The sequence below is a fragment of the Streptomyces sp. NPDC054842 genome (assembly GCF_053611025.1).
The window spans coordinates 1-57,333 of record NZ_JBSGZN010000019.1 but is presented as its reverse complement, the minus strand read 5'-3'; the positions used below and the strand labels follow the sequence as shown (position 1 = coordinate 57,333).

Here is a 57,333-nt window from a genome sequence, read left to right as displayed (position 1 = left end):
GGCTGATCGACGAGATCCTCGCCGAGATCACCCGGTTCCACGCCGGTGAGGGCGCCGACCGCATCACCGCCACGACGGACACGGTGAACACCCCGATGGCCGCCGCGTTCGAGCGCGCCGGCTACCGGACGACGGAGATCCGACTCGTCCTGGAACCGCCGACGCGGTGAGCCCATGAGGCCGCCTCCTGGAAGCGGAAGCCTGCGCGGCCGATGGCCGGAAGGGTGGGGTATTCGTCGTTGCGGCCACCGCGATCGCCGCGAAGGATTGACCCCATGAGCAGCGGCTCGCGCCGCCGACGACTTCGGCCCACGCCGTCGCGGCGGGTGCGAGCGCTGGAGTCGGCCATGAAAGGGCAGGCAATGCAGATCGCGATCGTCCTCTTCGAACGCTTCACCGCGCTGGACGCGGTGGGACCCTACGAGATGCTGTGCCGCATCCCGGGCGCCGAGACCGTCTTCGTGGCCGAGCAGGCAGGTCCCGTACGCAACGACCGGGGCGACCTGGTGCTCGTCGCGGAGAGGGGATTCGGGGAAGTGGCGACGCCCGACATCGTCGTCGTGGTCGGCGGGCCCGGTCAGTCCGCCCAGATGGAGAACGAGGTGCTGCTCGACTGGCTGCGCACGGTCGACCGCACCAGCACCTGGACGACGTCGGTGTGCACGGGCTCCCTCCTGCTCGCGGCGGCCGGGCTCCTGCGCGGACGCCGGGCCACCTCGCACTGGCTGGCGCTCGACACCCTGGCCGCGTTCGGCGCCGAGCCGACCGGCGAACGCGTCGTCACGGACGGCAAGTTCATCACCGCGGCCGGCGTCTCCGCCGGGATCGACATGGGCCTCACCCTGGTCGGCAGGGTCGCCGGCGACGACCACGCGCGGACGGTCCAACTGGCAACCGAGTACGACCCCCGCCCACCGTACGACGCCGGCTCACCCGAGAAGGCCCCGGCGGCGGTGGTGGAGAAACTGCGTGCCGGAAGCCGGTTCATCCTGCGGTAGGGCTCAGCACCGGCCTTGCTCGGCATCCGCGAAGGCGTCCAACTGGATAACCGGCAGGCCAATGCGGGCTCGGCGTGCCGTCATCGCTCATGTGCGCCCGTTGCCAGATCTTGTTCCAGTTGAACGGGGTCTCCGGCACGAACCGGTGCCGCTGCCCGCACGGACATGGCGTCAGCGCCCGCGCGCACCCAGGGCACCGCTCGACCCAACCGTGCCCGGTCGAGCGCAGCACTCGTGGTCCCTCATCCCCGCAAGCCGGGCAGCCGGGCGGCTCGGCACCGTCCAAGATCGCGTTCTGCCGCTGGACGTACTCGGTCAGGCGCAGCGACGGGTGGCGAAACGGGTCTTCGAACCAGGCACGGTCGGGGCTTTCCCACCAGTTCCGAAGCCACCACGGCCGAGGGTCCGGTACAGCCCGCCGCCCAGCCTGCCTCTCCGCCCGGCGCTGCGCGGCGTACTCGTCTGCGCGCACGAGCCACAGCACCCGCGCCTCGTGCAGTTCCTCCACCGCCCGCGCCAGCGCGTCCGGGTCCGTCTCCAACCGACGGGGGATCGCGGCGCTGAGCGTGAGGTGGTGGTATGTCGCCCGCAAGCCATAAGGAGCAAAAACGGTGAGGCAAGTGCGCAACGCGCTGTGCCGCCGGTGGAGGGGGAGCCGGGCGTCGTGCACGTGCGCTCGGTGGGTCAGGAAGCTGGTCATGGCGTAGGTGCCAGGTCCAGTGCCCGTGCCAGAGCGGCAGTGACGGCGCCAGCGTGTGCCGGCAGGTGTTGTTCAGCCCAGGTTTCGGCAAGGCTGAGGAAGTCCTGCAGATCCTGCTGGGCGCCGGTGACGAGCATCCGTATCTGGTCTACTGACAGCTCGATCACCGGGCTGCTGTCCGTCCCGTGAGCGTCGAGCGTCAGCCGGACGATGTCGCCAAGACGTTCGGCCATCGAGGACGGATCGTGCCCGAAGTAGGAGCAGCCGGTGCCGTTAAGCACCTCCAGCCAGTCGCGCCAGGTCTCCAGGCCGTTGCAGCAGCCCGGCTCGACGAAGACGGTGTCGGTGGCGTTGTCGGTCACTCGGAAACCGCCGGAGGCGAGCAGATCAGGCATGGTGAGCAGCCCGTGCAGAAAGGCGCCGAGCGGGTCGGTCGGGCACGGTCCGTGCTCCCCCTCCGACTCGAAGTCGTTGCAGTGGGCGATCTGCATGACCGCCGTGCCGACCTCCGCCGGAGTCAGCTCCCCGTTCAGCACGAGGTAGCCAAATGGCTCGTGCTCTCCCACCGGCCAGAGCGCGAAGTCGTCGGCAGGGGAGATCTCCAGAACGGGTTGCATCACCATCACAGGGGGATGATGCCGGACCCACTGCTACACCGCCACGGGCTTTCAGCTGCCATCGGGCTCGGGAACGGGCCCGCTGCACGGGCAGTTTTCAGCGGGAGATTCGACCACCGCACCAAAGCGCCGGAGCACACCTGCCGGACGATACGACAGCCCCCTGACAACTCCCCGCCGACGGAGAGACTCCCTCGGAGTCGGCGTAGGCCACGACCCGACGTCCGCAAGTGACATCCACCATGCGCTCAACCGGTTTCGTGCAGCTTCTCGGGCCGCCGCCGCATTATTGACTAAACCCATACTCAACCGCCCGTCTCCTGCTAGACAACGTTGTCAGCTCGCGTCAGAGTGTCAGTGCCGGGATGTCGATCCCGTTCTCACTCCTCGAAGGGCTGACGTGATGGTCGTGTACGGAGCACTCGACATCGGTGGTACGAAGATCGCCGGGGCACTCGTCGACCCGCGGGGACGGCTCGTCACCCGCGCCCAACGCCCCACGCCCGCAAGGGAGTCGGCCGAAATCCTGATGGGAGCGGTCACGGCCGTGCTGGACGAGCTGTCCGCGCACCCGGCCTGGCCGACCCTCACCCGCATGGGTATCGCGAGCGCGGGACCGGTCGACACCGTCGCCGGAAGCGTGAGCCCCGTCAACATCCCCGGCTGGCGCGGCTTTTCCCTGGTCGACCGGGTCCGGTCGCACCCGCGCGTGCCCGCTCACGTGACTCCCGTCCTGGTCGGGGACGCCGTCGCCATGACCGCGGCGGAACACTGGCGGGGAGCCGCTCGCGGAGTGGACAACGCCCTGTGCATGGTGGTCTCCACCGGTGTGGGCGGCGGCCTGGTCCTCGATGGACGGCTCCATGCCGGGCGGTCGGGCAACGCGGGCCACATCGGGCACATCTCCGTCGATCTGAACGGGCCGGAATGCCCCTGTGGCGCGCGGGGATGCGTGGAAGGCCATGCCAGTGGGACGGCGATCGCCGCACGTGCGCTGGCGGCGGGCTGGACGCCACCCCAAGGAGTCGCGGCCACCGCGGCCGCCGTCGCGGCGGCAGCCCGGGACGGTGACGACACCGCTCGGGCCGTCTACGAGCTGGCGGCGCAGGCCCTGGCCGCGGGGATCGCCGCCACGGCCGCGTTGGTGGAACTCGACCTCGTGGTCATCGGCGGGGGAGTGGCGCAGGCGGGAGACACGTTGTTCGAGCCGCTGCGCCGATGGATGAAGCGCTACGCCGTCCTCGACTTCGTCCGTGACCTCCAGGTCGTCCCCGCTGAACTCGCCTTGGACGCGGGGCTCATCGGCGCCGCGGCAGCCGCTTCCCACGCCTCGCCGGCGGACCCGAAGGACCCGAACGACCCGGCGGACTCGGCGGAGGCGACCGGGAGGGGCGAAACGCGAACCGCGGAAGCACGCCGACTGCTGCCCGGTGCCGCGGAAGCGCAGCCGCGTACCGGGGTTGCGTGTTCGCTGTGGAATCCCGCTCCCAACTCGTCCATGTAGGACAGGAACTGGCCTAGACGGATCGTAGTGTCCTCATGTCGCGAAAGACTACGAAGGGGACGAAACGATGAGCGCCGAACCGATGGGTCACGCCGCACCCCAGGGTTACACCAGCGTCGCGCCGTGGGTGGTCACCGACGACACCGGGGAGCTGCTCGACTTTGTCAGCGCCGCGTTCGGCGGCGAGGAGATCGCTCGGGTGTCTGTCGAGGACGGCAGCATCGGCCACGGTGAGATCCGAGTCGGCGACACGGTCGTGCTGGCCTTCGACCGGCGCCCCGACTGGCCGGCGATGCCGTCGCTGCTGCGGGTCTACGTCCCGGACGCGGACGCCGCCATGGCCGCCGCCCTCGCCCATGGGGCGGAACTCGTCACCGAGGTCGCGGACAGTGCGTGGGGAGATCGCGGCGGGAGGGTGCGGGACCCGTTCGGCAACATCTGGTGGGTGATGAGCCGGGTCGAGGACGTCGCACCCGACGTCGCCTGGCAACGCATGACCGAGCCGAAGTACGCCGAGGCGATGCGCAGGGGCCAGGAGACCCTGGACGCCGCGCTGAGCGGCCGTGAGAAGGGCGTGGCCAGCGCACCGCGACGACCGACGTCCTGAGTCCGACCAGCCCTCGGTTCCGGAGCCGAAGACCGCTGAGAACCGGTGGTACTTCGACCTGAAGGTCGGTGGGGGCCGTGACGTCCCCGCAGCACGGTGGCGCCGGATCCGTTCCACCGTGGCCTTGACCCGCTGTGCACGGACGTCCAGGGCGCCGTGACGTTCGGCGCCCGGTGACAAAGGCCCCTCCGCGTCACCTCTGTATTCCGCCCTGGAACTGAACTCCTACTAAACTTAACCGGTTTTGCTCGGACGGTTGCCCTGGCGGAGGTCTCCTCCTAGCCTCTCTCCCAGCCGCTGATCGAAGATGTCCGCCATCACTCCCGCATTACCGGTGAGGGGAACGTGTGGCGGTCTTCATCGGTGATGCGCCGTCCCGCTGTCCGGTGTGAGCCGCACGCCGAATGCCCGGGCAGCGGGACCTCATGCGGTACGCGTACTCCCTTTCACCAGCCCTGGCCGGGGTGGCGAGAGGAGCGGACATGTCCGTGCCCCGCCGGGGACGACCGGGCGAACCGTACGAACAGCCCCGCGGTGAACGGCGGTGCCGTACGGCCGAACGCGTATCGGGCGCGACCGACACGAGCGATCACCTTGGGAGCAGCAATGAGAAGAAGACTGGCCACCGCGGCGGGAGCGCTGCTGGCCATGGCGGCCTCGCTACTGGCCGCGCCGACCGTCGCTCAGGCGCAGACACGGGCGGAACAGGGGTTCCACGTCGGCGACGGCCGCCTGCTGGACGCGAACGGCAAGGATTTCGTCCTGCGCGGGGTGAACCACGCCCACGCCTGGTACCCCACCAGGACGCCTCAGGCGCTGAAGGACATCAAGGCGCTGGGTGCCAACTCGGTGCGCGTGGTCCTCGCCACGGGGGACCGCTGGACCAAGAACGACGCCACCGACGTGGCCGCGGTGATCAGCCGGTGCAAGGAGAACCGGCTGGTCTGCGTCCTGGAGGCGCACGACACCACCGGTTACGGGGAGCAGGCCGGCGCGGTCTCGCTGTCCCGGGCGGTCGACTACTGGCTGAGCATCCAGGACGTACTGAAAGGCCAGGAGAAGTACGTCATCCTGAACCTGGGCAATGAACCGCACGGCAACTCCGGCTATGAAGCGTGGACTTCGGACACGCAGAACGCCATCACGCGGATACGGGCGGCCGGAATCCGTCACACGCTCATGGCCGACGCCCCCAACTGGGGCCAGGACTGGGCGTTCACCATGCGGGACAACGCCGCGAAGGTGTTCGCCGCCGACCCGGACCGCAACACCGTGTTCTCGATCCACATGTACGGGGTCTTCGACACGGCAGCCGAGGTGAACGATTACCTGAACCGGTTTATTACCCAACACCTTCCCCTTGTGGTCGGCGAGTTCGGTGACGCCCACTCGGACGGCAATCCGGACGAGGACGCCATCATGGCCGCCTCCCAGCGCCTGGGACTCGGCTACCTGGGCTGGTCGTGGAGCGGGAACGGCGGCGGTGTCGAGTACCTCGATCTGTCGACCGACTTCGACGCCTCCAAGCTCACCGCCTGGGGCCGGCGTCTCTTCGAGGGTGCCGACGGCATCAGGCAGACCGCGCGGGAGGCGAGTGTGTTCACAGCGGTCCCCGACGACGGTTCCACCGGCGGGAGTTGTGCGGTCGGCTACCGGCTCAGCGACTGGGGCAACTGGTTCAACGCGGACGTGACCGTGCGCAACACCGGCACCACCGCGGTGAAGGGCTGGCGGCTCGACTTCGCCTTCCCCGGGCAGCAGAAGGTCAACTCCGTCTGGAACGCCAGGGCCACACAGGACGGCAGCCAGGTGCGGGCCGTCAACGAGTCCTGGACTGAGACCATTCCCGCAGGAGGCACGGTGAGCTTCGGCTTCAACGGCTCGTCCACCGGAGCCAACGGTGTTCCTGCGAGCTTCACGCTCAACGGCGTGGTTTGCGCCGGGAGTTGACGCTCGACACGGATACAGGGCCGCATTCCCCGGGAGTGCGGCCCTGCGGGTGTTCCCCCGGCTAGGAACCGGTGCCGGGCGCCCTGGCGGTGGATCCCCTGGGCGTCAACGTGGGTGTCGGTGCCTGGTGCGGGCCGGTGTGCGTACCGTTGATGACGTCGAAGAGGACGCGTGCCACCTCGGCGCCGAAGTGGTGTACGTCGTGGCTCATCGCCGAGAGCGTCGGATGGGTGATCCGGCACAGCTGGGAGTCGTCCCAGGCGATGAGGGACAGGTCGTCGGGGACCGTGAATCCCATCTCGGCCGCGACGCCCGCGCCGGCGACCGCCATGATGTCGTTGTCGTAGACGATGGCGGTCGGCCGGTCCGTGGCGAGCAGCAGCGAGCGGGTGGCGCGGGCGCCCTCCTTCTCGTCGAAGCCCGTCGCGATCTGCTTGGCCTCCTCAAGGCCGAGCTCACGCGTCGTGGACGCGAAGGCACGCGCTCGGATGGCGCTGTGTCCGAGATTCGCGGGACCGCCGACGCGGGCGATCCTGCGGTGGCCGAGGGCCGCCAGGTAGCGGACGGCCTCGCCCACGGCGGAGGCGTCGTCGGTCCACACCGCCGGGAAGGGCCCGGTCAGCGAGGGGTGACCCACGGCGACGGCGGGCAGGCCCGTGCCCTGCAGCGACGGCAGCCGGGGATCGTCCTCACGGAAGTCCACCAGGATCGCCCCGGCGATCATCCGGCCGCCCCACCACGCCTTGTAGAGGGCGATCTCCTCGTCGAGGTCGCGCACCAGCCGCAGCAGCAGCGAGCACGACCGCTCCGCCAGGACACTCTCGATGCCGGAGATGAAGTCCATGTAGAACGGTTCGAGGCCGAGCAGCCGGGCGGGCCGGCACAGGGCGAGGCCCACGATGTCCACCCGCTGGTTGGACAGGTTGCGCGCCGTGGCGCTGGGCGCCCACCCCAGCTCCCGGGCCGCCTCGAAGATCCGCTCGCGGGTGGCGGCGGAGACCCCTGGCTTGTGGTTGAAGGCGAGTGACACCGCACCCTTGGACACCCCGGCCCGTGCCGCGACGTCCTTGATGGTGACCCGTTCCGGCGCGCTGCTCATGAAGCGTCCACACAGAACAGGGCGGCCCTCACGTCGTGCACGTCGACCGGTCCGCAGCCGGTGACCCGCAGGCGCGTCTGCTCGCCGGGCAGCAGGGTCTGGAGGCCGCGGTCGCAGTGGGCGGCCGGGGCGAGCCGGTCGGGCTGGAGCAGCAGATCTCGGACGAGGGTACGGGCGGTGACCACGATGTCGACTCTATCCTCCCGCCCGTCCACCGGCTTCACCTCGACGTCGTACTCCGGCCCGGGGTACGCGAAGTCCTTGTCCGGGACGGCGAAGTGGAGCGCGCGCAGCCCGTCGGCGTCGGCGACCAGGAACTCCTTCGCGGACTGCTCGCCCGGGGCGAGACCGTCGGCCACGGGGAGCCGGACGACCGCGCGGGGGGCGGCCGTAACGTCCAGGACGCTCTCCCGGACCGTGGTGCCGTCCGACGCGCAGCGACGCAGCGTCACCGCGGTGCGCCACGGACTGGCGGACTGGTTGACGACGGCGAGCACGAGGGCGTCGCCGTCGGGCTGCAGGGTCAGCAGCCGGTCGGCGTACACCCGGCGCAGCTCGTGGTGGAGCGGCTTCACCCGCCCGTCGCCGTCGATGGCGGCCCAGGAAGTGACCGGCCAGCAGTCGTTGAGCTGCCAGACGATCGTGCCGGCGCAGCGGGGCCAGTGCGAGCGCCAGTGCTCGACGCCCGCCGCGACCGCGCGTGCCTGGACGAGCTGGGTCAGGTAGTGCCAGCGGTCGAAGTCGCCCTCCGGCAGCGGGAAGTGGCGGGCGACGCCGCGGTCGAGCTTGCCGTTGCCGTCCTCGGCCTTCTGGTGGTGGAGCATGCCGGGGGAGCCGGGGGCGAGTCGCTCGCCGGGCAGGGCGCGCCGCAGGGTGGCCACGGCCGGGGGCGCCTGCCAGCCGAACTCCGCGACGAACCGGGGCACGTTCGCCCGGTACTCGGCGTAGTCCTGGCGGTTCCAGACCTCCCACGAGTGATGGGTGCCGTGCGCCGGGTCGTTGGGATGGTGGTCCCAGGAGCCGGACCAGGGGCTACCGGCGGCGTAGGGGCGGGTCGGGTCGAGTTCGGCGACGACGCGGGGGAGCAGGCCGAGGTAGTAGCCCTCGCCCCAGGAGTCGCCCGCGAGGACGTCCTCCCAGTCCCAGTCGCGGAAGCCCCAGAGGTTCTCGTTGTTGCCGTTCCACAGAACCAGTGAGGGGTGCGGCATCAGCCGGACAACGTTGTCGCGGGCCTCGGCCTCGATCTCGCCGCGCAGGGGCTGTTCCTCGGGGTAGGCGGAGCAGGCGAAGAGGAAGTCCTGCCAGACCATGAGGCCCAGTTCGTCGCACGCCTCGTAGAAGGCGTCGTCCTCGTAGATGCCGCCGCCCCAGACGCGCACCAGGTCGACGTTGGCCTCGGCGGCCTGGGTGAGCCGCGTCCGGTAACGCTCGGCGGTGATCCGGGACGGGAAGGCGTCGTCCGGGATCCAGTTGACCCCGCGGGCGAAGACGCGCACTCCGTTGACGACGAGGGTGAAACCGGTGCCGTGCTCGTCGGCCGAGCGGTCGAGTTCGACGGTGCGGAAGCCGATGCGGCGGCTCCAGGTGTCGAGAGGGCGCCCGGCGTCGTCGCTGAGGGCTATGTCGAGTTCGTACAAGGGCTGTTCGCCGTAACCGCGGGGCCACCACAGGCGCGGCTCGGGCACCTCCAGGCGCAGTACCGCTTCGTCGCCGGTGAGGACGGCCTCGGTGCGGGCGCCCGCGATCCGGGCCTCGACGCGCAGCGGACGCCCCTGTCCCTGGGCGGTGCGTTCGAGTTCCAGGCGCACCTCGACGTGCCCGGTGCCGCGGTCCAGGGTCACCAGGGGGCGTACCCGGTCGATGCGGGCGGTGGACCAGTGCTCCAGTCCGACGGGCCGCCAGATACCGGCGGTGACGAGGGTGGGTCCCCAGTCCCAGCCGAAGTTGCAGGCCATCTTGCGTATGTACTGCGACGGTTCGGGATAGACGTTGGGCCGTTCACCGGTGACGGCGCGCACGGCTGCGGCCTCGTCGTAGGCGGAGGCGAAGCGGACCTCCAGATCGCCGGTGCGGCCCGTGACGTCGAAGCGGTAGCGGCGGTGCATGTTGCGGGTCGTGCCGACGGGCCGGCCGTCCAGGGTGATGGACGCGGCCGTGTCCAGGCCGTCGAACACCAGGTCCGTGCGCTCGTGCGCGCTGTCGTGCGCGAGGGGGCGTACGTAGGTCCAGGCGCGGCGGCCCACCCAGGCGAGGTCGGTCTCGTTGAGGCCGATGAAGGGGTCGGGGATGGCGCCTGCGGCCAGCAGGTCGGTGTGGACGCAGCCGGGCACCGCGGCCTTCAGCAGTTCCTCGCCATGGCGCAGGCTCCAGCCCTCGGTGAGCTGGGTGACGTCCTTCATGGTGCGGCTCCAATCGCCTGACTCAGGCCGGTGGATGGACAACGGCCGTCAACCTAGCCCGCTGATCAAGCTCTGTCCATAAACCGGTCTAGTCCCTCTCTGGCCGGTCGTGTCCGCGATCAGTGCACGTGATGGGCTATGCGGTGACCGCTCCGGTAACGATTGGGCATCGTGCTGGAAATCTGAGCTTTACCGGTTAACCGCCTACTGGCATAGTGCCGACATCCCACCCGCAGAGCTGAGCCGCACACCTGAAGGAGCTGGGCGCATGAGGAACAAGAAGACGCTGACGGGAGCGCTTCTGGCCGTCGCGATCCTGACCGTCGCCGGATGCAGTGGCCAGGGCGCCGCGTCCGGCGAGGAGGCGAAGGCACCCGCCGACCCCGCCGACGCCTCGGGCACCATCAAGGTCCTGACGCACCGCACCGACCTCGTCCAGAACGGGACGATGGACAAGTACGCGGCCGAGTTCAACAAGATCTACCCCGAGGTGAAGGTGAAGTTCGAGGCCCTCACCGACTACGAGGGCGAGGTCAAGATCCGGATGAACACCGAGGACTACGGCGACGTCCTGATGATCCCGGCCGTCATCGCCAAGAACGACTACCCGAAGTTCTTCGCCCCGCTCGGCTCGGCCGGGGAACTGGGCTCCAAGTACCGCTTCAGTGACAAGACCGAGGTGGGGGGCAAGGTCTACGGCGTCACGACCTTCGGCACCGCCAACGGCTTCCTGTACAACAAGGCCGTCTGGAAGAAGGCCGGCATCACCAAGTGGCCCACCACGCCAGGGCAGTTCGTCGCCGACCTGAAGGCGATCGAGTCCAGGACGGACGCCGTGCCCTACTACACCAACTTCAAGGACGGATGGCCGCTGACCGCGTGGAGCAACAACATCGGCTCCGTCACCTGCGACGCCGAGGCCAACGACAAGCTCGCCGGACCGGTCTCCCCGTGGAAGCGCGGCGGCGAGCTGCACACGATCGACTCGCTCCTCCACGACATCGTCAAGGGTGACCTGTCCGAGAAGGACCCCAACACCACCAACTGGGAGTCGTCCAAGGGCCTGATCGCCCAGGGCAAGGTCGCCACCATGCACTTGGGGTCCTGGGCCATCACGCAGATGCGCGACGCGGCGAAGAAGGCCGGCACCGACCCCGACGACATCGGCTTCATGCCCTTCCCGACCCAGAAGGACGGCACGTACTGCGCGATGCTCGCCTCCGACTACCAGCAGGCGGTCAACGTCCATTCCGACGAGAAGGCCGCCGCCCGGGCCTGGATCGACTGGTTCACCGAGAAGTCCGGCTTCTCTGCCAAGGAGGGCGCCGTCCCCGCCCTGAAGTCCGCCGCCATGCCGAGCACGCTCAAGGACTTCGTTGACAACGATGTCACCTTCCTGGAGCGCTCCGAGGCGAAGACCGGCGACGTCAACTCCATAGACAACGCCGCCGAGATCGGCCTCACGAAGCCGGACTACCGGCAGAAGCTCGTCGACACCGCGCGCGGTGCGCAGAAGGGCAGCCTCGACGACTTCTTCGCGGACCTCGACAAGAGGTGGAACGAGGCGGCCGAGACCGCCGGTTCCTGACCGTCGGCCGACCCTGCCCTCCAGCAGTACGGCCCCGCCCGGACCGGCGGACGGGGCCGACCGCCCGTAGCGGACCAGCGGACGACGAAAGGCCCGACATGACCGAGACGACAGAAACGGCACCGGCCAAGGTGCCACGCACCGCCGCCCCACCCGGCCGGACGGCGCGCCGCCCCCCGCTTCCCCGCGGCGGACCGCGGAACGGGCGCCTGCTGCGCCGCCTCACCCCGTGGCTCTTCCTCGCGGTCCCCCTGGTCCTGCTGGTCACGTTCACCTACGTGCCCGTGGGCAACATGGTCTTCTACAGCTTCACCGACTGGGACGGAGTGAGCCCCGACCGGAACGTCACGGGCTTCGACAACTACCGGCAGATCTTCACCAGGCCGGAGCTGTTCCGGGTGTTCTTCGTCAGCTCCTACTACCTCGCGGCGTCCGCCGTGCAGATCGTGGTCGCCCTGTACTTCGCGACCGTCCTCAGCTTCGACCTGCGCTTCCGGAACCTCTTCAAGGGGATCCTGTTCTTCCCCTACCTCGTCAACGGCGTCGCCATCGGGTTCGTCTTCCTGTACTTCTTCCAGGACGGCGGCACGCTGGACTCGGTGCTGTCCTGGTTCGGAGCCGGCTCCGGCCACGCGTGGCTGGGCGACCCCGCGTCGGCCAACACCTCGCTCGCCGGCGTGTCGGTGTGGCGCTACTCCGGGCTCAACTTCGTCCTGTTCCTGGGTGCGATCCAGTCGATCCCCGCGGAACTGTACGAGGCGGCCCAACTGGACGGAGCCACCCGGTGGCAGCAGTTCCGCCATCTCATCGCGCCGAGCATCCGGCCGGTGCTCAGTCTCAGCGTCATCCTCGCGATCTCGGGTTCCCTGTCGGTCTTCGAGATCCCCTACATCATGACCGGCGGCGCCACCGGCACGTCGACCTTCGTGATCCAGACGGTCAAGCTCGCCTTCCAGTTCAACAAGACGGGCCTGGCGTCGGCCGCCGCCGTCGTCCTGCTCCTGATCATCCTGCTGATCACCTGGATCCAGCGCCGCCTCGTGCCCGACGAGAAGGTGGACCTCGTATGACCGCGTCCCCGCACACCCGGTCCCGCCGCCGCGTGGCACCGGCACTGACCTACCTGTCCCTGATCGTCGCGTCGCTGATCATCATGGTGCCGCTCGTCGTCGTCTTCCTGACCTCCCTCAAGACGTCGAAGGAGGTCACCGACGGAGGCGCACTGTCCCTGCCGGGGAACTGGCTCAACTTCGGCAACTACGCGACGGCGTTCACCGACGGCAAGATGCTGACGGCCTTCGGGAACACCGCGTTCATCCTGCTGTTCTCGATCACGGGGACGGTCCTCATCGGCTCGATGACGGCGTACGCCATCGACCGTTTCGTGTTCCGGGCGAAGAAGCCGGTCATGGCGCTGTTCCTGATCGCCACCCTGGTCCCCGGAGTCACCACGCAGGTCGCCACCTTCCAAGTGGTCAACAGCTTCGGCCTGTTCAACAGTCTCTGGGCGCCGATCCTGCTGTACATGGGCACGGACATCGTCTCGATCTACATCTTCCTGCAGTTCATCCGCGGCATACCGGTCTCGCTCGACGAGGCGGCCCGACTGGACGGGGCCAACGCGTTCACCATCTACTGGAAGATCATCCTGCCGCTGCTGAAGCCGGCCGTCGCCACGGTGGTGATCATCAAGGGCATCACCGTCTACAACGACTTCTACATCCCGTTCCTCTACATGCCCTCCGAAGAGCTGGGCACCATCTCGACCGCCCTCTTCCGCTTCAAGGGCCCCTTCGGAGCGCACTGGGAGAACATCTCGGCCGGCACCATCCTGGTGATCGTCCCGACCCTGCTCGTGTTCCTCTTCCTCCAGCGCTACATCTACAACGGGTTCGCGCGGGGCGCGACGAAGTGACACGACGCGGCTCCGCGACATCGCCGGCGGAGCCGCGGTCACACCCTCACGGCGGATCCCGAGGCAGGGTGTCCACCGGTCGCCGCGTCACACGGGTGGCGTGAGCGGACGCCGCGGGCGACTCCTCGCCCTCTGGTATGCGCTCGGTGCGGCTGGCACGATGAGCGTCCATGCATGATCGGGAAACTTCTGCCGCTCAGGCTCTACGCCTTGTCACGTCCCGCTTTCCGGATGCGCTGGGGGCCTTGCTCGGGGGGTCGGCAGCCCAGGGGCGGGCCACCGAGACCAGCGATCTGGACGTGGCCGTCCTCCTGCCGGACACGGAGGTCACCCGTCGAGAGGTGATACGCCACGAGGGCCGTTTGGTGGAGCTCTTTCTGAACACCCTCGCCGACCTACGGGAGTTCTTCGAGTGGGACAGAGCCCGCCGCCGCGGTACGGTCCTCTTCCTCTACGACCAGGGCCTGACTCTGCTCGACCCGCACGACCACGTCTTCCGTACGCGCGAACAAGCCCGCGCCGTGCTGGCCATGGGACCGCCTCCGCTCACGTCGGCGGAATGGGACCGGGGCCGGTACGGGCTCACCTGTCTGATGGACGACCTGATCGACAGCCCGGCGGGCAACCGGCATGAGCAGCTTGTCCTCGCCGACTTCGCCCTGCGAGAGGCGGCTCACCTGCTGACCGCACACCACGGGGCCTGGACGGGCATCGGCAAGTGGTTGCCTCGCAGGCTGCTGAGCGCGGACTCGGTACGAGGGAAGGCGCTGCTGGACGGCCACCGAGCCGTGGCGGAGAACGCCGACCCGCTCCCGTTGGCGACCGCTGTCGAGGACGTACTGCGCTGTGTGGGCGGGCCGTTGAGAGAGGGCTACGCGCAGCCCTGGCGCGCGTGACCCTGCCACCTGTGGCCTCCCGGTCCGGCTCATCCTGGAGGTCTGCCTCGTGGTCCTGGTCTCTTCGGTGGTGCCGTTGCCGCTCTTCGGCCAGCCGCTCGCTCGAACGAACCGACGACTCGAACAGCCCTGCGGGGCGTGTCCCGGCCGGGGCCGTCGTGGGCCGTCGATGTAGGACAGCTCCAGGCCGCCTTGCCGTCTACCGTGCGCAGGCGTCACCGAGGAGAGGGAGAGACGATGCGGATCGCTGTCACCACACCCACCGGCAACGTCGGCCGCCATGTCGTCGCCATGCTGGTCCGAGCCGGGGTCCGGCCTCGCGTCCTGTTGCGCGACCCGGCGCGTCTGGAGCCTGACCTGCGGGCCGAGGTGGATCCCGTTCAGGTCGACCAACACGACGCCGACGCGGTGGCGGCCGCCACGAACGACGTCGACGCACTGTTCTGGGTGAACCCGACGCCCGGCGGCGAGGATCCCCTCGCGGACCACGCGCGCGCAACTGCCGCCGTGGTCCGCGCCGTTACCGAGAACGGGATCGGGCGGGTCGTCTTCCAGAGCAGTGTGGGTGCCGAGAAGCGGCAGGGCGCCGGTGAGATCGACGGCCTCGCCCGGACCGAGGTCGCGCTGGACGGTATCGGCGTCGATGTCACGCACCTGCGCTGCGGGTACTTCTTCACCAACCTCGAACTGCAACTCGACGCGCTGCGGGCCGGGTGCCTCCAGGTGATCCTGCCCCTCGACCATCCCATGCCCTGGGTGGCACCTCGTGACATCGCCGAGGTCGCCGTGACGCGTCTCCTCTCCTCCGGCTGGTCCGGCCGCCATGTGCAAGCCGTGCACGGCCCCGGCGACCTGACCTGGCGCGAGGTCGCCGACATCCTCACCGAATCCACCGGTCGGCGGATCGGCGTCGAGCGGATCACGGACGACGCGATGCGCGGCCTGCTCGGTCGGGCCGGACTGGGCGGGAAGGCGATCGACGCCATCCTCGGCATGTCGACCGGCCTGCGTGAGGACTTCGTACCCGAACAGCCCCGCAGCGTCAGGACCACGACACCGACCACGCTGGCCGCCTGGGCCCACGAACGGCTTCGGCCCCGGCTCGTCGACGTTTCCTGAGGTCACCGGGCGGAAAGCTCTGGGCTTGCTCAAAGGACGCTTGGGGGAGTGGTCGCGCGGGGCACGCTGGCAGCAGTCGATGCGCTTGCCGACGTTCAGGGGGAGATCATGCTGATTCTGTTGCTCGTGGTGGGTGTGGCCGGAGGGGTGGCCGTCCTGTGCACGTGGATGGTGCGACGGGCCTGGCGACGCGCTTGGGACGACCTCCGCAGGCAGGCGACGCTCCGAGAGCCGGGCCGACCCCACACCGGTGCGCGCGTCGGTGGTTCCAGCGCGAGCGGGTCATGGACGAACGCGAGCGCGACCCATGACGCGTCCTGGTACGTCATGGGTACCGCGCACGCCGGCTCGTCATGCGGGAGCGGATCGTCGTCCTGCGACAACAACTCGTCGTCCTGCGGTAGCAGTTCATCGTCGTGCAGCAGCTCGTCCTCGTGCGGCAGCAGTTCGTCGTCGTGCTCGAGCAGTTCGTCGTCCTGCGGGAGTTCCTGCTGAGAGGATCCTCCTGCCGGCCGGGTCACCGGCCGGCAGGAGACGAGTCACCGAGTCGGCTCGGCCGTCCGCGACGTGGCAGGCCGCGCGGTGTCCTCACGCCCGAGGAGGCCCGCCACGGACAGGGCGCCCGGGCCGAAGAACACCAGGAGCAGGAAGCCCCAGCAGAACAACGCCGGGGCCAGTCCACCGTTCTGCAGGGGGAAGGCGCCGTCCGGCTGGTGCTCGGTGAAGTAGGCGAAGGCCATGGCGCCCGAACTGAGGAAGGCCGCACCGCGCGTGGCGAGGCCGAGGAGGACGAGCACGCCGCAGGTGAGCTCGATGACCCCCGCGTACCAGAACGGCCAGTCGCCCACGGGGCTGGCCTTCCGGTCGAGCACTCCGAAGAGCGTGGCCGCGCCCTCGCTGGCGAACAAGAGGCCCAGGACCATGCGGAAGAGGCCCAGCACGAGTGGCTGACGCGTCGTCAGCCACTGGGTGAGGCGCGTTGTGGTCATCGGTACTCCTGAGGTGTGGCCGGGGCCCGGTGTCACGCCGGTCCTGCCGGTCGTCGGCCGAGGGGAGAGAGTCTCCCGGCCTCTCTACGGATGCACAACGCTTCGCGTTCAGCGGCAACGCCGGAGATTCGCCTGGCCGCGCGTCGCTGATCGTCCCGCCGGTGGAAATTCCGTGTCGCGGCGGACGCGAAGGGCGGAGACTCGTGCCATGGCTGACATGGGGGCGTTTCGGGACGCGGTCACAAGATGGGCCGCCGGTGGTCCCGGCGACACCGCGCGCGAGCTGGCCGCGCTGCTGCCCGTCCGGACGGCCGTCCTGCTCGAAGGTCCGAGCGACGTGGCCGCGGTCGACGCACTGGCCGAGAGCCGTGGCAGGAACCTGACGGCAGAGGGCGTCTGTGTCCTGTCGATGGGCGGCGCGATGAGCGTCGGGCGCTTCGCCCGCCTCCTCGGACCGTCCGGCCTGGGCCTGCGCCTCACGGGGCTGTGCGACGAGCGGGAGCAGCCCTACTACGCACGCGCTCTTGGGCCGGCCGGGGCGGAACGGGCGGAGTTCTTCGTCTGCGTCGCCGACCTGGAGGACGAGCTGATCCGCGCCCTGGGTGTCGCGAGGGTGGAGGAACTCATCCGTGCGGAGGGCGACGTACGCGCACTCCAGACCTTCCTGCGGCAGCCCGCGCAGCAGGGCCGCCCCGCACCTCAGCAACTGCGGCGCTTCCTCGGCACGAAGAAGGGGCGCAAGATCCAGTACGGCCGTGTGCTCGTCGAGGCCCTCGCGCCCCACCGTGTACCCGCCCCGCTCGACAGCCTTCTCGCCGTCCTCTGACCCTGGCGGCGAGCGCGGATGGCGGCCCTCGGTGGCGTGCGGCTCCCCAAACGCCGTGAGTCGTGCACCCCTGCGCTGGGAGGGCAGGCCCTGCGGTCTCCATCTCCCCGGGGCCGCCGTGGGCCGTACATCCGGGCGCTGGACGCGCCCTGTGCCGCGCCGTGCGTCGCGCAGACGCAGGTCCCTGGCAGCCCGCTGAACGACCGTGCTGCGTACGTGACCTCGGCCCTGCGTCGATTCGGGGCTGCGAGTCAGCCGGCCGACCGTCGGGTGCCGGTGAGCGGCAGGCCGTCGACGCGGCACGGCTCACGAATCGCTGCCTCCCACCCCGCCCGTCACTGCTCTCGGATCTCGTCCAGCGAGAGCTGCATGGCGGCACGCGCCCGGACGAACCAGTCCGCGAGGACCGCCGTCTCGTCGGGGGTGTAGTCGGCGAAGAGGGCGCCGAGCCGCTCGTAGTGCGGGCCGTACACGGCGAAGACCCGGGCGGCGGCCGATGCGTCCAGGACCACACGGACACGGCGGCGGTCGCCGGGGTCCGGCTGCCGGTGGACGTATCCGGCGCGTTCCAGACGGTTGAGTACGCCCGTGACCGCGCCGGTGGTGAGGTTCGCGCGCTCGGCGAGGTCCCCGGCGCTCAGGTGCTGCTCGCCGGCGCCCTTGACGTGGCCCAGACAGGTGAGGTCGGTGACGTTCAGGCCCAGCCGCTGAGCGATGTCGTGCTGGGAGACGAGGGCGAGCGCGATCAGCTGGTCCATGGCGTCCAGCGCCTGCTGCGGCGTCGCCTCGGGGCGGGGCTTGCCCTTCACCGGAAATCTCCTTAGCATCTAAGTTACTTAGCTCGTGAGATAAATGGTTTCACTCACGCCGCGACGATACCGACAGCCGACCCGAGGAGATCCATGAGCGGCATGCACGGAGACCACGACCTCGGCCACACGGCCGCCGGATGGACGGGTACCTGTCTGGCTCTCGTCGGCTTCACGCTCTCCGGCGTCGCGATGATCGCGGCGTGGGCGCCGGGCTTCTTCCTCGGCCTGGGGGTCGTCGCCCTCGCCGGCCTCGTCACCTGGGGGCTTCATCTGGCCGGCTGGGGCAAGCCGAGCGGTCCGCGCCCACTCGCCGGGCAGGAGTGGCGTACGAAGGACCTGGAAGCCGCGCGCGGGCACGCGGGCTGCCTGGGCTGTCGAGTGGCGAGACGTGACCGGCGCCGTTCCGAGCCCGTTGTCCGGGAGGCGTCCCCGTCTGCCCGAGGCGACGAGGAACGCTTCGCGCTCGACTCCGTCACGTGAGCGGACGTACCGGCGATCAAGTCGCGGTAGGCGCGGCCGGGGCAACGCCCACCCCGGCCATGACGACGCGAAGCGAAGTCGAGACAACGCGACCGCAGCCCGAATCGATGTGATCCGGGCTGCGGTGCTTGGAGAGGTGGGGCTTCCCGGCCGGCGTCAGTGCGCGGAGTGCGGGCTGCGGTCGCCGAGGTGGCACCCCGCTCCGCCGATGTAGTAGGCGTTGAGGTAGTTCGGCCCCGCGCCCGGCAGCTGCGTGCGGTTGGGGCCCACGCAGAGGTGGTAGTCGTTCGTGCTGCCCCCGCCCCTCACGTCGACGTGCAACAGCACCGTCGTCTCGCCGCAGTGGTTGTACGCGGCGAACTGGGAGTCCCGGACGCTGTACCGGAAGAAGCCGCAGGGTACGGCGGAGGGGGCCGCCGCTCGGGCCTGTGGTGCGTGCGCGGACGCGGCGTGGACCGGTCCCGAGGAGGTCACGACCGCCGTTGCGGTGAGCACGCTCGACGCCACCGCCATGGCGACTCGAACGGAGTTGAGGAAGGGCTTCACGAACACTCCTTGTGACGAGCCTGATCGGTGGCCACCGGTCCTGCCCGCCGCGACAGCAGTCACGATCGGCATTCACCGGCTTGGAGATCGTAACGCCACGTGGCTCTGTCATGACTGTGTGTCACTGATATGAGTGGCGAAGACATGTGAAACGTGGAAGCAGCATCGGTTCGGGCGGGGCGCCGCCTCCGCGAGCTTCGTGCGCCTCTGGCAGCTCACCGTTCTGCTCAGGCGCGAAGCCCTCACCGGCCGAGGCGCTGCTCGCCGCTCGCCCCGGCGCGGCCCGGCTGTGCGTGCTGAACGGGTCGGTCGGCCGATGCCGCACCGTGGGCCCGTCGGCGTCGTCGGTCGGGCTACTCACCCGTGGCGCCGTCGATGGCTTCGCGCAGCAGGTCGGCGTGGCCGACGTGACGGGCGTACTCCTCGATCACGTGCTCCAGGACGAACCGGACGTCGGTGGTGCCGAACTCCGGGCTGGACACCGGGCGTCCGGGGTCGGCGGTGACGTGCGCGAAGACCTTCCGCGACTCCTCGCAGGCGCTGAGATAGTCCTCGTACACCACATCGGCCGGCGTGGGGTCCGCCTCGTCGAACCAGTCGTCGCCGGCGGCGGTGACGTAGGTCCGGTAGGGGAAGTACGGCGGAGCCGCCACGTCGGCGAGCGTCCGCTGGAACCAGGCACGTTCGACTCCCTGCAGATGGCGCATGAGCCCCAGCAGGGTCAACGCGGAGGAGGGCACCGCGCGTTGGCGCAGCAGCGCGTCCGGGAGGCCCTCGCACTTCCACAGGAACGTCGCCCGGTGGTGATCGAGATTCGAGGCGATCACCGTCGGCCAGGGGCCGGACAGTACGCGCTCGGGACGGACGACGTTCTGGTCCACGATGTCGCTCACGCTGGTGTCTCCTGGGTCCGGGCCGGTGTACGGAGGAGGCGTCCGGGGTGGAGGAGCCGCCTGCTCCGGGTCGCGCACGACCGACTGTCAGACCCTTCCCCGTGGCGGAATTCATCGCCCGGACGTTGCCCGGTCCTGGCGACGACGGCCGACTCCTCGGCCTCCACCGTCAGTTGTGGACGCCGAGGAGTCTGCGGGCCAGGTCATCCATGTCGCCCGTCCGAAGGGCGGAGGGAACGCTCCGGGGCTGTGGTCACTCGGGCCAGGCGGACTTCTGGATGACCTCGACGAAGTCCGTGCGGCGGAAACCCGGGACGAAGTGTTCGAGGACGTCGGCGTTCACCGTGCCGAAGGTGGTGTCGGGCCGGTGCCGGAAGCCGTCGGTGAACGCCTGGAGGATCTGACGCTTGAAGTCCGGCCGGGGGTGGGCGGCGGTGACGGCGTCGATCTGTGCCCGGGTGATGTCGCCCAGGTGCAGGCCGAGCACGTCCGTCTCGACGCCCGCGGTGGTCGCCGCGACCTCGGGGGCCATCTTGTACGGCACCTCCGGTGTCGTGTGCAGGGCGATGGCCGTCCACACGGTGTCCGCCTCACCCTCCGACAGCCCGTGGGACAGCAGGAACGCGCGAGCCTGGTCGGCACCGTCCATCTCGAAGCGCTGGTCGTCACTGCGGTAGGGGGGAACGAGACCCGTGTCGTGGAACAGCGCCGCCACGTACAGCAGCTCCGGGTCCGGGCTGAGCCCGCGAGCGGTCGCCTGCAGGCTGCCGAACAGGTAGACGCGCCGGGAGTGGTGGAAGAGCAGGGCCGGGGTGGTGTCGCGGATGAGTTCGGTGGCGTCCTGGGCGAGCTTGCTGTCGGGGATGTCGACGCCCGCGATGTTCTCGGTCATGACTGCCTTCCCTTGGCGGTGACGGAGGGGGATCTGTGGCCAGCTTCCGCCGGACGAGGGCGCCGCGTCCGCTGCGGGACGGCCGACAAGCCCTCACGAACGGTCACGGTGCCGAGCGCCAGCCTGGCCTCGGGGACCGGTCACGCCTGCGCGGCCGTTCGGCCCGGTCGGCCGGAATCCGGTGACGTGGTGGCGAAGCGGCGCTGGTAGCGGGCCGGGGAGAGACCCAGATGGCGCGCGAAGGCACGGCGCAGGCTCTCGTAGCTGGGGAAACCCGACAGCGAGGCGGCCTCCGTCGCGTTGTGCCCGGCGTCGAGGAGTGCCTTCGCCATGTCGAACCGGATCAGCTCCACGTACTTCATGGGCGTCGTGTCGAGCTCGGCGCGGAACAAGCGGGTCAGATGCCGTGGGCTGACGCGGACCAGCGCGGCCAGCGAGTCGAGGCTGTGGTCGGCGGTCGGGTCTGCCTGGACGGCGTCCTGGATCAGCCGCAGCACCGGGGTGCGCGGGGCCGGACCCTGCAGCGAGGCGGAGAACTGGGACTGGCCGCCCGCCCGCCGCATGTACACCACCAGTGAGCGGGCGACCTCCCGCGGCAGGTCCGGCCCGTGGTCCTCCTCCACCAGGGCGAGCGCGAGATCGATGCCCGCGGTGACGCCCGCGGAGGTGTAGGTGCGGCCGTCCCTGACGAAGATCGCGTCGGGCTCCACCCGCGTCGAAGGACAGCTGCGCGCCAGCACGGAGGTGTGCTGCCAGTGCGTGGTCGCGCGCCTGCCCTCCAGCAGTCCCGCCGCGCCCAGGACGAAGGCACCCGTGCAGACGGAGGCGACCCGTCCCGCCCTGTCCGCCAGTGCCTTCGCCGCCGCGCTGAGGGCGGGCGCGACGGGGGAGGCGGGCAGCAGGTCACCGCCCACCACGAGCAGCGTGTCGTAGGACTCGGCGGCGGCGGCGTCCGCGTCGGCGGGCACCCGCACGCCGATGGAGGAGAGCACCGGTTCGCCGCCCACCGACACGAGGCTCAGCCGGTAGCGCGCGCCGAAGCGGTTCGCCTCGCTGAAGACCTCCGCCGGGCCGGACAGATCGAGCATCTTCATGCCGTCGAACACGAGAACGCCCACGCTGTGTGCCGGGGGTGTCATGCTTCCTCGCCTCTCTCATGGGGCGCCCGCCGCGTCATGGTCACGTCGGCCAGGCCGCACCCATGATGCGCTCGATCATGGACGTACGGCGGAAACCGGGTACGAACTCCTCCAGCACGTCCTGGTTGACGGTCCCGTAAGTCGTGTCCGGGCGGTCGCGGAGCCCTTCGACGAAAGCCCGCGGGAACTCGGTCTTGAAGTCGCCCCGGGGATGGGCGGCGGTGATCTCCTCCACCTGGGCGCGGTCCAGCCGGTCGAGACCGACACCGACCGCGTCGGTCAGGACACCGTGGTTCAGGGCGGCGATCTCCGGTCCCATCCGGCCGGGGATCCCCGGGGTCGAGTGCAGCGCGATCGCCGTCCAGACGACCTCGGCCGAGTCGGCGGGGAACCCGTGGTCGAGCAGGAACGCGCGCGCGTGGTCGGCGCCGTCGAGCTCGAAGCGCTGCTCCGTGTCGCCGAAGGGCTTCAGGAGACCGACGTCGTGGAACAGGCCGGCCAGGTACAGCAGCTCCGGGTCCGGGGCCAGCCCGAGCTCCCGGGCCTGGAGCGCGCCGAGAAGGAAGACGCGTCGGGAGTGGTGGAACAGCAGGGGACTGGTGCTCGCCCGGACGAGGCGCGTGGCCTCGACGGCCGCCGCCGTCCCCGGAACCGTGACGCCTGCGATGACTTCGGCCATGGCCTGTGTGCCCTTCGGGGTGACTGTGCTGTGAGGGGAGGGTGGGTCCTGTTCCGACGATGCCCACTTCCGGGCCGCGGCGCCGCTTCGGTCCGGCCAGGAACCGCCCGAAAAGAGACAGGTGGATGCCGGGAGGTGCGGCACGAGGGCCGCGGTCGGCGCCTTACCTCGTCCGCGGCGGCCGGCACGGTTTCCTCCGGCCCTTGACGCCCTGCGTGCGACATGCGGAGGTCGAGCCGGCCGGTCCGCTCCCGCGCTCACGGCCGGTGGGAGGGCCCGCGGGCGGAGCTTCCCTCCCGGCGGCCGGACGCACGGGCACGTTTTCGGTGGTGATCGCGGGGGACCCGGGCGACACGACCTTCCACGGGGGTGACCATGGCCGAGCTGACCTTCATCGGCACCGCGACGACGCTGCTGCGGCTCGGGCCCTTCACGGTCCTGACCGACCCGAATTTCCTGCACCGGGGCCAGTTCGCCTATCTCGGCAAGGGCCTGGTGAGCCGCCGGCTGACCGACCCGGCGCTGCGCGTGGAGGACCTGCCCGCCCTCGACTGCGTCGTCCTGTCCCACATGCACGGCGACCACTGGGACCGTGTCGCCAGGCGCGGTCTCGACCGGGGCGTCCGCATCCTCACGACGCCGAAGGCCGCCCGAGCCCTGCACCGGCAGAAGTTCACCGGCGCCGAGGGCCTCAGTACCTGGCAGAGCGCCGAGCTCGTCAAGGACGGGCACGTGCTCACCCTCACCGCGGTCCCCGGCAAGCACGCGAGGGGACCGGCCCGGGCGCTGCTGCCGCCCGTGATGGGCAGCGTCCTGGACCACCGGGAGCCCGACGGCACGCTCGCGACGCGTCTCTACCTCACCGGCGACACCCTGCTGATCGACGACCTGCGCGAGATACCGAGGCGTTTCCCCGCCATCGACACCGCCGTCGTGCACCTGGGCGGAACGACGCTGCCCGGCGGCCTGGTCGTCACCATGGACGGCCGTGAGGGCACCGACCTCGTCGAGCTGGTCCGGCCGCGGTCGGTGGTGCCCGTCCACTACGACGACTACGGCGTCTTCAAGTCGCCGCTGTCGGACTTCCTCGCCGAGGTCGAGAAGCGAGGGCTGGCCCAGCTGGTGCGGACGGTGCGCCGCGGCGACACGGTGTCCCTGTAGCTCCCGAGGCGACACGCTCTCCCTGTGGCCCACCGATGCCCGGTCGGCCACCGGTCCCGGTTCCCGGCCGGACATGTCGGCGGCCGATCGGTGGGCCGGCCGCTGTCTCAGGGAGTGCTCTCGCCGATGATCAGATCGGTGACCGCCCGCAGACCGCCCCCGGCCAGAGCGGCGCGCTGCCGGTCCGCGCCCGTTCCCTCACGCAGGAGCCTGTGCACCAGACCCGCCACGTCCCGGGTGTCGCCGGACGCGTCGAGCGCGGGTGACACGTACTGCAGAAGGCGGCACAGTACGTCGCCGGCCCGGCAGCGCCGCCCCTCCGGGTCGATCAAGGTGTCGCCCAGGCCGTGCCGGGCCGCGTGCCACATCGCACCGTGGAGCAGCTCAGGCGCACACTCCGGTGCTTCCGCCCCCGTCGCCGCCTCCGCGAGAGCCGTGTCCACCAGGGCCCGGACGATCCCGGTGAACATCACCGCCTCGTCCACCCGCAGCTGTACGTCGCAACACCGCACCTCGATCGTGGGGTATCGCTCCGAGAGCCGGGCCTGCCAGTACAGCTGACCCGTGTCCGCGATCAGCCCGCACTCGAGCAGGCGCTGCACGCGTCGGTCGTAGTCCGATGCGTCCCGGAAGTGCGGGGGAACGCCGCCGACCGGCCAGCGGTTGAAGATCACGGTGCGCCAGCTGGCGAAACCGGTGTCGTGGCCGTTCCACAGGGGAGAGTTCGCCGACATCGCCGTGAGCGTCGGCAGCCACAGGCGCAGCCGGTTCAGCACCTGCACGCCCGCGTCGCGGGAGGGCACCGCGCAGTGGATGTGCATGCCGTTGACCAACTGCTCGGCCACGAGTTGCGGAGCCTGGGCGAGCATGGTCCGGTAGCGGGCCTGATCGGTGACGGGCACGGGTTCCTCGTCGTGCCGCGGCGGTGTCCCGCAGGCCGCGATGGCGCAGCCGTGCGTCTCGGCGGCGCCCCCTACGGCGTGCCGCAGACGCAGCAGGTGCCCGCCGACCTCCTGGAGGCTGTCGCACACGGGGGAGGCCACCTCGACCTGCGCCTGCAACAGCTCGGGCTGTACCTCCTGGTCGCCGGCGAGCTGCGCCAGGCCCGCCGACATCCGCACCTTCTCCGCCAACGGCACGGGGAGGCCCGTGGCGGGGTTCACCAGCAGGTATTCCTCTTCCACGCCGATCGTCGTCATCGACCGCCCTCTGTTCCATTCGCGGCCGACCCGGCCGGTGAGCCACGCGCTCGGCGCCCGTCGCATGCGGTCACCCGCCGCGACGGACGCGCTGTCAGGACTGACGAGTGCCGCAGACTCATCAGCGCAAACCAGACATGACTGTACGGGTGTCTCGTACCTGCCTAAAGGGTACGACCGTGCGGGTGTCCCGTACCGGCCGCGGGGGCACGGCTCCACGGGTGTCCCGTGCCGGCCGAAGGAGCCCCGCCTACGCCCTGCCGGGCGGTTCGCGCAGGACGTCGGCCGTGATGTCCGCCAGCGACCGTCCGGTGCGGAAGGCCTCGGCGCGCATGAGGGCCAGGGCGTTCTCGGGGGCGAGCCCGCGGCGGACCGTGAGCACGCCGATGGCGCGCGCGGTGTCGAACCAGTGGGCGCGGATCGTCTCCGCCGGCGCCCAGGACGGCGGTTCCTCTCCGGTGAGAATGACGTCACGGGTCGACATCAGGGCCGCGGACACCGCCTCCGCCACGGACTCCGCCTCCTCCAGCTCCGCCGCGCTCATGGCGTACGGGCGAAAGGCCAGCAGGTCGAGGGAGCCCAGCACGTAGTCGCCGAAGAACAGGGGGAGCGCGTAGATCGACTCGACCCGCGGCAGCTTCTCGCGCACGGTCGCCCCGAACAGGGGCCACGGCGTCAACTGGGAACGCAGGTCGTCCACCGCCACGGACTCGCCCCGTTGGGCGGCGGTCAGACACGGGCCCTCCAGCACCGTGAACTGGATCTGCTCCAGTTGCAGGGCGACGTCGTCCGTCGCGGCCAGCAACTGGCGGGACGGCGTGTCGGTCAGCAGCGACATCGTGGCGCCGTCCACGCCCAGGCCGTCCCGCACCGCGGCGCACACCTGCCGCGGGATCTCCTCGGCGTCCGTGTCGGCGGCGACCTTGGCCACCAGTCGCACCGTCTCCGCCACCCTGGACGTCACGCGGCGCTCCCGGGGCGCGACGGGAACGGGACGGGCGGCACCTGACCCGTGCCCACGGCTGTACGGCGGCGCATGACGTGCGGGGGACGCCGCAGGCGCAGCGGCGCCCCCGACGGCTGAGTGATGGCCATGGCCCCGGAGTACCCGGCGGCGGCCGGACCACGCGCGTACGGCTGCCGCATCACAGGCACCCGTCGCACCGTCGAGCGGCCCGGACCCGCCGCGGACACGGGCGTACGGCACCGGTCAGGCACGTCCTCCCCGGCCGATGCCGGTACGACGGGGCGCCGTGTGTCAGGCCCGGGGCCCATGCCAGTCCAGTATCAGGACGGTGGCATCGTCCTTCAGGTTGCCCCGGCAGGCATCCAGCACCGCGCCGGTCAGGACGCGGACTGCCTCGCGCGGATGGCAGGCTCTGGTGTCGCGGACGAGAGCGGGCAGGTCGACGGCTCCGGCGCCGCGTTCCTGCATGCCGTCCGTGAGCAGGACCAGGCGGTCGCCGGGCTCCAGGTCCAGCTGCTGGAGCTGGTAGGAGGTGGGTGCCGCGACACCGAACGGGAGGTTCACGGCAAGCCTGACCTCCTCGGCCTCGGCGGCTCCCTCCCGCAGGCGAATGGGCCAGGGGTGCCCCGCGTTGACCAGCTCGCAGGTGCCCGTCTCCAGGCTGACGCACAGCAGTTGGCCCGTGGCCAGGCCCCGGCTGTGGGTCAGCAGGGCCTCATGGGCGCGATGGGCCTGCTGGAGCGCGTCGCAGCCGGTCCTGCGGGCACCGCGCAGCGCACCCACGAGCAGCGTGGCCAGCAGGGCGGAGTTGGTGTCGTGCCCCATGGCGTCGGTGATCGACAGGTGCAGGGTGTCGCGGTCCAGGGTGTAGTCGTAGGTGTCCCCGCCGATGTCGTCGGCCGGGACCAGTCCCGCGGCGAGCGTGAACTGGGGGGCCTCGCAGCAGGACGCCGAGGGGAGCAACTGGTGCTGGATCTCGGCCGCCAGGCTGGTCCGGGTGGTGCGTCGGCCCGCGTGGTACAGGTCGGTGAAGCGGCGGTCCGTGACGATGATGTACGCCAGCACGTGGGCCGCTTCGCTGATCTGTGCGAGGACGGGGTCGTCCGCGTACTGCAGCGTCACCTCCAGCAGGCCGATGCGGTCCCCTCGGTTGGTCACGGGCGAGATCACGCGCCGTCCGCCCTGGCCGTCGGGTTCGACGTGCTGGCGCTGACTGCGCAGGACCTCGTCATAGACACTGTCCCGCAGGTCGACCTGCTCGGCAGCGTCCGCCATGGCACTGTCGGCGGGTGACGTCAGGCGCAGCAGCCGCTGTCCCAGCAGGTCGGCGAAGAGGAACGACACACGCTCCGCGCCGAAGCGTTTGCGCAGGTCATGCGCGACCACGCCGACGGACTCCCCGGGCGGAGCCGCCTCCGCAGCCGCCAGAAGTTCACCCAGTTCCAGATCCGCACCGTCCACAACGACCTCCTGTCCCATGTCGCCCCTTCTTCCCCGAGTCGCGCCGACCTCACCTGGCCGCCTTCATGCGGCGCGGTGACGACGTCTGTTCTGTGGGTGAAAGCCTGCTGGCCAGGGGTCCGGACGGGAGAATATCCGCACCTTACGGACGAACATCCCTGCGATCGCCGCCTCGCCGTATGCGCGTCGCGGAACGCTCCGGAGAGGTGAACGGGCACCGACTCGCGGCTGGTTCGGACCAGGAGCGAGGCACCGACGCGCGAACCCCGTTCGCGGTGCACTCCGTGACCCGATCCGCTCGAACCATGGCTCCACGACTGGCGATCACACCGACCCCGGGCACGGTCCACCGAGACACCGTGCGATCACCGGTGAACGGCACCGGGCGCTGGCTGAAAATAGCGGCTAACGGTTCGTTTCGGGGCGGTGCCGCCGACCCCCTCGGCATCCCTTACGCTGCGCCTGAAAGCCGCCCCTCCGCATCGCATTCCGAGGTGCGACGTGGGCGGCATCCGACATGCAAGCAGGGTGGGGACAGGGGAATGGGATCGCAGATCGCTGCGGAGCGGACACAGGCGTGTCCGGAGTGCGGCGTGGACGTACCGGTGAATCAGCGCTTCGTCGCATGGTGTGCCGAGTGTGGCTGGAATGTCGACCCCGGCGTGCCGGAGCCGGCCGTGGGAAGGATCGAGGCACGGCGTCGGCGCCTGGCCGACCGGCACGGGCGGCAACTGCTCGACGAGATGCTCCAGGGCGGGGCGGAGGAGCTTGGGCGCGACGTCCCCGGCATCCTCGCGCGGGCGATCTCGGCAGTCGTCAACGGCATCACGGTCGCGCTCGCCGTCGCCGGAGTGCTCCTGGTCGTCCTGGGCTGGAGCACCGTGGTCCAGCCGGTGCTCGGAGCGGTGCTGATCGTCCTCGCCGTCGTCCTGCGACCCCGCTTCGCGTCGCTCCCGGACAACGGACCGGTCCTGCACCGGGCGGACGCACCGCGGTTGTTCGCGCTGATCGACGAGGTCGGGGCGGCCGTCGGCACCACAGGCGTCCACGCCGTGGTGATCGAACCGGACGCCAACGCGGCCGTCAGCCACGTGGGGTTCAGGCAGCGGCGTGTGCTGTACCTGGGCCTCGGGCTGTGGGAGATCCTCAGCCCGCAGCAACGCCTGGCGCTGCTGGGACATGAACTCGGCCACTACGCCAACGGGGACCTGCGCCGCGCCAAGAACGTCGGCACCGCGCTGCGGTCCCTCGCGCTGTGGTGCTACATGCTGGCGCCCGAGCCGTCACCCACGTTCCTCGAACGCATCGCCAACCTGGCGCTGGCCCCGCCGCGTTGGGCGGCCCGAGGACTGCTGGTGCTGCTCGACGGCCTCACCATGCGCACCTCGCAGCGCGCGGAGTACCTCGCCGACCGGACCGCCGCCCGGATCGCCTCCAGCGAGACCACCGTGGAGCTCCTGGACCTGCTCCTCGTCGCAGGCTCCGTCGACATCGAGCTGCGCAGGGAATCGGTGCTGGCCCAGACGGGCATCGGCGGGCGGTCGCGCCGGGACGCGTGGGACGGGCTGTGGGAACGGCTCGCCGCCCATGTCGGATCGGTGCCGGAGCGGGAGTACGAGCGGCTGCGCCGGGTCAGCGCCTTGCGCGGCCACAGCGTGGACTCGACGCACCCGCACACCCACGCGCGTCGCCAGTGCGTCAGTCAGGGCGAACAGCAGTCCGCGCTGCTCTCCCTGGACGCCGACACGTCGGCCGCGATCGCCGCGGAACTGGCCGCCGCCAGGAAGCGCGTGGCCCAGCAGGTGATCCGCGACTTCGCGGGCTGACAGCCGGCGCGGCCACAGGGTGGGCAACTCGCGCCGACAGCACGGGGGTTGGCTCGCGCAGGCGAGGGGAGAGACGTGAACTCGCCGCGACGGCCGACGCACGAACATCTCAGTGCCAGTGCCAGTGCCAGTGCCAGTGCCAGTGCCAGTGCCGGTGCCGGTGCCAGTGCCAACTCCAGTGCCGGTGCGGGCCCCCGGTACGTCCGCGCAAGGCAGTACGCATGAGGGTGGCCCGGCCGTTCCAACGGCCGGGCCACCCCCGTACTTCCTCGACGTCCTACTGGTCGAGCGACTGCTCGCGGACCTTCTCGACCTGCTCGGTCAGGTCGCCGGTGTCCGAGGCCGGCGGGGCCGTGATCGGCTTGGTCGCGCCGAACTTCAGGTAGTCCATGGTGACGTCCATGCCGCCGCCGTGCTGTTCCGTGCGCACGGGGAGGTCGTTGCGGTCCACCCAGATGTCGAGCACCATTTTGCCCGACCCGAGGGACTTGATGGCGGCCCGCTTCTCCTTGGCCGACAGCTTGGACGCGTTGATCTGCTCCTCGCCGACCGTGCCCCGGTAGTGCGTGGCCTTCTTGCCGCGGACCGTCTCCTCGCCGAGGTCCTTCACGTTCTTCGAGGCACTGATGTACCGCAGGCCCGCCGTGGGGTCGGCGTTCTCCGAGATGGCGTCCGCGGTGGAGTCACCGACGACGGCGGACACGTCGATCCGCATCCAGTGCTTGCCCTTGAGCGGCCCCGAGGGCTGCGGGTCGATCTCGTAGTAGTACGCCCCGTCGACCATCTTCATGGTGAGCGTCGGGTCGTCCTGGAGCGACTGCATCTGGGCGTTGGCGGTGTCCATCTCCACGTCGAGCGCGGCGCCGTCCCCCCAGGAGTAAGTGCCGTTCATGGAGACCGGCTTGCCGCTGCCCGCCGAGATCGTGGTGGTCGACTCGACCTCGGCCGAACCGAGTCCCGACGCCTTCTCCGAGGCGCGGGTCAGCGCGGCCATGATGGTGTCGGCGTGGCTGACGACGTCGGCGGTCTTCTTCGCCGCTTCCCCGCTGCACGCGGTCGTCGCGGCGAGCGCGACGACGGTCACGCCCGCCCACGCCGCGGTCTTGAGGTGCTTCATGTGTCCCGCCCCCTGTGAGTTCCCTGTGTATGTGGTGAGATGGCGGACTCTAGCCGCGCCGGCACGGCGGTCCAATCCGCGGAACAAAAGGGACGGCCGTTGCTCATCCGTCCGACGGGCGGACGACCGCGTCGGGATGGTCGTCGAGGTAGTCCTGTACGAGCGACAGGAAATCCGGGTCGGGTTCCAGGCCGAGTGCCGCGGCGCGTGTGCTGTCGATGACGGCGGGCCACGAGCCGACGATGGCCTCGACGGCCGGGTCGGGGGCCACGGTCACCAGATCGGCGGCGGCGCCGGCGACCTCACGCAGTGTGGCGAGGATGTCGGCGACGGAGACGGTGAGGGCGGGGAGGTTGACCGCCGACCGGCCCTGGAGGTGTCCGGGACCGGTGCCGCGGCGGGCCTCGGCGACGCGGACGATTCCGCGGACCGTGCGTCGCGGCGAGGCCAGCGCCACCCGCAGGCCGGGGTCCACCGGGCACACGGTGGGCAGGCGTGCGAGCGGTTCGCGGATGATGGCCGACAGGAAGCCGGAAGCCGCCGCGTTCGGCTCGCCCGGCCGCACCACGACGGTCATCAGACGGACCACGCGTCCGTCGACGAAGCCCCGTCGCGTGTAGTCCGCGATCAGATGTTCGCAGACGAGCTTCTGCGTTCCGTAACTCGTCTGCGGCAGTGGCGCGGTCGCCTCGCTGACCATGGGCGGAAGGGGCAGTCCCGGCTGGGAGCCGTAGACGGCGAGGCTGCCCGCGAACAGCAGGCGTGCGGTGGGACCGCCGGACACCGACTGCGCCCGGGCCGCGTCCAGCAGGGCGCGGGTCGTGTCCACGTTCATCCGCATGCCGAGGTCGAAGTCCCGCTCGCACTCGGCCGACACCGCGGCGGCGAGGTGGAACACGACGTCGACCGGCCGGGCGAACACCTCGCCGAGGGAGTCGGTCAGCTCACCGTGGGCCACTTCCACGAGGGGGTCCGTCGTCTGCGGGAGACCGGCGCGCACGACTCGGTCGGCGAGGACCAGCCGGGTGATCGGTTCGCCGTCGAACGAGCGCTCCCGCAGCAGCTTCTCGGCGAGCAGGCGTCCCAGGAACCCGTACGCGCCGGTGATCAGGATCCTCACGTGACGTCTCCTCCGAAGCGGCCGTCCGCGCACCGTGCGCGCAGGGGTGATACCCCTTCGCCGGCCCCGGCAGGCACCCGGCGGCCGCACGCGCGCGGACAGGGAGCCGGCTCCGCGCGCGGTGACCGCCGGGAACCGCGTTCAGCAGACGGCGGTGAAGCTGTCCAGGAGTACGGGAGCGGCGGTACGGGCCCTGACCTCCTCCACGGTGACCCCGGGGGCGGTCTCGACGAGGGCCAGGCCGTCGGCGGTGACGTCGAGGACGGCGAGGTCGGTGACGACGCGGTGGACGCACCGTTCGCCGGTGAGCGGCAGCGTGCACTCGGAGAGCAGCTTGGGGCTGCCGTCCTTGGCGGTGTGCTCCGTCAGCACGATGACCCGGCGGGCCCCGTGCACCAGGTCCATGGCCCCGCCCATGCCCTTCACCATCTTGCCGGGGATCATCCAGTTGGCGAGGTCGCCGCGGGCGGACACCTGCATCGCGCCGAGGACGGCGGTGTCGATGTGACCGCCGCGGATCATGCCGAAGGACAGCGCGGAGTCGAAGAAGGAGGCTCCCGGCAGGACGGTGACGGTCTCCTTGCCCGCGTTGATCAGGTCGGGGTCGACCTGGTCCTCGCGCGGGTACGGGCCGGTACCCAGGATGCCGTTCTCGGAGTGCAGCACCACGTGGACGTCCGGCGGAAGGTGCCCCGGGATGAGCGTGGGCAGGCCGATGCCGAGATTGACGTAGGAGCCGTCGCGGAGTTCGGCGGCGGCGCGGGCGGCCATCTGGTCGCGGGTCCAGGCCATCAGTCGCTTACCGTCCTCTTCTCGATGGGCTTGTCGGCGGCCTGTCCGGCGGTGAGCGCGACGACTCTCTGGACGTAGACGCCGGGGAGGTGGACCTCGTCGGGGGCGAGCACGCCCGGTTCGACGAGTTCCTCGACCTCGGCGACGGTGATCCGTCCCGCCATGGCGGCCAGGGGGTTGAAGTTGGCGGCGGCACCGCGGAAGCGGAGGTTGCCGTGCCGGTCGCCCCGCCAGGCCCGTACGAGGGCGAAGTCGGTGGTGATGCCGTGCTCCAGGACGTACCTGCGCCCCGCGAACTCGCGGGTCTCCTTGGGCGGGGAGGCGGCGGCCACCGTGCCGTCGTGGGCGTGGCGCCAGGGCAGTCCGCCCGTCGCGACCTGTGTGCCCACGCCCGCGGGAGTGTAGAAGGCGGGGATGCCCGCGCCGCCCGCGCGGAGCCGTTCGGCGAGGGTGCCCTGCGGAGTCAGTTCGACCTCCAGTTCGCCGCTGAGGTACTGGCGGGCGAACTCCTTGTTCTCACCCACGTAGGACCCGGTGACGCGGGCGATGCGGCCGGCGGCGAGCAGGATGCCGAGGCCGCGGCCGTCCACGCCGCAGTTGTTGGAGACGACCTCCAGCCCGGTCGCCCCGTGGGCGTGCAGCGCGTCGATGAGGACGGCCGGGACGCCGGAGAGGCCGAAGCCGCCGACGGCGAGTGAGGCGCCGTCGGGTATGTCGGCGATGGCCTCGGCGGCGCTGTCGCGGACCTTGTTCACGGTGGGCTTGCCTTTCGGATGTCGGTGGGGGGCACCATGGTGGGGCGGACGTCGTGGACGCGGCGGACGCGGGTGGCCGGGCACCCGGTGTCCTCGGCCCGGTTCACCGGGGCGGCTCCTGGGCGCGCAGGGCGTCGGACACGGACTTGACTCCTCCGTGGGCGGTCAGTCCGCCGTCCACGGGGATCTCGGTGCCGGTGAGGAACGCCGACTCGTCCGAGAGCAGGAACACCACGAGCGGGACGATGTCGGCCACGGTGCCCGTGCGGCCGAGCGGGGTCTCCCGCAGGTTCGCCTCGCGGAACGCGGGAGCGGCGGAGGCGGTCATCTCGGTCTCGATGTAACCGGGATGGACGGTGTTGACCCGGATGCCGCGCGGCCCCAGTTCGAGGGCCGCGGTCCGTGAGAGGCCCCGCAGTCCCCACTTGCTCGCGGTGTAGGCGACGGGGTAGTGGGCGGTGAGCGCGGCGGAGGAGCCCACGTTGACGATCGAGGAGCCCGGCGGCATCAAGGGGCTGAGGTGCTGGATGCCGAGGAGGGGGCCGGTGACGTTGACGGAGTGGACCCGCTCGAAGTCCTCGGCCCGCACGTCCCCGACACGCGCTCGCCAGGTGATGCCCGCGTTGTTCACCAGGCCGTGCACCTGGCCGTAGACGTCCTTCAACTCGGCTGCCAGTTCGGCCCATTGCTGCTCGCTGGTGACGTCGAGCCGTCGGCAGCCGGGTGCCTCCGTGACGTCGGTGGCGATGACGCGGGCGCCCTCGCGGGTGAGGGCGTCCGCCTCGGCCGCCCCCTGTCCGCGGGCGGCTCCCGTCACCACGACGACCTTGCCCAGGAGCCGTTTGGGGCAGGGTCCGGTCACGGCCGTTCCCTCGGGCGCCGGCGGCCGGCCGGCAGCGGCAGCGGTTCAGTACCCGGTACGACCGTGCTGGTCAGGGTGCCGATGCCCTCGACGGTGAGGCTCACCGTGTCGCCGGGCCGCAGCGGCGGCGGGTCCTGCGTGCCGCGACGCCCCCACAGTTCGGCGAGGCAGCCGCCGTTGCCGCAGGTGCCCGAGCCGAGGACGTCACCGGGCAGCACGCGGGTGCCGCGGGAGGCGTAGGCGGTCATCTCCTCGAAGGTCCAGCTCATGTTGGAGAGCAGGTCCTTGCCCACAACCTCGCCGTTGACCTCGGCCGTGAGAGCCAGGCGCAGGAAGCCGTCGGCGTCCCGGTGCGGCTCGAGTTCGTCGGCGGTCACCAGCCAGGGGCCCAGGGTGGTCGCGGTGTCCTTGCCCTTGCAGGGGCCGAGCCCCACCTTCATCTCCGCCGACTGGAGGTCGCGCGCGGACCAGTCGTTGAACACGGTGTAGCCGACGATGTGGTCGCGGGCCCGCTCGGGGGTGAGGTCACGCCCCTCCCGGCCGATCACCGCGGCCACCTCCAGCTCGAAGTCCAGGACACCCGACCCGGGCGGCACGGGGACGTCGTCGGCGGGGCCGTAGATCGCGTGCGGGTTGGTGAAGTAGAACGTCGGTGCCGCGTACCACTGCTCGGGGACGCCCGCGACACCGTCGACGGCGCGGCGCACCCCTTCGACGTGCTCCTCGAAGGTGACGAAGTCCCGCACGGACGCGGGCTGGAGCGGCGGCAGCAGCCGTACCTGGGAGACGTGCGGGCCCGGTGGGACATCGAGTGCCTCCCGGCCCGCGGCGAGCAGTCCGGGCAGGCCCGCGGTCTCGGTGAGCAGCGTGGACAGGGAGGAGACGCCCGGCAGCGGGAAGAGGGTGCCGTCGTCCTCCACGACGGCCACCCGGGTGCGGTGGTGGTGTTCGTAGGCGGCGAAACGCATGGGGTGGCTCCTGGGGGAGGAGGTGTCGGCCGGGCGGAGGGGACGCGGCGGTGTGCGGCACCGCCGTGTCCCCGGTGACCGGTGCGGGATCAGACGGGCGGGGCGACGAACACGCCGCGGTCGGGGTCGTTGAAGGACTCCTTGGCGATGAGTTCGTTCATGGGGTTGGCGGTGCCCCACTGGTCGGTGACCTCGGGCCGGGAGAAGTCGTAGACGTGGGGGTGCCAGGTGTCCTCGTCCAGGCACTCCAACTCGGTCGTGTACTCGACGGTGTTGCCGTGCGGGTCGAGGAAGTACGTGAAGGTGTTGTCGCCCGCCATGTGCCGGCCCGGTCCCCAGATCTTGCGGTGGCCCGCGCGCAGTACCCGGCCCGAGCCGCGCATGTACTCGTCGATGCCGCGCATCTCGAACGACACGTGGTGAAGGGCGGTGTGCGGACCCTTGGCGATCGCCATGGAGTGGTGCTGGTTGCTGATCCGCATGAAGTGCATGACCTCGCCCATGTGCGGTGAGCTGAGGGTGTCGGAGAGGGCGAAGCCGAGGTGGCGCTCGTACCACTCGCGGGTGCGGTTCAGGTCGGGGGAGTTGAGGACGACGTGGGACAGCTTGACCGGGATCGCCTCCTTCTCCTCGATCTTGCGGTGCCGGCGGACCTCGACGTCGGCCGAGACCTCGATGGTGCGGCCGTCGACGTCGAAGAAGCGGAAGCCGTAGCCGCCCCCGGGGGTGTCGACCTTCCCCGGCTGCGAGACCAACCGCACGCCCTGGGCGAGGAGTCGCTCGGCGAGCGTGTCGACGTCGGCGGCGTTCGCGGCGCCGTACGACACGAGGTCCAGGCGCTTCTCGTCCGCCTTGCGCAGCCGCACGACGTACTGCTCGGGGGAGCCCTCCGCGGCGAGGAAGGAGATGCCGGAGTCCTCGGCGACCTTGGTCAGGCCCCAGACGCCGGAGTAGAAGTCGAGCTGCTTGTCGTAGTCGGGCACGGCCAGGTCGACGTGGCGCAGGTGGGTGAGGAGACGGGCGCTCATGAGGTTCCTCCTGAGGCGGGGGTGAGGTGGAGCAGGGCGGCGGCGTTGCGGCCGCGTACGGCGTCGAGTTCGGCCTCGGACAGCCCGGCGGCGTGCAGGGCGCCCACCGGGTCCTCGGTGCCCATGTCGAAGGGGAAGTCCGAGCCGAGGAGCACCCGGTCCGCGCCGGCAACGCGGATCAACTCCCGCAGCACGCCGGGGTCGTGGACGAGCGAGTCGAAGTACAGTCGCCGGAGGTAGCTGCTGGGCGGGTGGGCGCAGCCTGCGCTCGCGTCCGCTCGGGTGTGCCAGGCGTGGTCGGAGCGGCCGATGTGGGTGGGCAGGTAGCCGCCGCCGTGCGCGGCGATCACCTTGAGTCCGGGGTGGCGGTCGAGAACGCCGGAGAAGACGAGGTGCGAGAGTGCGACGGCGTTCTCCGCGGGCTGGCCGACCGTGTTGGACAGGTACCACTGGTCGAGGCGCTCGTCGAGGGTGCAGCCGAAGGGGTGCAGGAAGACGATCGCGCCGGTCTCCTCGGCCCGCGCCCAGAAGGGTTCGTAGGCGGGGTCGGAGAGCTCGCGGCCCGGGGCGTGACTGGAGATCTCCACACCGGACAGCCCCTGTTCCAGGGCGTGGTCGAGGGCGCGTACCGCCGCTCCGGGATGCTGGAGGGGGACGAGTCCCAGTCCCCGCAGCCGGTCGGGCGCGGCCGAACAGTGCGCGGCCACGGCCTCGTTGGCCAGCCGGTACACCTTCTCGGCCGTCTCCTCGTCCGCCCAGTAGTGGTAGTGCGAGGGCGAAGGGCTGACCAGCTGGACGTCCACGCCCTGGGCGTCCATCGCCGCGAGGCGCACCGTGACGTCGGTCAGGCGCGGGATGCGGTCGCGGACCATGGGGCCGCTGACGGCGAGGGAGGCGGGGCCGTTGCGGCGCGCATCGAGTTCGCGGGCCTCGGCGTGGCCGGGCAGGCCGGCCACGAGCGCGTCGAGACCGGGCAGCAGGATGTGGGCGTGCACGTCCACGGTGAGGCCGGTCACGGCAGGTCCCTGAGCATGGTCATCGTGCGGGCCATCAGTCCGGGCACGTCGGCGTCGCGTACTCCGTCGAGCTGCCACTGCCCGATCTGCACCGACGCCTCGACGACCGGGCGCACCCGGGTGATCCGCCGCTCGTAGTAGGACTGGAGCAGCGCCTCGTCCCAGGTGCCGGACTCCGTGAGCAACTGGGCGAGGACCCAGGCGTCCTCCAGTGACAGGGCGGCGCCCTGCGCGAGGGTGGGCGGGCAGCAGTGGGCGGCGTCGCCGACGAGGACGACACGGCCGCGGTGCCAGGACCCTTCCACCAGCAGGCGGTCGAACCAGGTGTAGTTGACCTTCGCCGGGTCCGTGATGTGGGCGGTGATCTCCGGCCAGAAGCCGCCGTAGTGGCGGGTCAGGCGGCGCATCTCGTGGGCGTAGGACTCGGCGGGGATCGAGGCGCGGTCGCGGTTGGCCTCGACGACGTACGCGTACAGTGTGCTGTCGCTGGTGGGGCAGTAGCCGGCGATGTACGCCGGTCCGCCGTAGGCGAGGTCGGTGCGGACGACGCCCTCGGGACGCGGGGCGGCGACGCGCCAGATGGCCATGCCGGTCGGTTCGGGCTTGTCGGTGATGCCGATCGCGGCCCGGGTGGCGGAGCCGAGGCCGTCGGCGGCGACGACGAGGTCGTAGCGGCGCTCCGTGCCGTCACCGAGGCGCACGGAGACCCCCTCGGCGTCCTGGTCCAGGATCTGCGCGGTGGTGCCGAGCCGGACGGTGGCGCCGCTGGCGCGCACGGCGTCGATGAGGATGCGCTGGAGCTGCGGCCGCTGCATGCCGACCGTGGCGGGCAGGTCGTCACCACCGGTGCGCAGGTCGTCCTGCGCGTGCAGGACGGTGCCGTCGGGGGTGGTGATGCCGACCGAGCCGAAGCCGAAGCCGGACGCCTCGATGCGGTCCCACACGCCGAGTTCGCGCAGCACGCGCAGGGCGTTGCCCTGGAGGGTGATGCCCGAGCCGGCGGTCGCGTTCCAGTCGTCCCTGGCCTCGACCAGGTCGACCGCGATCCCGGCGCGGCGCAACAGGATCGTGACGGCGTTGCCGGCGGCGCCGCCGCCGACGACGAGGACCGTGCGGGGTTGGGTCATGGGGGAACTCCCTTGTTCCTGCGGCTACTTGACGGCGATCGGGTTGACGGGGGAGCCGACCGCCCCGGTGATGGGGAGGGGTGCGGCGGTGAGCCAGAACTCGTACGAGCCGTCGGCGGCACAGTCCTCGGCGAGGGCGTCCAGGTCCCACATCTCACCGATGAGCAGGCCCAGATGGGGGATGGCGACCTGGTGCAGGGGCTGGAAGGCGTGCTCGAACTCGTTGGGCCGTACCTCGAAGCCCCACGTGTCGGTGGCGATCGCGGCGATCTCGGTGCGGTGCAGCCAGCCGGCCGTGGTGAACGACAGGCCCGGCGCGGGCCCGCCCGCGTAGTCGCCCCAGCCGTCGCGGCGCACCCGGGTGAGCTGTCCGGTGCGGACCAGGACGAGGTCGCCGCGTCCCACGCGGACGCCCTGTGCCTCGGCGGTCGCCATCAGGTGCTCCTCGGTGATGGCGAAGCCGTCGGGCAGCTCACCGCCGGTGCCGACGGCCCGCCCCACGTCCAGCAGCACACCGCGTCCGGCGACGTGGGGCGCCATGTGCTCGATGCCGGTCACCAGGTCGCCGTCGGAGGTGACGACCCGCTCCGCCGGGCGTCCGTTCCAGGCCCGCCCGTGGTCGAAGATGTGCCCGAGGCCGTCCCACTGGGTGGAGCACTGCAACGGCATCGCGATCACGTCGTCGGCGCCGCCGATGCCGTGCGGGAAGCCCTGGTTGCCGAGAGCCGCGTCGGTGCCGGTGTCCAGCATGGTGTGGACCGGGTTGGTGCGGCGCCGCCAGCCCTTCTGCGGGCCGTTCATGTCGAAGCGCTGGGACAGGGAGAAGCTGACGCCCCTGCGGACGAGTGCGGCGCCCTCGCGGCGCTTGGCCTCGTCGAGGAAGTTGAGGGTGCCCAGGACATCGTCCTCGCCCCAACGGCCCCAGTTGGAGACGGCTTTGACGGTCCGCTCGATGGAGCCCTCGGGGTCGTGGCGGTCGAGGCTCATGACGTCTCCGCCACACATCGCGTGCGCTGGGCGCCGAGCCCCGTGACCGAGGCGTCCATGACGTCGCCGTCGCGCAGCAGCCGCCCCCAGTGCATGCCGTTGCCGGCCGGGCTGCCGGTGAGCACCAGGTCGCCGGGGAGCAGCCGGGCGCTCTGCGAGGCGTACGACACCATCCGCGCGACGTCGAAGATCATGTCCTTGGTCGACTCGTCCTGCATGGTCTCGCCGTTGAGCTTCAGCGTGAGCCGCAGGTCACCGGTGTCGGGCAGGGACTCGGCGGGCACGATCCAGGGGCCGAGCGGGGTGAAGCCGGGCGCGTTCTTGCTGCGCAGCCAGTCCGTGCCGATCTGCGGCATGTCCCGGCGGAAGACGGTCGCGCGGTCGGTGAGGTCGTTGGCGATGGTGTAGCCGGCGACGTACTCCAGTGCCTCCGCCACGGAGACCCGGTGGGCGGTCCTGCCGATGACGGCCGCCAGCTCCAGCTCCCAGTCGGGCTTCTCGGCCCAGGCGGGCAGTTCGACGTCGTCGTAGGGGCCGGTGATCGCGGTCGGCAGGCCGATGAAGACGTACGGCAGGTCGTCCGCGGCGCGCCGGTCCATGATCTCCGCCGCCTCCGCGCGCCGCTCCTCCTCGGGGCGGTCGTCACCCGGGGCGCGGTGCGCGACGTGCAGGTCGATCACGTGCTGCCGGTAGTTGGCACCCGACTGGAACACCTGCCGGGGTTCGAGCGGCGCGTGCACCCGGAAGTCCGCGAGCGGCCTGCGTCCGGCGCTGCCCTCGGCGGCCAGCGTCCGCAGCCGCGGCAGCACCGTCTCCCACCGGTCCAGCAGGGCGCGGACCGTCAACTGCTCCTCGCCGAGGGCGATCCGGAGGTCCAGCACCTGGGCGTCGGGTGTCACGAGGGCGGGGAAGGCCGGCCCGTCGGGGGCCGAGAGAGTGCCGAGGGCGAAGGGTCCGGCGAAGAGCGCGGACGCGGATCCAGGTTTCACGGACATGTCCTCCTGATTGCGGTGCGACTAATCTGGACCCGCCACCCACGATCGGGGAAATCGATTGTGTGGATGATTTCTATCCACCGTGTCTATTCGCCCTGGTCGGCACCGCACCGCAGAGGGAAGACCCCGTGAATCTGGCCAGCCTGGACCTCAACCTCGTCGTCGCCCTGCGGGCCCTGCTGGAGGAGCGCAACGTCACCCGCGCCGGGCAGCGCGTGGGCCTCAGCCAGCCCGCCATGAGCGCGGCGCTCGCCCGCCTGCGGCGCCACTTCGACGACGACCTGCTGGCCCGCGTCGGCGGCCACTACGAGCTCACCGCCCTCGGCCAGGTCCTGCTCGACCGCACCTCCACCGCCTACGACGTGCTCGAACGCCTCTTCGCCAGTCAGGCCGACTTCGACCCGGCCAACGAGAGCCGCGAGTTCAAGCTCGTCGCGTCGGACTACGCGGTCGCGGTCTTCGGCACCGAACTCGCCCGCGTCGTCCACGAGGAGGCCCCCGGCATCCGGCTGCGCTTCACCCAGACCCCGCCCACCGTGGTCGACGACACCGCGACGCTGCTCAGCGCCACCGACGGCCTGTTCATGCCGCACGGCGTCATCAGCGACTTCCCGGTCACCGACCTCTACGACGACCGCTGGGTCTTCCTGGTCGCCGACGACCACCCGAGCGTCGAGGACCGGCTCACCCGGCAGGACCTGGCCCGCCTGCCCTGGGTCACCTACCAGCGCACCTACGACGCCCCGGCGGTGCGCCAGCTCGGCATGCTCGGGGTCGAACCACGCGTGGAGGTGTCCGTCGACAGCTTTCAGCTGCTGCCGCTGCTCGTCGCCGGCACCCGCCGGATCGCCCTGGTCCAGGCGCGACTGGCGGCCCTGATGGCCCCGCTCGCCGCCGTGCGCGTACTGGAGCCGCCCTACGAGGCGGTGCCGCTGCGGGAGGCCCTGTGGTGGCATCCGGTGCACACGCACGACGCGGCCCACATCTGGCTGCGCGAGACCACCGCGCGCGTCGGCCGCCGACTCGGGGACCCGCCCGGGGCGTGACACGTCTCCGTGTGCGGCCGTCCGAGCCGCGCGCGGGTATCCACGGCCTGGATCGAAGGCATCAGGAAATCGGATCGCTCAAGGGGTGGGCAGGCCGGAGCGCGGAACGCATAGTCGTGGCACATCGTGCGCCGTCCGCCGACGTCCCCCGTCCCCGGACCCGTCCGCCCCGCGGCGCGCCCCTCCCGTCTCGCGCCCTGGAGTGCCGTCATGCCCGCTCCCGCCGTCCCGCCCGTCCGCGACCACGGGGCCGCCCCGGCCGTACGGGGCCGGCTGCCCGCAGTCCTGCTGATGGCCGGCAGCTGCCTGCCGATCCTCGGCGCCGTCCTGATCGCCCCGGTGCTGCCCCGTATGCAGGACCACTTCGACCAGGTGGCCGGCAGCGCCGTCCTGGTGCCGCTCGTCCTCACCGTCCCGGCCCTCTCCCTCGCCGTGCTCGCCCCGTTCGCCGGGGTGGTGGTGGACCGGCTGGGCCGCAGGCGCCTGCTCGTCGTGGCGACCGTCCTGTACGCCGTGTTCGGCACGGCTCCGCTGTGGCTGGACTCCCTCTACGCCGTCGTCGGCAGCCGCGTACTGGTGGGGGTCGCCGAGGCGGCCATCATGACGGCCTGCACGACGCTGATCGGCGACTACTACACCGGCCGGGTCCGCGAGCGCTACCTCGCCCTCCAGACCATGTGCGCCTCCGCGTCCGCCACCCTCTTCTTCGTGCTCGGCGGCGCCCTCGGCGCGGCCGGCTGGCGTGCCCCGTTCTGGCTGTACGCGGTCGGCCTGCTGCTCGCTCCGCTCATGGCCCGGGTCCTGCCGGAGACGGCGGCGGACGCCGCGGGACCTGCGCGGGAGGGACACACCGAGGCCGGACCCCGGCCGTTCCCCGTGCGCCGGATGGCCGGCATCTGCGCGCTCACCGTCTTCGGCGCGATCGTCTTCTACACCGTGCCCGTCGAGATGTCCTATCTCCTGGACGAGCTGGACGTGACCTCCACGGGAATGATCGGCCTGTTCACGGCGATCGCCAGTGCCGCGACCGTGGCCGGCTCCGTCCTCTTCACCCGGCTCGCCGGCTCCCCGCGCCGCCGCCTGCCCGCCCTGCTGCTGGTGTGCGGCGCCGGCTTCCTCGTCATGGGGGTCGCCGGAAGCCCCGCCCTCCTCGTCGTCGGAGCGGTCGTCAACTGCGTCGGCACGGGCATGCTCCTGCCGTCGTTGCTGACGCTGGCGATGGCCCGGCTGGACTTCGCCGACCGCGGACGCGGCACCGGGCTCTGGACGGCGGCCTTCTTCCTGGGCGAGTTCATCTGTCCGCTGGTCCTCCTCGGCGCCAAGGGCGCCCTCGGCGCTCTCGCCTCCGCCGTCGGCCTGCTGGGCCTGCTCACGCTGCTGGTCGCCGCCGGGCTCTTCGCTCTCACCCGCCGGGCCGCGGTCGCGTCGCCCGTCCAGGCTCCTGAGCAGCCCTGACCGGAGCGGGTCAGCGCGCCGGCGGCCCCATGGTCGACCGGCGCACGACCAGTTCCGGTTGCAGGACGACGTGCACGTGCTCGTGCGACGCCCCGCGAGCGGTGTCCTCGATGAGCAGGCGGCCGGCCCGGTGACCCATCGCGGCGGCCGGGCGGCGCACCGAGGTGAGCGGTACGACGGCGGAGGCCGCGAACTCGATGTCGTCGTAGCCGACCACGGCGATGTCGTCCGGCACCCGCAGGCCCGCCTCGTACAGCGCCTGGATCACCCCCAGGGCGAGCAGGTCGTTGGCGCAGAAGACGGCGGTCGGCCGGACCGGCAGGCCGAGGAGGCGATGCCCGGCGTCCTTCCCCGCGCCCACGGTCAGGCTCGGGCACGGCAGCTCCAGCAGGGCGCTCGCCGGGAGGCCGGCCTCGCCCGTGGCCTTCAGGACGCCCTGCCGCCGGTCGCGTACCTGGCGCAGCCGGTCGGGACCCGCGACGTAGGCGATGGAGCGGTGGCCCCCTCCGAGGAGGTGCCGTGCCGCCGCGTGGCCGCCGGCGACGTCGTCGATACCGACCGAACAGGCAGCGGGTACCGGGGTGTTGCGGTCCACGACGACGAACGGGACCGCGCTCCGGCGGTACGCGGCAACGGTCCGGTCGACGCCTTCCCCGGCGGCCAGCACCGCGCCGCGGATCTGGTGGGACGTGATCAGGGACAGGTGCCGGGCGGCCTCCTCGGGCCGGTGGCCTCCGGTGCACACCAGCGTGCCGAGATCGGCCTCGCGGGCGGCCTGTTCGACGCCGGAGGCCAGTGCCGTGAAGAACGGGTTCGCCAGATCGAGGATCGTGACGGCGAGCACGCGGGAGGCCCAGCCGCGCAACTGCCGCGGCCCTTCGGCGCGTACGTAGCCCAGGGCGTCGATGACGTCGAGGACGCGCGTGCGGGTGGCCTCGGCCACGACTTCCGGGCGGTTGAACACGTTGGAGACCGTGCCGAGCGAGACGCCGGCCTCCCGTGCCACGTCCTTGATGCCGACCCGCCGGCCGGTGCCGCCCGCGGAGTCGCCCGGCCGTGCCGCGACGCGCGGCCGGCGCGGCACGGCGGGCTGTCGTCGGTCCACGGCCTAGCGACCCCGCGGTGCCGTGGTGCTGCCGCGCACCACCAGGCGCGGCGTCATGGTGGTCTGCATGGCCCGGTCCCGCCGGCCCTCGACGCGTTCGATGAGCATCCGGGCCGCCGTCGATCCCATGGTGTGGCCCGCCTGGTCGACGCTGGTGAGCTGGACGGGGGCCAGGGCGGCGAGCGCGGTGTTGTTGTAGCCGACCAGCGACACGTCCCGCGGGATGCGCAGGCCCAGTTCGTGCGCGGCGCGGTAGACGCCGAGCGCGGCGACGTCGGCGCCCGTCATGATGGCGGTCGGCGCGTTCTCCGCGGTCAGCAGGGTCATGCCCGCCTTGAAGCCGCCGTCGTCGGAGTAGGCGGCGTGGTGGATGCGCGCGCACTCGGTGAGTCCGTGCCGCTGCATCGCGGCCAAGTAACCCTCGGACAGCACGAGTTCGGGGGTGCGCTTCCACTGGCCGGCCCTGGCTCCCGCGGCCGACACCAGCGCGATGTCCCGGTGGCCGAGCGACACCAGGTGGTCGACGACCAGTCCGGCACCGATGTCGTCGGCGTCCACGACCGAGTCGTGGGAGTCGGCGGCGTCGTGATGGCCGATGACGACGGTCGGGGTCGAGGCGGCCGTGGACAGCACCTCGGCGCGCGGGGTCCCCGGCGCGATGAGGATCAGGCCGTCCATCTGCCGGTCCACCAGCGAGCGGATGCTTCTGGCCTGTTCCTCCGGGTCGAAGCCGGCGGCGCCGATCAGGACGGTGTACTCGCTCTCGCGGAGTTCGTCACGGATGCCGTCGAGGATGTCGGCGAAGAAGGCGTTGCGGACGTTGTCCAGCAGCACGCCGATCGTGTAAGTCCTGCCCCGCATCCCCCGCGCCGCGGCGTGCGGGCGGTAGCCCAGCTCGGCGATCGCCGCCCGGACGCGTTCCTGCATGGCGGGGCTCACGCCGTAGGCGTTGCGCATCACTTTGGACACCGCGGCGGTGGACACCCCGGCGTGGCGGGCGACGTCGGTGATGGTCACTCGCTTGTTCCGCCTCGGTGCGTCGGGCCCGTCCATCGTCAGCGCTCCGGTGTTCGTCGTTGTAGTGCAACGGTCTACACGCACACCCCCGGTGTGCGTCAAGTGCTCGTACGGAACCTACCGGTGTTACGGGTCCGTGTCTTGACGGTGACAGGTAAGCGGTGCATGGTGTTGCCCACTTCCTCGTGAAGAACGTTTTACAAAGCTGTGCGGCCCGCTCCTCCCGCCGCCCCGGCGCACTGTTCGCGCCCCTCTTCTCTTCCACCCTCTTCAGGGAGTCATCCGTGTCCCTCCGCATGTCCCGCGCCAGCCGCACACGCCTGAGCCTCCTCACCGCCGGCACCGCCTCGTTGGCCCTCCTCGCCACGGCCTGCGGCGGCAGCGGCAACGGCGGCACCTCGACGGCGCCCAAGGAGTTCAGCTACCTGAGCGTCACCGAGAACACCACCGTCAAGGCCGCCCTCACCACGATGTCCAAGGGCGCGTGCAAGGCGGCGAACCAGGCCCTGCCGCTGAAGGTCGAGACCGTTCCGCAGAGCAGCCTGGACCAGAAGCTGCAGCTGCTGGCGGGACAGAACGCCCTGCCGGTGCAGTTCGCGGCGGGCAACGCCCCCGCCCTCACCCAGAAGCTCGCGAAGTCCGGCAAGGTCGCCGACCTGGACAAGGAGCTGGAGAAGCTCGGCGTCCTCGACCAGCTGGAGCCGGCCGCGATCTCCACGATCCGGGCCCTGTACGGCGGCAAGCTGGAGGTGCTGCCCTACGAGTACAACATCGAGGGGATCTTCTACAACAAGAAGCTGTTCCAGGAGAACGGCCTGAAGGTGCCCGGCACCTGGGGCGAACTGGTCTCCTCCGCCGCGAAGCTGAAGGCCGCGGGCGTGCAGCCGTTCTCCGCCTCCGGACAGCAGGGCTGGCCGCTGACCCGCCTCATCAGCGGCTACCTGTACCGCAGCCTCGGACCGGACGCGCTCCAGGAGGTGGCCGACGGCAAGGCGAGGCTGACCGACCCCGAGTACGTCAAGGCCGCCGAGGAGGTCGCCGCGCTCGGCAAGAAGGGCTACTTCGGCAAGGGCGTCGGCTCCATCGACTACGACACCGCGATGAACGAGTTCCTGTCGGGCAAGGCCGGCATGTTCTACATGGGCAGCTGGGCGCTCGCGAACATCGCCGACGCCAAGCAGAACAAGCTCGGCGCCGACAATGTCGGCTTCATGCCGTTCCCGGCGGTGTCCGGCGGCAAGGGCTCCGTCGACCAGTACCCGTCCAACGTGGGCCTCGGCATCGCCCTGGGCGCCAAGACCTTCGACAAGAAGACCGGTGACTGGGTCACCTGCATCGCCAAGAACTACGGCAGCACCGCGCTGAAGGACCACGGCACCATCTCCGGGTTCAAGGTGAACACCAAGGTCGAGGACGCCACCGAGGTCACCAGCCAGGTCCGCGAGACCATCGGCACGTCCCAGCAGAACGTGCTGTGGTTCGAGGCCCTGTTCGGCACCAAGGCCACCACCGCCAGCCAGACGAACGCGGCCGGCCTGGTCGGCGGCAGCGTGAGCCCGCAGAAGTTCATGCAGACCGTCCAGGACGCACTGACCGCTCCGTGACCGGACGGGGGCGGCCCGCGGGCCCCCTCGCGTGCGCCGCCCCCACCCCGTCCGGTCTCTTCACCGCACACGAAGTGGACACCATCCATGCACCGCGTACTCGGTGACCGCAGGGCCGTCGCGATCCTGCTCGGTCCCGCCCTCCTCGTCTACTCCCTGATCATGCTGGCCCCGATGCTGTGGTCCCTCGGCTACTCCTTCACCAGGGGCAACTCCATCGACGGCTTCACCGGCAACGGCGTCGCCAACTTCTCGCGCCTCCTCGACGACCCGGCCGTCCATGACGCCCTGTGGTTCACCCTCAAGTACGCCGTCGTCGTCACGGTCGGCCAGGTCGTCGCGGGCTACCTGCTGGCGCTGCTGTACGTCTTCTTCCTGCGGAAGACCTCGGCGCTCATCCGCACGCTCGTGTTCTTCCCGGTGGTGCTCCCCACGGTCGCGGTGGGCCTGCTCTTCCAGAAGTTCTTCCAGGTCGCCCCGCAGACCGGTCCGGTCAACTCCCTGCTCAACGCGGTCGGTCTGGAGTCCGTCGACTTCTTCGGCAGCGCAGGCCACGCCTTCTGGGTCCTGGTCGTCATGGACACCTGGCGCTCGATGGGCTTCTACGCCGTGCTGCTCTTCGCCGGCCTGGTCGACATCCCCGAGGAGGTGCTGGAGTCGGCACGGCTGGACGGCGCCTCGGGCCTGCGCCTGGTGCGGCAGATCGTGCTGCCGATGTCGTTCCCCGTGCTGATGTCCTCACTGATCTTCAGCATCAACGGCACCCTCAAGGTCTTCGACTCCGTCGTCGCCCTGACCAACGGCGGGCCGGGCAGCGGCACCACCCCGCTGACCCTGTACATGTTCCAGACCTCCTTCACCTACAGCGACTACGGATACGGCAGCACCGTCGCCCTGCTGCTGACCGTCGTGTGCCTGCTGGTGAGCCTGGTCGTCTACCGCGTCTCGCGGCGCGACCTCACGGAGGGCTGAGCCATGGCCGTCGACACACCGGTGAAGACCCCCGCGGGCCACCGTCGTCCGGGCCCGTCCAGGACCGCACGCCCCCGCCGCGGCGCCCGGACCGGCCGGCTGTGGGTGAGGATCGTCGTCGCCCTGCTGCTGGTCGTCGAGATCTACCCGCTGGTCTGGATGTTCCTCACGTCGCTGAAGTCCAACGACGACTACCTGAACAACTCCACCTGGAGCCTGCCCACCACCTGGGAATGGGGCAACTACACCGAGGCGTGGACCACCGGCAACCTCGGCCTGTACGTCCAGAACAGCCTCCTCGCCGTCCTGCCCGCCCTCGCCCTGATCCTGCTGCTCGGCACCGCCGCGGGCTTCGCCCTCCAGGTCATGGTGTGGAAGGGCCGCAGCCTGACCCTGCTGGTCTTCCTCGCCGGCATGATGGTGCCGCCGCAGATGATCCTGCTGCCGCTGTTCACCGTGTACTTCCAGACCGGCCTGTCCGGCACCCTCTGGCCGCTGATCCTCACCTACACCGGCACCGGTCTGCCGCTGACCGTCTTCATGATGGCCACCTACTACCGGACCGTCCCCCGCGAGCTGTTCGAGGCGGCCGCCCTCGACGGCGCGGGCATCCTGCGCGCCTTCTGGACCATCAGCGTCCCGATGGTCCGCAACGCCCTGCTCACCGTGGGACTGGTGCAGTTCTTCTTCATCTGGAACGACCTGCTGATCGCCCTGACCTTCACCAACAGCCAGGACCTGCGCACCATCCAGGTCGGCCTGCTGAACTTCACCGGCGACTTCGGCGCCACCCAGTACGGCCCGCTGTTCGCGGCCATCTGCATCAACGTCTTCGGCACCCTGCTGATCTACCTGTTCCTCAACCAGAAGGTCATGAAGGGCCTCACCTCGGGAGCGGTCAAGGGCTGACCCCCGCCCTCACTCCCGCGCACGTCACGAAAGGTTCCCCCTTTGCTGCCCCCTCAGCCTTCTCCGGTGTCCTTCGAACACCTCCCGGACGGCCTCGGCATCGGCACGGCCACCCCCCGCCTGAGCTGGACCCTGGCACCCGGATCCGGCTCCCAGAAGGCGTACGAACTGCGAGTCGACCGCGGCGGCCACCCGCACCGCACCGGCCGCGTCGAAGGCCCCGACCAGGTGCTCGTGCCCTGGCCCGGCGAGCCGCTGGCCTCCCGCGAGCAGGCCACGGTACGCGTCCGCGTCTGGACGCCCGGCGCCCCGGCACCCTCCCCGTGGAGCGAACCCGCCACCGTCGAGGCGGGGCTGCTCGACCCCGCCGACTGGTGTGCGGCACCGGTGGGCGGCGGCTGGGAGGAGGACGCGGCCGACGACCGCCGCCCCGCCCGCGTCCGCAAGGACTTCCGGCTGGACCGCCCGGTGGCACGGGCCCGGCTCTACGTCACCGCGCACGGCCTGTACGAGGCGGAGGTCAACGGCCGCAGGGTCGGCGACGAGATCCTCGCCCCCGGCTGGACCGTCTACCCGCACCGGCTGCGCTACCGCACCCACGACGTCACCGACCACCTCACCGAGGGCCCCAACACCATCGGCGCGTGGCTGGGGGACGGCTGGTACCGCGGCCGCTACGGCTTCGACGGCGGCACCCGCGACATCTACGGCACCGACCAGTCGCTCATCGCCCAGCTGGAAGTCACCCACGAGGACGGCAGCACCGTCGTCGTCGCCACCGACGGGACCTGGACCGCCGCCCCCGGCCCCATCCTGACCAGCGGCCTGTACGAGGGCGAGACCTTCGACGCCCGCCTGCACGACCCGCACTGGGCCACGCCGTCCCACGCCGGCGCCCCCGGCTGGACACCCGTACGGACCGGCGTCCGGGATCCCGCCACACTCGTCGCTCCCCAGGGACCCCCGGTGCGCTGCACCGAGGAACTCTCCCCGGTCACCGTCACCCGCACCGCCGACGGCCGCCACCTGCTCGACTTCGGCCAGAACCTGGTCGGCCGGCTCCGTGTCACCGTCGACGGACCCGCCGGCACCACCATCACCCTCCGGCACGCCGAAGTCCTCCAGGACGGCGAACTGGCCACCCGCCCACTCCGTGAGGCGCACGCCACCGACACCCTCGTCCTCGCCGGGCAGGGCCCCCTCACCTGGGAACCCCGCTTCACCCTGCACGGCTTCCGACACGCCGAAGTCACCGGCTGGCCGGGCGAGTTGACGGCCGACGCGGTCACCGCCCGCGTCCACCACACGGACATGCGCCGCACCGGCTGGTTCGAGTGCAGTGACCCGCTGGTCAACCGGCTGCACGAGAACGTCGTGTGGAGCATGCGCGGCAACTTCGTCGACATCCCCACCGACTGCCCGCAGCGCGACGAACGCCTCGGCTGGACCGGGGACATCCAGGTGTTCGCCCCCACCGCGAGCTACCTCTACGACTGCGCCGGCATGCTCGACTCCTGGCTCACCGACGTCGGCCTTGAGCAACTGCCCGACGGCACGGTCCCCTGGTACGTACCCGTCATCCCCGGGGCGCCGATGTGGACCCCGATCCAGCCCGGCGCCGCCTGGGGTGACGTCGTCACGCTCACCCCGTGGGCGCTGTACCGGCGCTTCGGTGACCTGGACCTGCTGCGCCGCCACCACGCCATGGCCCGCGCCTGGGTCGACCTGATGGAACGCCTCGCCGGCCCCGACCGCCTGTGGGACACCGGTTTCCAGCTCGGGGACTGGCTGGACCCCGCCGCGCCACCGGACGACCCGGTCGCCGGCCGCACCGACCGCTATCTCGTCGCCACCGCCTACTTCGCCCACTCCGCCCGCCATCTTGCCCTCGCCGCACACGAGTTGGGTGACCGCACCGCTGCCGAGCGGTACGCGGGACTCGCGGACGAGGTGACCGAAGCGTTCCGCCGACGGTACGTACTTCCCTCCGGCCGGATGACCAGCGACAGCCCGACCGCCTACGCGCTGGGACTGGCTTTCGGCCTGATCGGCCCCGACCAGCGGCAAGCGGCGGGGGACCGGCTGGCCGAACTCGTCCGCCGGGACGACGCCCGCATCGCCACCGGCTTCGTCGGCACCCCGCTGATCTGCGACGCCCTGACCGACACCGGCCACCTCGACCTCGCCTACCGTCTCCTCCTGCAGACCGAGTGCCCCTCCTGGCTGTACACGGTGACCATGGGGGCCACCACGATCTGGGAGCGCTGGGACAGCATGCGACCGGACGGCAGCCTCAACCCCGGCGGCATGACCTCCTTCAACCACTACGCACTCGGAGCCGTCGCCGACTGGCTGCACCGCACGGTCGGCGGCATCGGCGCGAACGCCCCCGGCTACCGCGACATCACGTTCCGGCCCCGCCCCGGCGGCGGCATCACCTGGGCGCGCACCCGCCACGAGACGCCCTACGGCACGGCCGCCGCGTCCTGGGAGCTGACGGCCACCGGCATGACGGCCCGCTTCACCGTGCCCGAGGGCTGCACCGCCACCGCGGAACTCCCCGGCCGCGCCCCGGTCGTCCTCGGTCCGGGAGAGCACACCCTCGACACGACGGAACTCGCCGAGGACGCCGCCTGAGTGACGTCCCGACGTCCCGGACGAAAACCCGGCGCATTTCTGCGGAATGCGCCGGGCTTTGTCGTTGGCGTGTTTACGGTGAATTGACGTCCATCGGCCGTGTGGATTGCTTCCATTCACCGAGCTGATGGCGAGGTCACCGACTGCATCCGTCCATTGAAAAATCCAACGACATTTCAATTGCTCGCGTTCAAACTACCTGATCAGAGCCATTTCCCGTGAACTTGTGTGCAGAGGGTTGACCTCTTTCCCCGCACCCCCTAGTTTTTGCGTCAATTGCATGTGCCGCTTCACTTCTGGCCAGCCATGGGACGTGGCTTTCCGTCCGGGTGAAGCGCAGACGGAATTCACTCCACGGGCTCGGTCCCCCTCCGGGATGCGCGCCCCCACCATCCGGGGCCGGCCGAGAACCTGACCCCTCGGTCGGCCCCCACCACGCCTGGCTTCGTCGCGAGACCCCGCCACCTTCCGCCCGGAGAGCCGCTGTGAACAGACGAACCTTCCTCTCTGCCGCCACCTTCACCGCCCTGGCCGTGGGCATGGCCCCTGTCACCGGCGGACGGGCGGTGGCCGCGTCCGACCCGACACCCGACAGCCGCGCCGACGCCCTGCTCGCCCGGATGACCGCGGCCGAGAAGGAGTCGCTCGTGCGGTGCGACTTCGCCGCCGTCGCCCACCTGGGCATACCGGCGCTGACCATGGTCGACGGCTCCGCGGGCCTGCGGGGCGAACGGGGAGTGACCGCGTTCCCCGTGCCGGTGGCCCAAGCCGCCACGTTCGACGAGGAGTTGGCGGGCCGCATCGGCCGCGCCATCGGGTCCGAGGCCCGCGCCAAGGGCTACAACAACGTCCTCGGCCCGACAGTCGACCTGGCCCGGACCTGGCACTCCGGCCGCCAGGCCGAGGGCATGGGAGAGGACCCGCTGCTGGCCGGCCGCCTCGGCGCCGCCCTCACCGTCGGCGTGCAGGAGAACGACGTCGCCGCCACGGTCAAACACTTCGCCGCCTACACCCAGGAGACGAACCGCCTCGGCACCGACACCAAGGTCTCCGACCGCGCCCTGCACGAGATCTACCAGGCACCGTTCCGCCGGGTCGTCGCGGCCACCGCCACCACCTCGGTCATGATGGCGTACCCGAGGATCGGCGGGACCTTCGCGGCCCAGAACCCGGCGCTGTTCAGCGACTTGAAGAAGGACATCGGACTGCGGGGATACACCGTGCCCGACTTCTGGGCCGGGGACGACCAGGTCGCCGCCGCGCGCGCCGGGATGGACCTCGCCGGCCTCGGCCCCGCCGGCGTGAAGATCCCCGCCGGGGCACTCACCGGCGGAGCGATCCCTGGCGAGCGCCTCCACGACGCGGCCCGCCGGATCCTCATCACCATGTTCGCGCACGGCCTCTTCGACCACCCCGTGCCCGCCCCGGCCGACGACGTCAGCACACCCGCGCACCAGGACCTCGCACACGAAGCCGCCGTCGCCTCCACCGTGCTGCTCACCAACCGCTCCGGCGCGCTGCCGCTGCCCCGGTCACTGAAGTCCCTGGCCGTCATCGGCCCCGCCGGCGCCGACACCCTCACCGGCGTCGCCGGCTCCGCCTACGTCGACCCCGGCACCTGGACCACGCCCCTCCAGGCGATCCGCGCCCGCGCCGGCACCTCCGTCACGGTCACGCACGCCCAGGGCACCAAGGGCGACCTGCCACTGACCACGACCCCCTCGGCCGTCCTGCGCACCAGCACCGGGGCGGCGGGCCTCACCGGCACCTACTACGCGAACGCCGACACCGCCGGCACACCGGTCGCCACCCGGACCGACCCGACCGTCGACTTCACCGCCGCCCCCGTCACCGGCCTGCCGGCCGTCTGGTCCGCCACCTGGACCGGCCGGCTCGTGCCGACCACCACCGGCCTGCACCGCTTCTCCCTGCTGCCGGCCGGAACCGCCACCCTGAAGATCGACGGGAAGACCGTCGTCTCCGGCACCCGGCACAGCCGCAGCTTCTTCCTCGGCCCCTACGCCTATCCCCTCCAGGGAACCGCCCAACTGACCGCGGGACGGGCCGTCACCGTAGAACTGCGCTACACCAACGCCACCGCGGACCCCGGCGCCTGCGGTCTGACCCTCGGCTGGCAGCCCGACTCCCTCATCCCCGCCGCGGTGGCCGCCGCCCGGGCCGCCGAGGCCGCCGTCGTGTTCGTCAACCGCGTCGCCGGCGAGGACATGGACCACGAACAACTCGGCCTGCCCGGCGACCAGAACCAGCTCATCACCGCCGTCGCCGCGGCGAACCCGCGCACCGTCGTCGTCCTCAACACCGACGGACCCGTCGCGATGCCCTGGCTGGACGACGTGGAAGCCGTCGTCCAGGCCTGGTACGGCGGACGCGGCACGGGCACCGCCCTGGCAGCGGTGCTCTTCGGCGACAGCGACCCCTCGGGACGCCTGCCGGTCACCTTCCCCGCCGACGCCGGCCAGGGCCCCGGCACCACCCCGGCCACCTACCCCGGCACCGACGGCACCGTCTCCTACGACGAGGGCATCGCCGTCGGCTACCGCTTCTACGACAGCCGGGGCCAGCAGCCCCGCTTCCCCTTCGGCCACGGCCTGTCCCACACCACGTTCGCCCACGGCTCCCTCGACGTCACCCACGACCGGACCGCCCGGCAGGTCACCGTCTCCGTGACCGTCACCAACACCGGCCCCCGCAAGGGCACCGACGTCGTGCAGGTCTACGCCACCCTCCCGGACGCCGCCGCGGCCGAGCCCCGCCGCCTCGTCGCCTTCCGCAAGGTCACCCTCGCCCCCGCGGGCTCGCAGCGGCTCACCCTGACCGTCCCCACCCAGGACCTGACCGTCCGGGACGCCGGCGCCTGGACCCTCGTACCCGGCACCTACACTTTCGCCACGGCCCGCAGTTCACGGGACCTGACCGCGCGGCGAGCCGTCAGCCTCGCCTGACGGCGGCCCGAGTCCGGCCGCTCCCGGCGAGGACGGGGCATGCCATGCCGGTCCCTCCGGCGCCCGCCCGATCATGGGAGCGGCTCACCATGAAGAGACCTCGATGAAGACACCTCACCGCGAATCGGTGCTCTCCCGGGCGGCTCGCATCCTGGAGGCGTTCAGCCAGGACGAACCCGCGCTGACCGTCTCCGACCTCGCGCGCCGCACCGGACTGCACGTCGCCACGGCCTCCCGCTTCGTGGCCGAACTGGAGGCACACGGGTTCCTCGGCCGAGACGCCGACCGCAAGGTGCGGATCGGCGTCCGGCTGTGGGAACTCGTGACGCGGGCCTCGCCGACCCTGTCGCTGCGCGACGCGGCGATGCCGTTCATGGAGGGCGTGCACGACGTCGTCGGACACCATGTGCAACTGGGTGTCCTGGACGGCGACGACGTGCTGTTCCTCGAACGCCTCTCGGCCCCGAACGCGGTCGTCAACTACACGCGCGTGGCCGGGCGGTTGCCCCTGCACGCCTCCTCCAGCGGCCTGGTGCTCCTGGCCCACGGCCCCGCCGACCTCAAGGAACGCGTCCTGGCCGGCCGGCTCGCCGCCTACACCCCGTCGACCCCGGCCGCACCCGCCCGCCTGCGCACGACGCTGGCCGAGATACGGCAGCGGGGATACGCCTACTGCCCCGGCTACGTCCACGACGAGGCCCTCGGGGTCGCCGCACCCGTGCGCGGCGCGGACGGCTCCGTGGTCGCGGCGCTGTCCGTCATCGTCCCCAACGACCCGGGCGCGCACGCCGTCGTGCCCGTCGTACGGACCGCCGCGCGCGGCGTCTCCCGCGCGATGGGCGCCCGCACCGCACAGGACGTACCGCCTGCCCGTAACGGCGACACGACAGCCGTATGACATGCGCGCGAAGTTCCTCTCTCACTGAGTGAGAACGCCGTCGCGGCGCCCCGGGGGCCGCCCCCATGCTTCCTGCATTCCCCAGACAGGAGGCGACGACGTGGTCGTACACAACCTGCCGCCGGCCGCTCCCCGGCAGGCGCCCACCGCCGTGCGGTTGCGGGTCCGGGACAAGGAGACCGTGGCGGACGGAGTCACGGCACTCACCCTCGAACACCCGGACGGCTCACGGCTGCCGGACTGGACGCCCGGCTCGCACATCGACCTGGTCCTCCCCGAGGGGACGGCCCGCCAGTACTCACTGTGCGGAGACCGATGGGACCCGCACACCTACCGCGTCGCCGTCCTGCACCAGCCCGGCGGACGCGGCGGATCGGCGTACGTCCACGACCGCCTCGAACCGGGCGACACCGTCGGCGTGGGCGGCCCCCGCAACCACTTCCCCCTCGTACCGGCCGAGCGGTACCTGTTCATCGCGGGCGGCATCGGCATCACCCCGTTGCTGCCGATGATCCGGCAGGCGGAAGTGACCGGTACCGACTGGCAGTTGCTGTACGGCGGACGCACCCGGGCGTCCATGGCGTTCCGCGAGGAACTCACCCGCGTCCACGACGACCGCGTACACCTGCGCCCCCAGGACACGCACGGCCTGCTGGACCTCGCCACCTGGCTGGCCGACCCCGCCCCCGGAACCAGGGTCTACTGCTGCGGACCGGAGCCCCTCCTCACCGCCGTCCGGGAAGCCTGCGCCGCCTGGCCGCCGTACAGCCTGCGCACCGAACGGTTCACCGCCACGGCACATACGGAACCCGCCCTGAGCACGCCCTTCGACGTGGAACTGCGCCGCACCGGCCGGACGGTGACCGTGACTCCCGACCTCTCCGTCCTGGACGCCCTGCGCCTGGCGGGCGCCGACGTGCTCTCCTCCTGTGGTCAGGGCACCTGCGGCACCTGCCTCACCCCCGTCCTGTCGGGAACTCCCGACCACCGCGACTCCGTCCCGGCCGAGCACGAACGGGCCGCCGGCGACTGCATGCTCCCCTGCGTGTCCCGCTCCCGCACGGACCACCTGGTCCTGGACCTCTGAGCCGAACCCCTCCACCCCGCCCAGCCGCCTTCCGCCGGAGCCGCCATGTCCGAGACACCGGTCGTCGACGCCCCGCCGCCCGCGAGTGACGCCGACCCCTTCGCCGCCGAACACCTCGACAACCCCGAGCCGTTGCACCGCGCGCTGCGCGAGGCGGGTCCAGTCGTGCACCTGTCGCGCTACGGCGTCCACGCCCTCGCCCGCTACCAAGAGGTGCGCACCGCCCTCGTCGACTGGCAGAGCTTCCAGTCCGCCGCGGGCGTGGGCCTGGCCGACTTCCGCCGCGAGAAGCCCTGGCGGGCGCCCAGCCTGCTGCTGGAGGCCGACCCGCCGCACCACGACGCCCCGCGCCGCGTACTGCGCGAGATCCTCGCCCCACCGGTGCTGCGCGGGCTGCGCGAGACCTGGCAGCGCGCCGCCGACGAACTCGTCGAGACCGTCCTGGCCGAACGGGGCACGCGCTTCGACGCGTTCGAGGCACTCGCCGCGGCCTTCCCGCTGCGGGTCTTCCCCGACGCGGTGGGCCTGGGGCCCGACGGCCGCGAAAACCTGCTGCCTTACGGCAACATGGCCTTCAACGCCTTCGGCCCCGTCAACGACCTCGTGACCGCGGACGCCCACCGGGCCGCCGACCTCTCCGCCTGGGTCAACGCCCAGTGCGCCCGTCGGGCCCTCGCCGAGGACGGCTTCGGCGCCCGCATCTGGGCCGCCGCCGACCGCGGTGAACTCACGCACGAGCAGGCGCCGTTGGTTGTGCGCTCACTGCTCACCGCCGGCGTCGACACCACGGTGCACGGCCTGGCCGCCACCCTCCACGCCCTCGCCACCCACCCGGACGAATGGCAACGGCTCCGTGAGCGACCCGAGTTGGTGCGCGTGGCGTTCGACGAGGCGGTGCGCTGGCTGTCGCCCGTGCAGACCTTCTTCCGTACAGCCACGACGGACGTGGCCGTCGCCGGGACGGTCGTCCGAGAAGGCTCCAAGGTCCTCATGTTCCTGGGGTCGGCCAACAGGGACCCGGCCCGCTGGACCGACCCCGACCGCTTCGACCTCACGCGCGACCCCTCAGGCCATGTCGGCTTCGGCATGGGCATCCACCAGTGCGTCGGCCAGCACGTCGCCCGCCTGGAGGCCGAGGCGCTCCTGACCGCCCTCGTCCGCAGGGTGGACCGCATCGAACCGGACGGCGCCCCGCGGCGCCACCTCAACAACACCCTGCGCTCGTGGGCGTCCCTGCCGGTACGGATACACCCCGCGACATGAACTCCGGGCCGCCCCAATGCGCGGTCACCCCAGTCCGTCCTCATGCAGTCGAAGGGATTCACCCATGCCCCAGCACGTACGCGGCGTCGTGGCCCGCGCCCAGGGAGAACCGGTGCGCGTCGAGACCATCGTCGTTCCCGATCCCGGCCCGGGGGAGGTGGTCGTCGAAGTGCAGGCGTGCGGGGTGTGCCACACCGATCTGCACTACAAGCAGGGCGGGATCAACGACGACTTCCCGTTCCTGCTGGGTCATGAGGCGGCGGGTGTGGTCGAGTCGGTCGGTGCGGATGTCACGGATGTGGCGCCGGGTGACTTCGTGATCCTCAACTGGCGTGCCGTGTGCGGGCA

Annotated in this window: 52 protein-coding genes (1 of these 52 only partly in view); 25 read left to right on the top strand and 27 right to left on the bottom strand. The window is 71.2% G+C overall.

All coding sequences use genetic code 11. The annotated features are described in order from the left end of the window. Positions 1-170 carry the 3' end of a GNAT family N-acetyltransferase gene (locus ACWGIS_RS17150; protein WP_453363233.1) on the top strand. It extends 766 nt beyond the left edge of the window, so 170 of the gene's 936 nt are visible here — the last part of the coding sequence; its start codon lies beyond the left edge, outside the window; its stop codon occupies positions 168-170. 192 nt (positions 171-362) lie between these two features. After that, positions 363-998, top strand: a complete 636-nt coding sequence (locus ACWGIS_RS17145) for a DJ-1/PfpI family protein (protein WP_453363315.1) — start codon at positions 363-365, stop codon at positions 996-998. A 696-nt stretch (positions 999-1,694) separates the two neighbouring features. On the opposite strand, the gene ACWGIS_RS17140 is transcribed toward ACWGIS_RS17145, so the two are convergent. After that, positions 1,695-2,321 (bottom strand): hypothetical protein, encoded by a 627-nt coding sequence (locus ACWGIS_RS17140; RefSeq protein WP_453363314.1) that lies wholly within the window; start codon positions 2,319-2,321, stop codon positions 1,695-1,697. Between the two features lie 397 nt (positions 2,322-2,718). Here ACWGIS_RS17140 and ACWGIS_RS17135 point away from each other — a divergent pair, with 397 nt between their 5' ends. From ACWGIS_RS17135 to ACWGIS_RS17125, 3 genes are all read left to right on the top strand, one after another. Then, entirely contained in the window at positions 2,719-3,819 is a 1,101-nt protein-coding gene (locus ACWGIS_RS17135) for an ROK family protein (RefSeq protein ID WP_453363232.1), read from the top strand. A 67-nt stretch (positions 3,820-3,886) separates the two neighbouring features. Further along, a complete protein-coding gene (locus ACWGIS_RS17130; RefSeq protein ID WP_453363231.1) occupies positions 3,887-4,426 on the top strand; it encodes a VOC family protein in 540 nt (179 codons plus the stop codon). A gap of 606 nt (positions 4,427-5,032) precedes the next feature. Continuing rightward, positions 5,033-6,376, top strand: coding sequence for a cellulase family glycosylhydrolase (locus ACWGIS_RS17125; protein WP_453363230.1), 1,344 nt, complete (start codon positions 5,033-5,035; stop codon positions 6,374-6,376). Positions 6,377-6,437: 61 nt separating this feature from the next. Here ACWGIS_RS17125 and ACWGIS_RS17120 read toward each other — a convergent pair whose 3' ends face one another. After that, positions 6,438-7,475: a LacI family DNA-binding transcriptional regulator gene (locus ACWGIS_RS17120; RefSeq protein ID WP_453363229.1), complete on the bottom strand. Its 1,038-nt coding sequence runs from the start codon at positions 7,473-7,475 to the stop codon at positions 6,438-6,440. After that, the gene (locus ACWGIS_RS17115; RefSeq protein ID WP_453363228.1) at positions 7,472-9,874 is read right to left on the bottom strand and encodes a glycoside hydrolase family 2 protein; all 2,403 of its coding nucleotides are present in this window, start codon (positions 9,872-9,874) and stop codon (positions 7,472-7,474) included. Before ACWGIS_RS17115 ends, ACWGIS_RS17120 begins: the two co-directional genes overlap by 4 nt. A 268-nt stretch (positions 9,875-10,142) precedes the next feature. Between ACWGIS_RS17115 and ACWGIS_RS17110 the strand changes: the two genes are divergently transcribed. The 5 genes from ACWGIS_RS17110 to ACWGIS_RS17090 all read left to right on the top strand — a co-directional run bounded on the left by ACWGIS_RS17110 (position 10,143) and on the right by ACWGIS_RS17090 (position 15,392). Next, positions 10,143-11,462, top strand: a complete 1,320-nt coding sequence (locus ACWGIS_RS17110; RefSeq protein ID WP_453363227.1) for an ABC transporter substrate-binding protein — start codon at positions 10,143-10,145, stop codon at positions 11,460-11,462. A gap of 98 nt (positions 11,463-11,560) precedes the next feature. After that, the gene (locus ACWGIS_RS17105) at positions 11,561-12,532 is read left to right on the top strand and encodes a carbohydrate ABC transporter permease (RefSeq protein WP_453363226.1); all 972 of its coding nucleotides are present in this window, start codon (positions 11,561-11,563) and stop codon (positions 12,530-12,532) included. Continuing rightward, complete coding sequence (locus ACWGIS_RS17100; protein ID WP_453363225.1) at positions 12,529-13,377, top strand: carbohydrate ABC transporter permease; 849 nt, start codon at positions 12,529-12,531, stop codon at positions 13,375-13,377. Before ACWGIS_RS17105 ends, ACWGIS_RS17100 begins: the two co-directional genes overlap by 4 nt. Positions 13,378-13,547: 170 nt before the next feature. Beyond that, complete coding sequence (locus tag ACWGIS_RS17095) at positions 13,548-14,273, top strand: nucleotidyltransferase domain-containing protein (protein WP_453363224.1); 726 nt, start codon at positions 13,548-13,550, stop codon at positions 14,271-14,273. 237 nt (positions 14,274-14,510) lie between these two features. Then, positions 14,511-15,392 carry an SDR family oxidoreductase gene (locus ACWGIS_RS17090; protein ID WP_453363223.1) on the top strand — a complete coding sequence of 294 codons (882 nt, stop codon included), beginning with the start codon at positions 14,511-14,513 and terminating at the stop codon, positions 15,390-15,392. Positions 15,393-15,487: 95 nt separating this feature from the next. Here the strand turns inward: ACWGIS_RS17090 and ACWGIS_RS17085 are convergent, their stop codons facing one another. Together ACWGIS_RS17085 and ACWGIS_RS17080 are read right to left on the bottom strand one after the other, a co-directional pair. Further along, positions 15,488-15,913: a hypothetical protein gene (locus ACWGIS_RS17085; protein ID WP_453363222.1), complete on the bottom strand. Its 426-nt coding sequence runs from the start codon at positions 15,911-15,913 to the stop codon at positions 15,488-15,490. 18 nt (positions 15,914-15,931) lie between these two features. After that, the gene (locus ACWGIS_RS17080) at positions 15,932-16,381 is read right to left on the bottom strand and encodes a DoxX family protein (RefSeq protein WP_453363221.1); all 450 of its coding nucleotides are present in this window, start codon (positions 16,379-16,381) and stop codon (positions 15,932-15,934) included. A 208-nt stretch (positions 16,382-16,589) separates the two neighbouring features. Between ACWGIS_RS17080 and ACWGIS_RS17075 the strand changes: the two genes are divergently transcribed. Then, positions 16,590-17,207 (top strand): TOPRIM nucleotidyl transferase/hydrolase domain-containing protein, encoded by a 618-nt coding sequence (locus tag ACWGIS_RS17075; protein WP_453363220.1) that lies wholly within the window; start codon positions 16,590-16,592, stop codon positions 17,205-17,207. A gap of 335 nt (positions 17,208-17,542) precedes the next feature. Here ACWGIS_RS17075 and ACWGIS_RS17070 read toward each other — a convergent pair whose 3' ends face one another. Beyond that, complete coding sequence (locus ACWGIS_RS17070; protein WP_453363219.1) at positions 17,543-18,016, bottom strand: MarR family winged helix-turn-helix transcriptional regulator; 474 nt, start codon at positions 18,014-18,016, stop codon at positions 17,543-17,545. Positions 18,017-18,109: 93 nt separating this feature from the next. On the opposite strand from ACWGIS_RS17070, the gene ACWGIS_RS17065 reads away from it, so the two are divergent. Continuing rightward, positions 18,110-18,499, top strand: coding sequence for an HGxxPAAW family protein (locus ACWGIS_RS17065; protein WP_453363218.1), 390 nt, complete (start codon positions 18,110-18,112; stop codon positions 18,497-18,499). Positions 18,500-18,655: 156 nt separating this feature from the next. On the opposite strand, the gene ACWGIS_RS17060 is transcribed toward ACWGIS_RS17065, so the two are convergent. The 5 genes from ACWGIS_RS17060 to ACWGIS_RS17040 all read right to left on the bottom strand — a co-directional run bounded on the left by ACWGIS_RS17060 (position 18,656) and on the right by ACWGIS_RS17040 (position 22,648). After that, positions 18,656-19,045, bottom strand: coding sequence for a DUF6355 family natural product biosynthesis protein (locus ACWGIS_RS17060; protein WP_453363217.1), 390 nt, complete (start codon positions 19,043-19,045; stop codon positions 18,656-18,658). A gap of 353 nt (positions 19,046-19,398) precedes the next feature. Next, positions 19,399-19,938 carry a DinB family protein gene (locus ACWGIS_RS17055; protein ID WP_453363216.1) on the bottom strand — a complete coding sequence of 180 codons (540 nt, stop codon included), beginning with the start codon at positions 19,936-19,938 and terminating at the stop codon, positions 19,399-19,401. A 253-nt stretch (positions 19,939-20,191) separates the two neighbouring features. Next, positions 20,192-20,830, bottom strand: coding sequence for an HD domain-containing protein (locus ACWGIS_RS17050; RefSeq protein WP_453363215.1), 639 nt, complete (start codon positions 20,828-20,830; stop codon positions 20,192-20,194). Between the two features lie 140 nt (positions 20,831-20,970). Beyond that, a complete protein-coding gene (locus ACWGIS_RS17045; protein WP_453363214.1) occupies positions 20,971-21,969 on the bottom strand; it encodes a GlxA family transcriptional regulator in 999 nt (332 codons plus the stop codon). A 40-nt stretch (positions 21,970-22,009) separates the two neighbouring features. Beyond that, complete coding sequence (locus tag ACWGIS_RS17040; protein ID WP_453363213.1) at positions 22,010-22,648, bottom strand: HD domain-containing protein; 639 nt, start codon at positions 22,646-22,648, stop codon at positions 22,010-22,012. A 375-nt stretch (positions 22,649-23,023) separates the two neighbouring features. On the opposite strand from ACWGIS_RS17040, the gene ACWGIS_RS17035 reads away from it, so the two are divergent. Continuing rightward, positions 23,024-23,809 (top strand): MBL fold metallo-hydrolase, encoded by a 786-nt coding sequence (locus tag ACWGIS_RS17035; protein WP_453363212.1) that lies wholly within the window; start codon positions 23,024-23,026, stop codon positions 23,807-23,809. Positions 23,810-23,916: 107 nt separating this feature from the next. On the opposite strand, the gene ACWGIS_RS17030 is transcribed toward ACWGIS_RS17035, so the two are convergent. The 3 genes from ACWGIS_RS17030 to ACWGIS_RS17020 all read right to left on the bottom strand — a co-directional run bounded on the left by ACWGIS_RS17030 (position 23,917) and on the right by ACWGIS_RS17020 (position 27,436). Beyond that, positions 23,917-25,008: a carboxylate-amine ligase gene (locus ACWGIS_RS17030; RefSeq protein WP_453363211.1), complete on the bottom strand. Its 1,092-nt coding sequence runs from the start codon at positions 25,006-25,008 to the stop codon at positions 23,917-23,919. Positions 25,009-25,258: 250 nt separating this feature from the next. Further along, positions 25,259-25,972, bottom strand: coding sequence for a GAF domain-containing protein (locus tag ACWGIS_RS17025; protein WP_453363210.1), 714 nt, complete (start codon positions 25,970-25,972; stop codon positions 25,259-25,261). 294 nt (positions 25,973-26,266) lie between these two features. After that, complete coding sequence (locus tag ACWGIS_RS17020; RefSeq protein WP_453363313.1) at positions 26,267-27,436, bottom strand: PP2C family protein-serine/threonine phosphatase; 1,170 nt, start codon at positions 27,434-27,436, stop codon at positions 26,267-26,269. A 677-nt stretch (positions 27,437-28,113) separates the two neighbouring features. Between ACWGIS_RS17020 and ACWGIS_RS17015 the strand changes: the two genes are divergently transcribed. Beyond that, positions 28,114-29,262 carry a M48 family metallopeptidase gene (locus ACWGIS_RS17015; RefSeq protein ID WP_453363209.1) on the top strand — a complete coding sequence of 383 codons (1,149 nt, stop codon included), beginning with the start codon at positions 28,114-28,116 and terminating at the stop codon, positions 29,260-29,262. Between the two features lie 277 nt (positions 29,263-29,539). Here ACWGIS_RS17015 and ACWGIS_RS17010 read toward each other — a convergent pair whose 3' ends face one another. The 11 genes from ACWGIS_RS17010 to ACWGIS_RS16960 form a co-directional block, all read right to left on the bottom strand. Further along, positions 29,540-30,379 carry a hypothetical protein gene (locus ACWGIS_RS17010; RefSeq protein ID WP_453363208.1) on the bottom strand — a complete coding sequence of 280 codons (840 nt, stop codon included), beginning with the start codon at positions 30,377-30,379 and terminating at the stop codon, positions 29,540-29,542. A 103-nt stretch (positions 30,380-30,482) separates the two neighbouring features. Next, positions 30,483-31,499 carry a D-erythronate dehydrogenase gene (denD, locus tag ACWGIS_RS17005; RefSeq protein ID WP_453363207.1) on the bottom strand — a complete coding sequence of 339 codons (1,017 nt, stop codon included), beginning with the start codon at positions 31,497-31,499 and terminating at the stop codon, positions 30,483-30,485. 141 nt (positions 31,500-31,640) lie between these two features. Beyond that, positions 31,641-32,291: a CoA transferase subunit B gene (locus ACWGIS_RS17000; RefSeq protein ID WP_453363206.1), complete on the bottom strand. Its 651-nt coding sequence runs from the start codon at positions 32,289-32,291 to the stop codon at positions 31,641-31,643. Next, entirely contained in the window at positions 32,291-33,046 is a 756-nt protein-coding gene (locus ACWGIS_RS16995) for a CoA transferase subunit A (protein ID WP_453363205.1), read from the bottom strand. Before ACWGIS_RS16995 ends, ACWGIS_RS17000 begins: the two co-directional genes overlap by 1 nt. Before the next feature lie 103 nt (positions 33,047-33,149). Next, on the bottom strand, positions 33,150-33,908 hold the full coding sequence (locus tag ACWGIS_RS16990; RefSeq protein ID WP_453363204.1) for an SDR family NAD(P)-dependent oxidoreductase: 759 nt from the start codon (positions 33,906-33,908) through the stop codon (positions 33,150-33,152). After that, positions 33,905-34,876, bottom strand: a complete 972-nt coding sequence (locus ACWGIS_RS16985; protein WP_453363203.1) for a fumarylacetoacetate hydrolase family protein — start codon at positions 34,874-34,876, stop codon at positions 33,905-33,907. Before ACWGIS_RS16985 ends, ACWGIS_RS16990 begins: the two co-directional genes overlap by 4 nt. Before the next feature lie 89 nt (positions 34,877-34,965). Beyond that, on the bottom strand, positions 34,966-35,904 hold the full coding sequence (locus ACWGIS_RS16980) for a VOC family protein (RefSeq protein WP_453363202.1): 939 nt from the start codon (positions 35,902-35,904) through the stop codon (positions 34,966-34,968). Next, positions 35,901-36,920, bottom strand: a complete 1,020-nt coding sequence (locus tag ACWGIS_RS16975) for an amidohydrolase family protein (RefSeq protein ID WP_453363201.1) — start codon at positions 36,918-36,920, stop codon at positions 35,901-35,903. The genes ACWGIS_RS16980 and ACWGIS_RS16975 overlap by 4 nt, the downstream gene beginning before the upstream one ends. Next, complete coding sequence (locus tag ACWGIS_RS16970; RefSeq protein ID WP_453363200.1) at positions 36,917-38,047, bottom strand: FAD-dependent oxidoreductase; 1,131 nt, start codon at positions 38,045-38,047, stop codon at positions 36,917-36,919. The genes ACWGIS_RS16975 and ACWGIS_RS16970 overlap by 4 nt, the downstream gene beginning before the upstream one ends. Before the next feature lie 24 nt (positions 38,048-38,071). After that, complete coding sequence (locus ACWGIS_RS16965; RefSeq protein ID WP_453363199.1) at positions 38,072-39,034, bottom strand: cyclase family protein; 963 nt, start codon at positions 39,032-39,034, stop codon at positions 38,072-38,074. After that, positions 39,031-40,029, bottom strand: coding sequence for a fumarylacetoacetate hydrolase family protein (locus ACWGIS_RS16960; protein ID WP_453363198.1), 999 nt, complete (start codon positions 40,027-40,029; stop codon positions 39,031-39,033). Before ACWGIS_RS16960 ends, ACWGIS_RS16965 begins: the two co-directional genes overlap by 4 nt. A 128-nt stretch (positions 40,030-40,157) precedes the next feature. On the opposite strand from ACWGIS_RS16960, the gene ACWGIS_RS16955 reads away from it, so the two are divergent. Together ACWGIS_RS16955 and ACWGIS_RS16950 are read left to right on the top strand one after the other, a co-directional pair. After that, entirely contained in the window at positions 40,158-41,075 is a 918-nt protein-coding gene (locus ACWGIS_RS16955; protein WP_355787034.1) for a LysR family transcriptional regulator, read from the top strand. A 210-nt stretch (positions 41,076-41,285) separates the two neighbouring features. Further along, a complete protein-coding gene (locus tag ACWGIS_RS16950) occupies positions 41,286-42,530 on the top strand; it encodes an MFS transporter (protein ID WP_453363197.1) in 1,245 nt (414 codons plus the stop codon). A 10-nt stretch (positions 42,531-42,540) separates the two neighbouring features. On the opposite strand, the gene ACWGIS_RS16945 is transcribed toward ACWGIS_RS16950, so the two are convergent. Beyond that, positions 42,541-43,545: a LacI family DNA-binding transcriptional regulator gene (locus ACWGIS_RS16945; protein ID WP_453363312.1), complete on the bottom strand. Its 1,005-nt coding sequence runs from the start codon at positions 43,543-43,545 to the stop codon at positions 42,541-42,543. 93 nt (positions 43,546-43,638) lie between these two features. Beyond that, positions 43,639-44,652, bottom strand: coding sequence for a LacI family DNA-binding transcriptional regulator (locus tag ACWGIS_RS16940; protein ID WP_453363196.1), 1,014 nt, complete (start codon positions 44,650-44,652; stop codon positions 43,639-43,641). A 284-nt stretch (positions 44,653-44,936) separates the two neighbouring features. Between ACWGIS_RS16940 and ACWGIS_RS16935 the strand changes: the two genes are divergently transcribed. The 9 genes from ACWGIS_RS16935 to ACWGIS_RS16895 all read left to right on the top strand — a co-directional run. Continuing rightward, positions 44,937-46,256 (top strand): ABC transporter substrate-binding protein, encoded by a 1,320-nt coding sequence (locus ACWGIS_RS16935; protein ID WP_453363195.1) that lies wholly within the window; start codon positions 44,937-44,939, stop codon positions 46,254-46,256. Positions 46,257-46,343: 87 nt separating this feature from the next. Further along, the gene (locus ACWGIS_RS16930) at positions 46,344-47,228 is read left to right on the top strand and encodes a carbohydrate ABC transporter permease (protein WP_453363194.1); all 885 of its coding nucleotides are present in this window, start codon (positions 46,344-46,346) and stop codon (positions 47,226-47,228) included. A 3-nt stretch (positions 47,229-47,231) separates the two neighbouring features. Continuing rightward, positions 47,232-48,137, top strand: a complete 906-nt coding sequence (locus ACWGIS_RS16925) for a carbohydrate ABC transporter permease (protein WP_453363193.1) — start codon at positions 47,232-47,234, stop codon at positions 48,135-48,137. 66 nt (positions 48,138-48,203) lie between these two features. Next, on the top strand, positions 48,204-50,774 hold the full coding sequence (locus ACWGIS_RS16920; RefSeq protein WP_453363192.1) for a family 78 glycoside hydrolase catalytic domain: 2,571 nt from the start codon (positions 48,204-48,206) through the stop codon (positions 50,772-50,774). A 485-nt stretch (positions 50,775-51,259) separates the two neighbouring features. Continuing rightward, the gene (locus ACWGIS_RS16915; RefSeq protein WP_453363191.1) at positions 51,260-53,737 is read left to right on the top strand and encodes a beta-glucosidase H; all 2,478 of its coding nucleotides are present in this window, start codon (positions 51,260-51,262) and stop codon (positions 53,735-53,737) included. A gap of 103 nt (positions 53,738-53,840) precedes the next feature. Then, a complete protein-coding gene (locus ACWGIS_RS16910; protein ID WP_453363190.1) occupies positions 53,841-54,635 on the top strand; it encodes an IclR family transcriptional regulator in 795 nt (264 codons plus the stop codon). Positions 54,636-54,735: 100 nt separating this feature from the next. Continuing rightward, positions 54,736-55,722, top strand: a complete 987-nt coding sequence (locus ACWGIS_RS16905) for a PDR/VanB family oxidoreductase (protein ID WP_453363189.1) — start codon at positions 54,736-54,738, stop codon at positions 55,720-55,722. Positions 55,723-55,767: 45 nt separating this feature from the next. Continuing rightward, the gene (locus ACWGIS_RS16900) at positions 55,768-56,985 is read left to right on the top strand and encodes a cytochrome P450 (RefSeq protein WP_453363188.1); all 1,218 of its coding nucleotides are present in this window, start codon (positions 55,768-55,770) and stop codon (positions 56,983-56,985) included. Between the two features lie 64 nt (positions 56,986-57,049). After that, a partial coding sequence (locus ACWGIS_RS16895; protein ID WP_453363187.1) for an alcohol dehydrogenase catalytic domain-containing protein occupies positions 57,050-57,333 on the top strand: 284 nt, incomplete at its 3' end.

Bases quoted from the DNA above. Each gene is read 5' to 3' on its own strand.
- ACWGIS_RS17145 (WP_453363315.1), top strand. From the start codon at position 363: ATGCAGATCGCGATCGTCCTCTTCGAACGCTTCACCGCGCTGGACGCG.
- ACWGIS_RS17140 (WP_453363314.1), bottom strand. From the start codon at position 2,321: ATGGTGATGCAACCCGTTCTGGAGATCTCCCCTGCCGACGACTTCGCG.
- ACWGIS_RS17135 (WP_453363232.1), top strand. From the start codon at position 2,719: ATGGTCGTGTACGGAGCACTCGACATCGGTGGTACGAAGATCGCCGGG.
- ACWGIS_RS17130 (WP_453363231.1), top strand. From the start codon at position 3,887: ATGAGCGCCGAACCGATGGGTCACGCCGCACCCCAGGGTTACACCAGC.
- ACWGIS_RS17125 (WP_453363230.1), top strand. From the start codon at position 5,033: ATGAGAAGAAGACTGGCCACCGCGGCGGGAGCGCTGCTGGCCATGGCG.
- ACWGIS_RS17120 (WP_453363229.1), bottom strand. From the start codon at position 7,475: ATGAGCAGCGCGCCGGAACGGGTCACCATCAAGGACGTCGCGGCACGG.
- ACWGIS_RS17115 (WP_453363228.1), bottom strand. From the start codon at position 9,874: ATGAAGGACGTCACCCAGCTCACCGAGGGCTGGAGCCTGCGCCATGGC.
- ACWGIS_RS17110 (WP_453363227.1), top strand. From the start codon at position 10,143: ATGAGGAACAAGAAGACGCTGACGGGAGCGCTTCTGGCCGTCGCGATC.
- ACWGIS_RS17105 (WP_453363226.1), top strand. From the start codon at position 11,561: ATGACCGAGACGACAGAAACGGCACCGGCCAAGGTGCCACGCACCGCC.
- ACWGIS_RS17100 (WP_453363225.1), top strand. From the start codon at position 12,529: ATGACCGCGTCCCCGCACACCCGGTCCCGCCGCCGCGTGGCACCGGCA.
- ACWGIS_RS17095 (WP_453363224.1), top strand. From the start codon at position 13,548: ATGCATGATCGGGAAACTTCTGCCGCTCAGGCTCTACGCCTTGTCACG.
- ACWGIS_RS17090 (WP_453363223.1), top strand. From the start codon at position 14,511: ATGCGGATCGCTGTCACCACACCCACCGGCAACGTCGGCCGCCATGTC.
- ACWGIS_RS17080 (WP_453363221.1), bottom strand. From the start codon at position 16,381: ATGACCACAACGCGCCTCACCCAGTGGCTGACGACGCGTCAGCCACTC.
- ACWGIS_RS17075 (WP_453363220.1), top strand. From the start codon at position 16,590: ATGGCTGACATGGGGGCGTTTCGGGACGCGGTCACAAGATGGGCCGCC.
- ACWGIS_RS17065 (WP_453363218.1), top strand. From the start codon at position 18,110: ATGAGCGGCATGCACGGAGACCACGACCTCGGCCACACGGCCGCCGGA.
- ACWGIS_RS17050 (WP_453363215.1), bottom strand. From the start codon at position 20,830: ATGACCGAGAACATCGCGGGCGTCGACATCCCCGACAGCAAGCTCGCC.
- ACWGIS_RS17045 (WP_453363214.1), bottom strand. From the start codon at position 21,969: ATGACACCCCCGGCACACAGCGTGGGCGTTCTCGTGTTCGACGGCATG.
- ACWGIS_RS17040 (WP_453363213.1), bottom strand. From the start codon at position 22,648: ATGGCCGAAGTCATCGCAGGCGTCACGGTTCCGGGGACGGCGGCGGCC.
- ACWGIS_RS17035 (WP_453363212.1), top strand. From the start codon at position 23,024: ATGGCCGAGCTGACCTTCATCGGCACCGCGACGACGCTGCTGCGGCTC.
- ACWGIS_RS17030 (WP_453363211.1), bottom strand. From the start codon at position 25,008: ATGACGACGATCGGCGTGGAAGAGGAATACCTGCTGGTGAACCCCGCC.
- ACWGIS_RS17010 (WP_453363208.1), bottom strand. From the start codon at position 30,379: ATGAAGCACCTCAAGACCGCGGCGTGGGCGGGCGTGACCGTCGTCGCG.
- ACWGIS_RS17000 (WP_453363206.1), bottom strand. From the start codon at position 32,291: ATGGCCTGGACCCGCGACCAGATGGCCGCCCGCGCCGCCGCCGAACTC.
- ACWGIS_RS16985 (WP_453363203.1), bottom strand. From the start codon at position 34,876: ATGCGTTTCGCCGCCTACGAACACCACCACCGCACCCGGGTGGCCGTC.
- ACWGIS_RS16980 (WP_453363202.1), bottom strand. From the start codon at position 35,904: ATGAGCGCCCGTCTCCTCACCCACCTGCGCCACGTCGACCTGGCCGTG.
- ACWGIS_RS16970 (WP_453363200.1), bottom strand. From the start codon at position 38,047: ATGACCCAACCCCGCACGGTCCTCGTCGTCGGCGGCGGCGCCGCCGGC.
- ACWGIS_RS16965 (WP_453363199.1), bottom strand. From the start codon at position 39,034: ATGAGCCTCGACCGCCACGACCCCGAGGGCTCCATCGAGCGGACCGTC.
- ACWGIS_RS16960 (WP_453363198.1), bottom strand. From the start codon at position 40,029: ATGTCCGTGAAACCTGGATCCGCGTCCGCGCTCTTCGCCGGACCCTTC.
- ACWGIS_RS16950 (WP_453363197.1), top strand. From the start codon at position 41,286: ATGCCCGCTCCCGCCGTCCCGCCCGTCCGCGACCACGGGGCCGCCCCG.
- ACWGIS_RS16930 (WP_453363194.1), top strand. From the start codon at position 46,344: ATGCACCGCGTACTCGGTGACCGCAGGGCCGTCGCGATCCTGCTCGGT.
- ACWGIS_RS16925 (WP_453363193.1), top strand. From the start codon at position 47,232: ATGGCCGTCGACACACCGGTGAAGACCCCCGCGGGCCACCGTCGTCCG.
- ACWGIS_RS16910 (WP_453363190.1), top strand. From the start codon at position 53,841: ATGAAGACACCTCACCGCGAATCGGTGCTCTCCCGGGCGGCTCGCATC.
- ACWGIS_RS16900 (WP_453363188.1), top strand. From the start codon at position 55,768: ATGTCCGAGACACCGGTCGTCGACGCCCCGCCGCCCGCGAGTGACGCC.